Source organism: Paraburkholderia sp. BR10936 (genome assembly GCF_040965735.1).
In the GTDB taxonomy this organism is placed as follows: Bacteria; Pseudomonadota; Gammaproteobacteria; order Burkholderiales; family Burkholderiaceae; genus Paraburkholderia; species Paraburkholderia nodosa_A.
In genome coordinates this window covers 339,487-395,197 of the sequence record NZ_JBFRCM010000002.1, presented here as the reverse complement: position 1 = coordinate 395,197, position 55,711 = coordinate 339,487, and the positions used below count along the sequence as shown (strand labels likewise).

Sequence of the window (55,711 nt, the reverse complement as noted above, 5' to 3'; positions counted from 1 at the left end):
TTGTGGACCCACGGCGGCGAAGTGGTGGGCAAGGACGGCAAGGCGGCATTCAACTCGCCGGCTGGCGTGAAGGCCGCAACGCTCTACAAGTCCATGATCGACGAAGGTCTCACGCAGCCGGGCGTGACGGGCTACAGCCGTGAAGACGTGCAGAACCTCTTCAAGCAGGGCCGCGTGGCGATGATGATCTCGGCGCCGTTCCTCGCCAAGCAGTTGCAGAAGGAAGCACCGAACATCAAGTACGGCATCGACCCGATCCCGGTAGCCACGACGCCCGCCACCTACGCGGTGACCGACTCGATCATGATGTTCAAGAACTCCAAGGTGAAGCAGAGCGCCTGGAAGTTCCTGGACTTCCTGTTCACGAAGGAACCGCGCGTGCAGTTCACGAGCACGGAAGGCTTCCTGCCGACCACGAAGGCTGAAGCGAGCGACCCGGCTTTCCAGAATCCGGACACGCAAGCCTTCATCGCGCTGCTGCCGCATGCGAAGTTCGCGCCGACCGTGACGGGCTGGGAAGACACCGCCAAGGCCGTGACCAACGCGATGCAGTCGGTCTACCTTGGCAAGGCCAAGCCCGCCGATGCGCTGAACCAGGCGGCCACCGAAGCGAACAAGTCGCTCGGCAAGTAAGTCTGGCAAACAAGCCCTGATACACCGGCGCGCGCCTGAAGTTTCCGGCGCGCGCCGGAGCGCCTGAGAACCGACGTTTCGAAGCACTGACGATTCGACATGACTACGGGTCCCCTGAAGCCCTCGCCCGCCACAGCACCGGCCGGCGATGCCCCCGACCGATCACGCGCACGAACCCGCATGAGCCGACTACCCCGCGCCGTTTCCGCGCCCCGCGCGCCCTGGCTCCTGATCGTGCCGAGTCTCGTGCTCGCGCTCTTCATCATCAGCTATCCGATATTCAACATCGTGTATCAGTCGCTGCACGAGGTGTCGCGCTTCGGGCAGATTCGCGACTTCAGCGGCCTGCAGAACTTCTATAACGTGTTCGGCGACCCGGTGTTCATGAGCGCCCTGAGGAACACGCTGATCTGGACATTCTTCGTCGTAGTGGGGACGGTGGGGATTTCCGTGCCGGTCGCGCTCGTGCTCAATCAGGACTTTTACGGCCGCGGCATTGCGCGCACGATCGTCATGCTGCCGTGGTCCGTCTCGCTCACGATGACGGCCGTGGTCTGGCGCTGGGCGTTCAACGACGACTACGGCATGGTCAATGTCACGCTGCAGCGCCTCGGGCTCACTACGGGGCCGATCCACTGGCTCGCGACGCCCGAGTATGCGTTCCCGGTGGAAATCTGCGTGGGCATACTCGTGTCGATCCCCTTCACGACCACGATCCTGCTGGGCGGCCTTTCCTCGGTGCCGGGCGATATTTACGAAGCCGCGCGCATCGACGGTGCGAGCGCCTGGCAACAGTTCCGCAAGCTCACTCTGCCGCTGCTCAAGCCGTTCATCAACATGGCGGTCCTGCTGAACGTGATCTACGTGTTCAACTCGTTCCCGATCATCTGGGTGATGACGCAAGGCGGACCCGACGACAGCACGCATATTCTCGTCACTTACCTTTACGAACTCGGCTTCCGGTTAGGACGACCTGGCGAAGCGGCCGCCGTCTCGCTCATCATGCTCGTCATCCTGTTCGCCTTCTCGGTGGTCTACCTGCGCCTGCAGGCAAAACGCGGCAGCGCCGAAGGAGACCTGGCATGAACCGCAAGCTCAAACGCTCGATCTGGTGCTGGCTCGTGCTCTCACCGCTCGTCGTGGCCGTGCTGTTCCCGTTCGCGGTGATGTTCTTCACCTCGTTCAAGCCGGCTTCGGAAGTGTTCGTCTATCCGGCGCGCTGGCTGCCGATGCAGTGGCGCTGGCAGAACTACGTCGACATGTGGCAGGCCGCGAACTTCGGCGTCGCGCTGCGCAACAGCATCGTGGTGAGCTGTCTTTCCACCGCGCTCGCGCTCGCCGTGAGCCTCCCGGCCGCCTATGCGCTCGCGCGCTTTCCGTTCCGCGGGCGCGGCCTGTACCGCCAGTTCCTGCTCGTCACGCAGATGCTCTCGCCGATCCTGCTCGTGGTCGGCCTGTTCCGGCTCGCCGCGATGATTCCGTACGGCGACGGCAATCTCGTCGATTCGAAGATCGGCGTGATCGTCTCTTATGCGGCGTTCAATATCGCGTTTGCCGTGTGGATGCTCTCGTCGTATTTCCAGACCGTGCCGCGCGATCTCGAAGAATCGGCGTGGCTCGAAGGCTGCAGCCGCACGGGTGCCGTGTTCCGCGTGTTCCTGCCGCTCGCGGTGCCGGCAGTGGTGGTCACGGCAATCTTCACGTTCATCAGCGCGTGGAATGAGTTCGCCGTGGTCTACACGCTGATCCGCTCGCCCGAGAACAAGACGCTCACGGTGCAGGTCACCGACATGGTGGCCGGCAAGTACACCGTGGAATGGCAGCTCGTCATGGCGGCCACGCTCGCCGCCACGCTGCCGGTGTCCGTGGTGTTCGCCTGGCTGCAGCGCTATATGGTGAAGGGACTCGCACTAGGCGCCGTGAAGTAACAGGAAGTCTCGCGCCTACTTGCTCAATTCGTGGCCGATCACGCCGCCGGCCACGGCGCCGCCCACGGTGCCGACCGCGCTGCCGTTGGTGGCCCGGTTGCCGACGTAGCCGCCCGCGGCGGCGCCGCCCAGCGTGCAGGCTCCCGTGCCCGCTGCGGTGAGCACGACGGTGATGACGAGTGAGGCGCGCGCGGCGCTCGAGCGTCGTAGCCAGTTCATCGCCAATTCTCCTGATCGATGGTCCTGGCTTTTATGCCAGCAAGCATCGTGCCGCGCCGGCTTTCAGCCGTGGTGCAGATGCAGCAGGATCAGCGTGAGCGTGACGAGTGAACCGAGTGTGGAATGCAAAATGGTACGCGACGTCACGTGCGCCTCGCGCCGGTAGTACTCGGCGAGCATGAACGGGCCGGTGCCCGTGGGCAGCGCCGCGAGCAACACCGCGATTTCCACGAGCGGGTCAGGCAACCCGAATACGCGATCGGCCAGCCACCACGTGAGCAGCGGCTGCCCGACGAGCTCGCAGAGGCATCGGGATTCTTGAATGCAAAGCGCGCGGACGTGCCGCGCGCCAGGGTGAAACGGAAGACGAACAGGTTCGCTAATCCATCGCCGCGTGACTCGTATCGACGGTGGCGGCGCTCGGGCCGGTGCGGATCAGAAAGAGCAGCGGAATCACGAGCAGCGTCGCCACGAACATCATCTTGAAGTCGTTCAGATACGCGATCATCTGGGCCTGCTGCGTGATCGACTGGTTGAGCACGGCGAGATCGTACCGCGAACCGCTTTCGAGCATCTGCTGAACCGCCGGATTGAACGGCGTGATGTTCGCGGCGAGGTCCGAATGCGCGATCTGCGTGCCGCGCGTGACGAAGGTCTGCACGATCGAAATGCCGATACTGCTACCGATGTTGCGCATCAAGCTATAGGTGGCCGTGCCGTCCGCGCGCAGTTGCGGTGTCAGCGTCGAGAACGTCAGCGCGGAAAGCGGCACGAACACGAAGCCGAGGCCAAAGCCCTGCACCACGCCCGGCCACACGATATCCGAGGGCGAAAGCACGAGCGTGTACTGCATCATCTGCCAGAGCGCGTAGGCGGAGACCACAAAGCCGAACAGCAGCATAATGCGCGCGTCCACGCGTTTCAGTATGCGTCCGGCTATCAGCATGGCGACCATGGTGCCCGCGCCGCTCGGCGCGGTCACGAGCCCCGTAGTGGCGACCGGATAGCCCATGAGGTTCTGCAGCATGGGCGGCAGCAGCGCGCGCGTGGCGTAGAGCACTGCGCCGATCACGAAGATGAAGAGCGTGCCCGTAGCGAAGTTGCGGTCCTTGAGGAGCTGGTAGCGAAAGAACGTGCCGGGCCCCGAGGTGGCCGTATGCACGACGAAGAACGCGAAGGCAATGACCGCCACCAGCGCCTCGATGCGGATCTCCAGCGAGCCGAACCAGTCGAGCTGCTCGCCGCGGTCGAGCAAGGCCTGCAACGCGCCGATGGCAAGCGCGAGCGTGGCGAAGCCGAACACGTCGAAGCGCTGCGTGCGGCCAGGCGCGCGCGCGGGCATGAAAGTCGAGACGCCGAAAAACGCGAACAGGCCCACCGGCACGTTGATGAAGAACACCCAGCGCCAGTTGTAGCTATCCGTGAGCCAGCCGCCCAGCGTGGGCCCCAGCACGGGACCGACCATCACGCCCATGCCCCAGACCGCCATGGCCTGCCCCTGGCGCTCGCGCGGATTGATGTCGAGAAGAATGGACTGCGAGAGCGGCACGAGCGATGCGCCGAACACGCCCTGCAACAGCCGCGACGCGACGATCTCGCCGAGCGTTTCGGAAAGCCCGCACAGCGCCGAGGCCACGGTGAAGCCGGCAATCGCCATGCCAAGGAGCCGCTTGACGCCGTAACGGTCGGCGAGCCAGCCCGTCAGCGGCGTGGCGATGGCGGCGGCGACGATATACGAGGTGAGCACCCAGGTGATCTCGTCCTGGGAGGCTGACAGCGTGCCCTGCATGTGCGGCAGCGCGACATTGGCGATCGTGCTGTCCAGCGTTTGCATCAGCGTGGCGAGCATGATCGAGAGCGTGATCATGCCGCGATTGAGCGGGGCTTCCTTGACCGGCTCCGCCCGATGCTGCGCGGCGGTGCCGTCCTGCATGACTGCGGTCATCGTGCGGGTGTCTGGCGGCTATCTTGATTGGGGGGCGGAGCGCTTCGAATTAATAAGCCTGCTTATTATACGACTCGCACCTGCTGACGCAATCGGTATCGCCAGGGACGCTCGTGCGAAGGCGCGAGCCGCCCGCCCGTATAATCGCGCGATGACTACCGACCTCGAAAAGCGCTTTGGCTTCCTGGTCGTCGACGTGGGCCGGCTCTATGGCAAACGTTACGACGAGCTTGCGAAGTCGTCGCTCGAACTCACGCGCGCGCAGTGCCGCATGATCGCGTACCTCGCGCACTACGGCGACATGAACCAGGCGCGCCTCGCCGAACTGCTGGAAGTGGCGCCCATTTCCGCGGGGCGGCTGCTCGAGCGCATGGAAGAAGGCGGCTGGGTCGTGCGCACGCCCAACCCGGACGACCGCCGCGAATTGCTGGTTAGCCTGACGCCCAGGGCACAAGGCGTGCTCACGGGCGCGCGCCGCGTAGGTGACGAAGTCCAGGCGGAAGCCCTGGCGGGCTTCACGCCTGAAGAAGCTGAGCAGTTCGGCGCGATGCTTCAGCGGGTGCGCGCCAATCTCGGCGCGCTGGTGGAACGGTAACTCCGAGCGATAACTCGCGTTATCGCAGCCGCACGAGCGTGGACTTGAGTTCCGTGTACTTCTCGAGCGCGTGCAACGACTTGTCGCGACCGTTGCCGGATTCCTTGAAGCCGCCGAACGGGAAGTTCATGTCCCCGCCTTCGTCGTAGCAGTTCACCCACACCGTGCCCGCACGGAGCCTGCGCGAAATTTCATGCGCGTGCGTGAGGTTCGCGGTCCAGACCGCAGCCGCGAGCCCGTAGTCACTGTCGTTGGCAATGCGCACCGCTTCGTCGATCGTGCTGAAGGTAATGACCGACAGCACCGGCCCGAAGATTTCCTCGCGCGCGATCTTCGTGTCGTGATGCGTATCGAACACCGTGGGCTGCACGTAGAAGCCCCCACCCTCGGCATTCACGCGTTCACCGCCTGTCAGCAGCTTCGAGTCCTTGCGACCGGCTTCGATATAGCTCAGCACCCGCTCCAGCTGAATCTTGTCGATGATCGCGCCCATCGACACATCCGGATCGAGAGGATTGCCTGGCTTATAGGCCTTCGCCGCCTCGACGAGCTTCGCGAGGAATACGTCCTTGATCTCGTGATGGACGAGCAGGCGCGATCCCGCCGTACACATTTCACCCATGTTGTAGAAGATCGCGCCCGCCGCCGCGTTCGCCGCACGGTCGAGGTCCGGGCAGTCGTGCAGCACGATATTGGGCGACTTGCCGCCAAGCTCCAGCCACACGCGCTTGAGATTCGACTGCCCCGCGTACTGCATGATCTGCTTGCCCACGTTCGTCGAGCCCGTGAACGCAATGCAGTCCACGTCGCGATGCAGGCCGAGCAGCTTCCCGGGCTCCCCGCCACCGGGCAGCAGGTTGAATACGCCGGCCGGAATGCCGGCCTCGTGCGCAAGCTGCGCCACGCGAATGGCCGTGAGCGGCGACTTCTCCGAAGGCTTGAGCACGACACTGTTGCCCGCCGCGAGCGCGGGCCCGAACTTCCACGAGGCCATCAGGATCGGGAAATTCCACGGCACGACGGCGGCGACCACGCCAATGGGCTCGCGCGTGACGAGGCCCACCAGATGATGATCGGCGGGCACGACTTCGCCACCCACCTTGTCGATGGCCTCCGCGAACCATTCCACACAATAAGCCGCGCCTGGCACATCTACGGTCGTCGTGTCGCCAATCGGCTTGCCTGCGTCGAGCGTTTCGAGCAGCGCGAGTTCGTCGAGATGCTCGCGCATGAGCGCGGCCCAGCGCAGCAGAACGGCCTTGCGCGCACGCGGATTCAGGCCAGCCCAGACGCCTTCGTCGAACGCGCGGCGGGCAGCGCCGACCGCGGCATCGACATCGGCTGCGCCGCAATCGGCCACGCTCGCGAGCACGCGGCCGTCGATCGGGCTCACGCAATCGAACGTGCGGCCCGAATATGCATCGCGATACGCGCCGTCGATGAATGCGCGACCTTCGATCGGAAGCGTCGCGGCCCTGTCCTGCCAGTAAGCGAATGTTTTCTTTTCCATCAGGATGCCTCAATGATTTGCGATCCACCTTGCACGCTGCAACGCGGCGTCAGGTGAAACGGGTTCGCGCGATCAGGGAGTCAGAAGGTGGGCGGCGAGTTCGCCGACACCACTTCGCAGACTTCGTTCGCGCTGGGATTGCGAAACCGGTGCGGGAAGCGGCTTTCGAAATAGTAGCTGTCTCCGGGGTCGAGCAGCCAGGTCGTGCCCTCCACGGTCAGCTCGAGTTGTCCGGCGACCACCACGCCCCCTTCGTGCCCCGCATGCACCAGCATTTCAGGGCCGGTATCGGCCAGCGGCTGATAGACCTCGCGCATGATGCCCATGTTGCGGTCCTTCACGTTCGCGCCGGCCAGATAGAACTCGATCGATTCGTTGCCGAGGTTCGGCATTTCGCCGCGCCGCGACACGACTTCTGTCCCTTCGGTCAGGTCAAATGTGAAGAATTCAGCGAGGCTCATTGGTATGCATTCGAGCAGCTTCTTGAGCGACCCCACCGAGGGACTGACGCGACTTTGCTCGATCAGCGAGATCGCGCCATTGGTCACGCCTGCGCGCTTGGCGAGCTCGCGCTGCGACAAACCATAGCGTTTGCGGACATAACGTAGACGCGTGGCGACTTCGGATGATACAGAGGCGGACTCGGACACGATGAAGGACCGTTGGCAGTGAACGCGCGAGGAGAGGGCGCGGTGGACGTGTTGAATATTCTAATCAGTTTGCTTTATTTTGCGTCAGTACAAACCCCTGTAAGTTATTCGAAATATAAGTGCAGGAGCCGATATTTCGCACAGCGAGCTATTTCAAAGGGCTCTCGGGGAAAGTGCTGACATCAAAAACTTGAAAAAATAATTGACGCCCTTTTTGACTCGTATATGCTGAACTACAAGTCGAACACTGCATCGTTTCTATCGCGTTGCAACGCAAAAACCGCGTTTTATGCGAGGAACATAGCAAGTCGGCTGAGTTTGGAAAGCAATACATCGATGTCGTTCAATGTTTGATGCATCGCTGAATTTGACGACCTCGAATGCTTGAACCAAACGCCTTTTTCAACGCAACCAGTCGAGTGTTATTGTGAGAGTCCGTGGCCCTCTGGTGAGGTGGGATCGTAGTCATGCGAGGTGTCTTCGCAGTGACTGCACCGCCATCGCCGACGGCAGTAGCGGCAGGCTTGCCTCTCGCCTGTTCCTGTCCGTCTTCACGATCCTTTCCCGCCGCTCTGTTCGGCGTCACAACTCGGTCTCTGCACGCGCCTTCATTGCCGTCCACACGGACGAAGTCGCGTCGCTTCTGCCCTAGCGCCTCTCCTTCCCGCGCTGTTCGTTTTCTTCGCCGTCGTTGGTTCGCGAAGTGTCCTGTCGCGCCTTCGCGATGTGGCTGCGCACGCCTGAACACCGTTGCGCCTCACAACGGCAAGAAACGAACCGCCTACATGATCTCCACGCGCAGCGCCATCCGTTAGCGCCGCTGCGCGGAGCACACAGGGTTTGTAGTTTTGCGTCCCGCAAGGCTGCAAGGTCATGTCACGCCCGTAGCGCCGACACACTACGCACGGGCAAGCAAGCGAATCATTAGTCATGCGAACCAGACCATTAGTTGGCGTCACGGCCGACCGCACGATGATGGGAGCGCACGCGTCACATGTTGCCGGCGAGAAGTACATCGCCGCGGCTGTGGATGGAGCAGGCGCGCTCGCACTCGTGCTGCCCGCCCTGGGCGAGCGGCAGACTGCGGCAGACATTCTCGAAGCCGTGGACGGACTGCTTTTCACCGGCAGCTATTCGAACGTCGAGCCGCATCGTTACGGCGGCCCGGCAAGCGAGAGCGGCACGCTGCACGACCCCGCTCGCGACGCCACCACGCTGCCGCTCCTGCGCGCCGCGATCGAGGCCGGCGTGCCGGTGCTCGCGATCTGCCGCGGCTTCCAGGAGATGAACGTGGTGTTCGGCGGCACGCTGCATCAGCAGGTGCACAACGTTGCGCGCTACGACGACCATCGCGAGAACAAGGACGATCCGCTCGACACGCAATACGGTCCGGCGCACGCGTTGAAGCTCGTGGAAGGCGGTGTGCTGCAACAGCTTGCGGGCGGCGCGCGCGAAGCACGCGTGAATTCGCTGCACGGTCAGGGCATCGAACGGCTGGGCGCGGGCCTCGTGGCCGAGGCATTCGCACCCGACGGCCTTATCGAAGCCGTGAGCGTTGCGAACGCACCCGGTTTTTCGCTTGGCGTGCAGTGGCACCCCGAATGGAAGTACGCCGACGACGCGCTGTCCACCGCTATCTTCCGCACGTTCGGCGAAGCCTGCCGCAACCACATGCTGGCCCGAATACCGGGCGGGGCCGGACACGACGTGGCGCATGCGCCGCGCGCCGCCCACGCCTGATGCCGGCCCATACAGAACAGAGAGAAAGATCATGCATGAAATCGACGAATTCCTGAAGAAGCACCACATCACCGAAATCGAAGCCATCATCCCCGACATGGCGGGGATTGCGCGCGGCAAGATCATCCCGCGCAGCAAGTTCGAATCGGGCGAGGCGATGCGCCTGCCGCAAGCCGTGATGATCCAGACCGTAACGGGCGACTACCCCGAGGACGGAAGCCTCACCGGCGTCACCGACCCCGACATGGTGTGTGTGCCCGACCCTTCGACGATCCGCATCATTCCATGGGCTGTCGATCCCACCGCGCAAGTGATTCACGACTGCGTGCATTTCGACGGCACGCCTGTCGAGATCTCGCCGCGCCGCGTGCTGCGCCGCGTGCTCGACCTGTATGCCGCGAAGGGCTGGAAGCCGGTGATCGCGCCGGAACTCGAGTTCTATCTCGTCGATATGAACAAGGATCCGGATATTCCGCTCGCGCCGCCCATCGGCCGTACGGGCCGTCCGGAAACGGGCCGCCAGGCGTATTCGATCGAAGCGGTGAACGAGTTCGATCCGCTGTTCGAAGACATCTACGAGTACTGCGATATTCAGGACCTCGAAGTCGATACGCTGATTCACGAAGTGGGCGCGGCGCAGATGGAGATCAACTTCCTGCACGGCGATCCGCTCAACCTCGCCGACCGCGTGTTCCTTTTCAAGCGCACGGTGCGTGAAGCCGCGCTGCGCCATCACATGTACGCCACGTTCATGGCCAAGCCCATGGAGAACGAACCGGGCTCGGCTATGCACGTGCATCAGAGCCTCGTTTCGGAGGAAAGCGGTCAGAACCTCTTCACGGGTTCGGACGGCAAGCCCACGGACATGTTCTACGCGTATATCGCTGGCATGCAGAAGTACACGCCAGCGCTCATGCCGATCTTCGCGCCGTACATCAACTCGTATCGCCGCCTTTCGCGTTTCATGGCCGCGCCGATCAACGTGGCATGGGGCTACGACAACCGTACCGTGGGCTTCCGCGTGCCGTACTCGTCGCCGGCTGCGCGCCGCGTGGAAAACCGCATTCCCGGCGTCGACACCAACCCGTACCTCGCGATCGCCGGCACGCTGGCCGCGGGCTATCTGGGGATGACGCAGCATCTCAAGCCCACCGAACCGCTCGTGAGCGACGGCTACTCGCTGCCCTACCAGCTGCCGCGCAATCTCGAGGAAGGCCTCACGCTGATGGGCTCGTGCGAGCCGCTCAAGGACATCCTCGGCGAGAAGTTCGTGCGCGCCTACCTCGCGCTCAAGGAAACCGAATACGAAGCCTATTTCCGCGTGATCAGTTCGTGGGAACGCAAGCACCTGCTGCTGCACGTGTAAAAAAGAAAGGAGATACAGCAATGAGCTATCGAATCGACGCCCCGGCCAGCGCGCTGCAGGAAGTGCCGACGACGCTACGCGCGCAATCCAGCCGAACGGCGCGCTCGACGAGCGAGTACCGCGCGCTGGACGCCGCGCATCACATTCACCCGTTTTCGGATATGGGCTCGCTCAACCAGACGGGCAGCCGCGTGATCGTGAAGGCGAAAGGCGTGTACCTGTGGGACTCGGAAGGCAACCAGATCATCGACGGCATGGCCGGGCTCTGGTGCGTGAACGTGGGCTATGGCCGCAAGGAACTGGCCGACGCCGCCTACGAGCAAATGCTGGAACTGCCCTTCTACAACACCTTCTTCAAGACCACGCACCCGCCGGTCATCGAATTGTCGGCGCTGCTCGCGCAGCTTTCGCCCGAGCCGTTCAACCACTTCTTCTATTGCAACAGCGGCTCCGAAGGCAACGACACGGTGCTGCGCATCGTGCATCAGTACTGGCTCACGCAAGGCAAGCCGTCGAAGAAGGTCGTCATCTCGCGCCGGAATGCGTACCACGGCTCGACCATCGCGGGCGGCACGCTGGGCGGCATGGGTTACATGCACGAGCAGATGCCCTCGAAGGTCGAGAACATCGTGCACATCGACCAGCCGTACTTCTATGGCGAAGCGCAAGGCAACATGTCGCCCGAGGAATTCGGCCTCGTGCGTGCGCAGCAGCTCGAAGCGAAGATTCTCGAAGTGGGCGCGGAGAACGTGGCCGCCTTCATCGGCGAGCCGTTCCAGGGCGCGGGCGGCGTAATCTTCCCGCCCTCGACCTACTGGCCGGAAATTCAGCGCATTTGCCGCAAGTACGACATCCTGCTGTGCGCCGACGAAGTCATCGGCGGCTTCGGCCGCACCGGCGAGTGGTTCGCGCATCAGCACTTCGGCTTCGAGCCCGATCTCATCACGATGGCCAAGGGCCTCACGAGCGGCTACGTGCCGATGGGCGCGGTGGGCATTCACGACCGCATTGCGAAGGCGCTCATCGAGAACGGCGAGTTCAATCATGGCCTCACGTACTCGGGGCATCCGGTCGCCGCCGCCGTGGCCGTGGCGAACCTCAAGCTGCTGCGCGACGAAGGCATCGTCACGCGCGTGAAGAACGACACCGGCCCGTACTTCCAGCAACGCCTGCGCGAGACGTTCGCCAATCATCCGATCATCGGTGACATCTCGGGCGCAGGTCTCGTGGCGGGCCTGCAGCTCGCCGAAGATCCGAAGGCGCGCAAGCGCTTCGCGAATGGCGGCGACGTGGGCACGCTGTGCCGCGACTTCTGCTTCAACGGCAACCTCATCATGCGTGCCACGGGCGACCGCATGCTGCTCTCGCCGCCGCTCGTCGTCACGCGCGGCGAAATCGATGAAATCGTGTCGAAGGCGAAGAAGGCCATCGACCAAACCGCGCAACAACTGGGTCTTTCTTAACGCGACTTGTCCACGGCGGGCGGCGCAACGGGGTGCTGGGCCTCCCGCCGATCTTCATCTTCAGGGGAAAGCAACATGAGTGTTAGTCATCTTCGTCATGCGGTCGCGATCGCGGCCCTCGCAGCGTGTGCAGGCCTCACGGCCATTCCCAGCGCGCCAGCGCACGCGGCAGACGGCGATCTGAACGTCTACAACTGGTCCGACTACATTGCGAAAGACACGATCCCGAACTTCGAAAAAGAAGCGGGCATCAAGGTCAAATACGACAACTACGACAGCGACGACACGCTCCAGGCCAAGCTGCTGGCCGGCAGCTCGGGCTATGACATCGTCGTGCCCACCTCGAATTACATGGCCAAGCAGATTCAGGCGGGTGTCTACCAGAAGCTCGACAAATCGAAGATCCCCAACCTCGCGAACCTCGATCCCGTGCTCATGCACATGATCTCAGACGCGGACCCGGGCAACCAGTACGGCGTGCCCTGGGCGTTCGGCACCGATGGCATCGGCTACAACAAGCAGGCCGTGGAAAAGGCGCTCGGGCCGAACGCGCCGGTCGATAGCTGGGCGCTCGTGTTCGATCCGCAAAATCTCTCGAAGCTCAAGGGCTGCGGCGTGTCGTTCCTCGACCAGGCCGTTGACGTGTTCGCCGCGACGCTGCAATACATGCACAAGGACCCCAACAGCACGAACCCCGCGGACTATCAAGCCGCATTCGAAGTGCTGAAGAAAGTCCGCCCGTATATCACCCAGTTCAATTCGTCGGGCTATATCAACGACCTCGTGAACAACGATATCTGCGTTGCCGTGGCATGGTCGGGCGACGTCGGCATCGCGCACCGCCGCGCCGAAGAAGCCAAGCGCTCGTACGACGTCAAATTCTCGAACGTGAAGGAAGGCGGTCTGCTGTGGTTCGACGTGATGGTCATACCCAAGGACGCACCGCACCCCGAAAACGCGATGAAGTGGATCAACTACATCTCGGATCCGAAGGTCAACGCGCAGATCACCAACGAAGTGTTCTACCCGACGGCGAACAAGGCCGCACGCCAGTTCGTCACGCCGGCAGTCGCGCAGGACGCGACGGTGTACCCGTCGGAAGACGTGCTCAAGAAGATGACGCTGATGAAGCCGATGCCGGCCGACATCCTGCGCCTTGAAAACCGTCTGTGGGCCCAGTTGAAGACCGGCCACTGACGCGTTGATTCCCCCCTGAAGGAAACAAGAAGGAGACGACGCGGAAGAGGGATCGCTCGACCCCTCTCCGCCTGAAGTACGCAATTCCGAAGTCAGGCCGCGCAGCGCCGCCCCCCTGCTTTGACGACGCGCGCGAGCCTTTTCCGAGCTCCGTTCGCAGTACTAATCGCGAGTCGCGTCAGCGCCCCGTGCAGGCCGGCTCGCGCCTGAAAAACGTGTACTGCGATCAGAAAGGAACCAAGGTCAGATCATGAATTCGACGTCCAAAGTCAACGCCCCAGAAGCTTCGCGCGCCAACGCGACCCCGGCAACGAACGATGCGTTCGTGCGCATCGAAAACGTCGTCAAGAAGTTCGGCGATAGCACTGCCGTGGACAACGTGAACCTGAACATCGCCAAGAACGAGCTTTTTGCGCTGCTCGGCAGCTCGGGCTGCGGCAAGTCCACCCTGCTGCGCATGCTCGCGGGCCTCGAAACGGCCACGTCGGGCCGCATCTTCGTCGATGGCGAAGATCTCGCGTCGCTGCCGCCGTACCGCCGCCCCGTCAACATGATGTTCCAGTCGTATGCGCTCTTCCCGCACATGAGCGTGGAGTCGAACGTCGCGTTCGGCCTCAAGCAGGAAGGCGTGCCGAAGAACGAAATTCGCGAGCGCGTGGCCGACGCGCTCAACCTCGTGCAGATGGGCCGCTACGCCAAGCGCAAACCGCATCAGCTTTCGGGCGGCCAGCAGCAGCGCGTGGCGCTTGCGCGCTCGCTCGTGAAGCGCCCCAAGCTCCTGCTGCTCGACGAACCGATGTCGGCGCTCGACAAGAAGATCCGCCAGAAGACCCAGCTCGAACTCGTGAACATCATCGAGAAAGTCGATGTCACCTGTGTGATGGTCACGCACGATCAGGAAGAGGCGATGACCATGGCCAACCGCCTCGCCGTGATGAGCGAAGGCCGCATCGTCCAGATCGGCTCGCCCGGCGAAGTCTACGAATTCCCCAACAGCCGCTTCTCGGCCGAGTTCATCGGCTCGACCAACCTGTTCGAAGGCAAGGTCGTCGAGGACGAGCCCGATCACATCTTCGTGGAAAGCGAAGACCTCGAAACGCGCATGTACGTGAGCCACGGCGTGACCGGCCCGCTCGGCATGCCCGTGGGTATTTCGGTGCGGCCGGAGCGCGTGCGCGTAACGCGCGAGAAGCCCGGCACGCCGCACAACTGGGCGCGCGGCGTGGTCACGGATGTCGCCTACATGGGCAGCTATTCGCTTTATCACGTGCGTCTGCCGGGCGGCAAGGTGGTCGTCTCGAACCTCTCCAGCTCGCACCTCATGAACGATGGCGCGCCCGCCTGGAACGACGATGTCTACGTGTCCTGGTCGCCGGCCAGCGGCGTCGTGCTCACGCAGTAAGGAGACCTCCATCATGAGTACCACCATTCCCGCCACGCCCGGCTCAGGCCGCGCCGCCGCAGACGCTCGCCGGGGCGCGCTCGCGCGCTTCTTCTCGCGCTTCGTGCCCTCGGGCCGCACCGCCGTGATCGGCGTGCCGTTCATCTGGCTCACGCTGTTCTTCGCGCTGCCGTTCGTGCTCGTGCTGAAGATCAGCTTCGCCGACCAGGTGATGGCCGTACCGCCCTACTCGAATCTCGTCGAGATGAAGGACGGCGTGGTGCACTTCGCGCTGCAACTGGGCCACTACGCGTTCCTGCTGCAGGACAGCCTGTACATCGCCACGTACATCAGCTCGCTGAAGATGGCGGCAGTCTCGACGATCTTCTGCCTCTTGATCGGCTACCCCATCGCCTACTACATCGCGCGCTCGAACCCGGCCACACGCAACCTGCTCATGATGGCCGTGATGCTGCCGTTCTGGACTTCGTTCCTGATCCGCGTGTACGCGTGGATCGGCATTCTCAAGGACGACGGACTCCTCAACCACGCGCTCATGGCCGTCGGCCTGATCCACTCTCCGCTGCGTCTCTATCACAGCGACGCGGGCGTCTACATCGGCATGGTCTATTCGTACCTGCCCTTCATGGTGATGCCACTCTACGCGCACCTCGTGAAGATGGACCTCACGCTGCTCGAAGCCGCCTACGACCTGGGCGCGAAGCCCTGGGTGGCCTTCACGCGGATCACGCTGCCGCTCTCGAAGAACGGAATCATCGCGGGCAGCCTGCTCGTGTTCATTCCCGCCGTGGGCGAGTACGTGATTCCCGAACTGCTCGGCGGCGCCGACACGCTCATGATCGGCCGCGTGATGTGGGACGAGTTCTTCAACAACATGGACTGGCCTATGGCGTCCGCCGTCACCGTCGCGATGGTGCTGCTGCTGCTCGTGCCGATGGCTCTCTTCCAGCACAACCAGGTCAAGGAACTGGAGGACCGCAAATGATCAAGCCCAATCGCGCACTCTCCGCAGGGGTGCTCACGCTCGGCATGCTGTTCCTGTATATCCCGATCGTCAGCCTCGTCGTTTATTCGTTCAATGAGTCCAAGCTTGTCACCGTCTGGTCGGGCTTCTCGCTGAAGTGGTACGCCGCCCTGCTGCAGGACGACGAACTGCTCAGCGCCGCGTGGCTGTCGCTGAAAATCGGTCTGATGACCGCGTTCGCCTCTGTCGCGATCGGCACATGGGCCGGCTACGTGCTCGCCCGCATGGGCCGCTTCAGGGGCTTCGCGTTCTTCGCGGGCATGATCAACGCGCCGCTCGTAATTCCCGAGGTCATTCAAGGCATCTCGCTGCTGCTCCTCTTCGTTGCAATGGAGCAGTTGCTCGGCTGGCCAAAGGGACGTGGCGTACTGACCATGTGGATCGGCCACGTGATGCTGTGCGTGTCGTATGTCGCGATCATCGTGCAGTCGCGCGTGAAGGAGATGAACAAGTCGCTCGAGGAAGCCGCGCTCGATCTCGGCGCCACGCCGCTCAAGGTGTTCTTCGTCATCACGCTGCCGCTCATCTCGCAGGCGCTGCTCTCGGGCTGGCTGCTCTCGTTCACGCTTTCGATCGACGACCTCGTGCTGTCCGCGTTCCTTTCCGGACCGGGCTCGACCACGCTGCCGCTCGTCGTGTTCTCGCGCGTACGTCTCGGCCTGAACCCGGAGATGAACGCGCTCGCCACGCTCTTCATCAGCGCGGTGACGATCGGCGTGATCGCCGTGAACCAGCTGATGAGCGCACGCGAGAAGAAGCGTATGCGCGACATGCAGCTCGCCTTCGTCCAGCCCGATGCCGCCGAAGCCGTCACGCCAGCCGCCGCCCCTGCCGGCGCGGTGGGTGCGCCGATCGGACGGCGCGCGGCGTGACGAGCAATCCATAAGAAGCCTATGCGACCCGTGCGGGTGGCGGTGCGCGCCGCCCGCCGCGCCCCAGCCACACGCCGAAGTATCTGTATTAACGACCAACAAGGAGAATTCCAATGAAGAAGAAGTTAATCTGTCTGCTGGTGGCCGGGGCGTTGCCAGGGCTCGCTTTTGCCGACTCGACCAGCGAACAGATCAAGGCCCTGCAGGAGCAGCTCAACGCCCTGCAAAAAGAGGTCAAGTCCCTGAAGACCGAGCTGGCACAGTCGAAGAGCAGCGGCAAGGTGGTAGCCGCAGCACCGGTGACACCCGTAGCCGCAGCAGCGCCGGTCGACATCAGCTCGCCCGACTACGGCAAGGCGCAGGCGAACCTGACCAACGACCAGGTCGATGCGATGAAGCAGCAGATCGCGAACCAGCAGCTCAAGGTCGATTCGCTCACCGACGCCGCCAACACCGGTCCGCTCGCGGGCCTGTCGATCACCGGCTACATCGACCCGACGTACATCTACAACCGTGCACCGGGCACCTCGTCGTTCCTGTTCGCGAACCACACGGGTTCGTATAACTACTTCAACAGCACGTTCGGCGATGTCTATCTCGACATCAAGAAGACCTTCGGCGTGGGCCCGATGGCGCCTTCGGCCGAAATCACGCTCATGCCCAACCGCGGCAACGGCATCACGCTGCTGCAGAACGAGCACGGCGAAATTGGCAACAACATCCTGAACACGGCAGTCGTTACTGTGCCGGTGACTGCCACGGGCACGTTCGTCGCCGGTCTCATGCCGAGTTTTGGCGGCTACGAGGTGCAGCAGTCCAACCAGATGCTCACGCTCACGCATAACCTGCTCTACGACTTCTCCGATCCGGGCAGCTATGTGGGTATCGGCTGGAACTACACACCGAGCGGCAGCCAGTGGGCGTTCAAGTTCATGATCGGCAACGAGCAGTACCGCACCAATGGCGCGGTCGTGCAGACGGGCCAGAACGCGCTGGGCGACCCGATCACCACGAGCAACAGGATCCCGACGTTCACGGCGCGAGCCGACTACACGTGGTCTAGCGCACTCGACATCGGCGGCTCGTTCAACATCGGCCGCCAGACGCTGCCGAGCGCGTTCGATTCGACGACGGGTCAGGCCGTGTACGGCGTGGGTGGCCAGGCATCGAGCTCGGGCGGCTACTTCTTCTTCGGCGAAGTGGACGCAAGCTACACGCTCGCGGACATCCAGTACAACGCCGAAGTCGATTACGGCCAGCAGCAGCGCGCGGCATTCAACGGCGGCAACGCGCAGTGGTACGGCTTCTCACTGCTCGCGCACCGCAAGTTCTTCGCACCGGTGGTGGGCCGCATGGGCGTGACGGCGCGCTACGACCTGCTCGCGAACGGCAAGAACGGCGGTGGTGGCGGCGGCATCGTGCTCAACTCGAACGGCATGGATACGGCCAACGGCTTCGGCATTGGTGCGGACTGCCTGGCAAACTCGAAGGCCGGCGGCGGCTTCGGCTTCGAGTGCAAGGGTGCAACACGTCAGGACGTCGCGCTCGACCTGCTGTTCTTCCCGACGCAGCAGATCCAGGTGAAGGTGGAATATCGCCACGACTGGGCCACGCAGCGCGTGTTCCTGAACAGCGACGGCTCGTACAGCAAGAGCAACGACTTGCTGGGCGCGCAGTTCATCTACTCGTTCTGATGAAGTCGCGGCGGGCGGCGGCCTCGTGCTGTCGCCCGCTGTTTCCCGATTCGCTTTCCGTTATGCTCAAATTCGCCAATCAGCCTCATGCCCCGTCCTGGTACGCGGCCACCGCCCACGACTCGACCACGCACCCCGCGCTCGAAGGCGTGCTCGATGCCGATGTCTGCGTGGTCGGCGCGGGCCTCACGGGTGTTTCCGCCGCGCTGAATCTCGCCGAACGCGGCCACCGCGTCGCGCTCGTGGAAGCCTCGCGAGTGGGGTGGGCCGCAAGCGGGCGAAACGGCGGGCAGTTGATCGGCGGTTTTGCCTGCGATATCGACACGTTCGCGCAGTTCATGCCCGAAGCGGAGGTCCGGCAGATCTGGGACATGGGCCTGGAGACGCTCGACATCGTGAAGCGGCGCGTCAAGCAGCACAACATCGACTGCGCGCTCACGGAGGGCTATTTCACCGCCGCAAACAAGGCGCGCGACGTGGATGCGCTCAAGCGCTGGCGTGACGAGGCGGCGCAGCGCTTCGGCTACGACCGGTTCCAGTATGTAGACGGCGACGGTGTGGGACGCTACGTCGCGTCGTCGCGCTATCCGGGCGGCCTCTACGATCCCGATAGCGGGCATCTGCATCCGCTCAACTACACACTCGGGCTCGCGCGCGCGGCGATCGAAGCGGGCGTGCGCGTGTACGAAAACAGCCCTGTCACGCGACTGCGCGAAGAAAACGGTGCGCATGTGGTCGAAACCGCGCGTGGCAGCGTGCGCGCGAAGTTCGTCGTGCTCGCATGCAATACGTATCTGGGCGATCTCGCTCCCGCGCTCGCGCGCAAGATCATGCCCGTGGGCACTTATGTGATCGCCACCGAAAAACTCGGCGCCGAACGCATGAATGCGCTGATGCCCGCCCAGGCTGCCGTATGCGACAGCCGCTTCGTGCTCGACTACTTCCGTCCCGCTGCGGACACGCGCCTGCTCTGGGGCGGCAAGGTGAGCTATTCCACCTTCGCACCGCCCAATCTGGGCGAAGCCATGCGCCGCGACATGCTGAAGACGTTTCCGCAACTCGCCGACGTAAAGGTGGATTACGCGTGGGGCGGCTACGTGGACATCACAATGAACCGCGCGCCGCACTTCGGCCGCCTCTCGCCCACCGTGTACTTCGCGCAGGGCTTCTCGGGTCACGGCGTGAACGTCACGGGACTCGCTGGCACGCTGATCGCCGAGGCGATCCACGGCCAGGCCGCGCGCTTCGACCTGTTCGGCAAGATCCGTCACCGCGATTTCCCGGGCGGCGCTACACTGCGAACCCCTGCCCTCGTGCTCGCGATGGCGTGGTATCGGATGAAGGACCTGCTTTGATGACACTCGACCTCGACGCCCAGGCGGGCGCCCTCGCCCGCCACTCGTACTACGAAGCCACCGCCACGCGCCCGGCCGACGACGACCCCGTGCTCGAAGGCACGCTCGACGCCGACGTCTGTGTGATCGGCGCGGGCTTCGCCGGACTCTCGGTCGCGCTGGAGTGCCGCGCACGCGGCCTTTCGGTCGTGGTGCTCGACGCCCATCGTCCCGGCTGGGGCGCCTCGGGCCGCAACGGCGGGCAGACGCTCGTGGGCTTTGCGAAAGACGAAGTGCTCGAAAAGCAACTCGGCGCGCAAGGCATACGTGCGGCGTGGGCGCTCTCCATCGAGGGCGTGAACCTCGTGCGCGAGCGCATCGCCCGCTATGGCATCGATTGCGACTTCACGCCGGGCTATCTGACCGTTGCGACGAAAACGAAGCGCGTGCCCGATCTACGCGCATGGATGGACGCCGCACGCACGCGCTGGGGCTACGATCGACTCGAATGGCTCGACACCGACGCCACGCGCGCACGGGTGGCGTCGCAGCGTTATATCGCGGGGGTCTACGATCCCGTCTCGGGGCATCTGCATCCACTCAAGTACTGTCTTGGCCTCGCCGACGCAGCGCGCCGCGAAGGCGCGCAACTCTTCGCGCATACGCGTGCGCTCGAAGTCGTACGCGGCGCGCGGCCCGTGGTCAGAACGACGCACGGCGAAGTACGCTGCAGCTTCGTGGTGTCGTGCTGCAACGCCGCGCCGGGCGGCGTGCTGCCCGGCAGCGTGGCCGCGCGTATCGCGCCCATCGCCTCGTACATCATCGCGACCGAGCCGCTGGGGCGCGAGCTGGCCGACTCGTTGATCGCGCAACGTTCAGCCGTATGTGACAACAACTTCTTTCTCGACTACTTCCGGGTCTCGGCGGACAACCGCATGCTGTTCGGCGGCCGCGCCGATTCGACCGGTGCCGCGCCCGAGCGCCTTACAGCGGCCATGCAAACGCGCATGAGCGATACCTTCCCGCAGCTCGCCGGTGCGCGCGTGGAATACGCATGGGGCGGCTTCGTCGATGTCACGCGCAACCGCGCGCCCGACTTCGGCGCGATCGACCCGAATTATTACTATGTGCAAGGCTTTTCGGGGCACGGCGTGGCGCTCACGGGCATGGCGGGGCGTCTCGTTGCGCAGGCCATCGTCGGCGAGCGCGCCTCGTTCGATCTGTTCGCGCAGCTGCGGCACGCGCGCTTCCCCGGCGGCCCCGCGTGGCGGCGGCCCGCGCTCGAAATCGGCATGCTCTACCACCGTGTGATGGAAATGTTCTGACGCGGCACGCCCTGCACGTTCCGCCGGCCTGTTATACCCTTGCGAAAGTCCGCCGCGCTCGCGCGGCGCACGCACTTCCTCTGCTTGAAACGCGTATTCGCAAGGAGCACCAGCAATGGATTACGTCAGGTTCGGCTCGACAGGGCTGCAGGTTTCGCGTCTTTGTCTCGGTTGCATGACCTACGGTGTGGCCGAGCGCGGCGCGCACCCGTGGACGCTCGGCGAGGACGCCAGCCGCCCGCTCATCCGCCAGGCGCTCGACGCCGGCATCAACTTCTTCGACACCGCGAACACCTATTCGGACGGCACCTCGGAGGAGATCGTCGGGCGCGCGCTGCGCGACTTCGTCAAGCGCGACGACATCGTGCTCGCCACGAAGGTGTACAACCGCATGCGACCCGGCCCGAACGGCCAGGGCCTGTCGCGCAAGGCCATCCTCACGGAAATCGACCATAGCCTCAAGCGCCTCGGCACCGATTACGTCGATCTCTACCAGATCCATCGCTGGGACTACAACACGCCCATCGAAGAAACGCTCGAAGCGCTGCACGATGTCGTGAAGGCCGGCAAGGCGCGCTATATCGGCGCTTCTTCCATGCACGCGTGGCAGTTCAGCAAGGCGCTCTACACCTCGCGCCTGAACGGCTGGACCGAGTTCATCAGCATGCAGGACCACGTGAACCTGCTGTATCGCGAGGAAGAGCGCGAAATGCTGCCGCTGTGCGCCGACCAGGGCATTGCCGTCATGCCATGGAGCCCGCTCGCGCGCGGCCGCCTCACGCGCGACTGGAACGAATCGAGCGAGCGCGAGGCCACCGACAAGTTCGGCAAGACGCTCTACGGCGCCGATGCGGACAAGGCCATCATCGATGCGGTCGCCACCATCGCGCGGGCGCACAACGTCCCGCGTGCGCAGGTCGCGCTCGCGTGGCTGTTGCACAAGCCCGCCATCACGTCGCCGATCATCGGCGCGTCGAAGCCGCAGCACATCGAAGACGCTGTGGCGGCGCTTTCGCTCAAGCTCTCCGACGAAGAGATCAAGACACTCGAAGCGCCGTATCTGCCGCATGTGATTGCGGGCCACCAATAAGCGATGAAGCCGCTGGCAGACGTTCGCGCACGATGCGCGCGAGCGTCTGCATGAGCGCGTCGGCGACCTGCGGCGGCGTTTCCGCATAGCCGAGCAGGAAGCCGTTGTAGCGCGCGGCGTCCGGGGCATCGACGCAATACGCGCTCAGCGGCGAAAGATGCAGGCCGTGTGCGCGCGCGGCTTCGCTCACATCGGCGTCGGCGAGCGGCGCGTCGAGGCGTACGCTCAAATGCATGCCGCCCGCGTCCGCCGACACCGTCATCACGCCGGCCAGATGTTTGTCGATGGCGGCGACCAGACCGTCGCGGCGCTCTTCGTAGAGCTTGCGCATGCGCCGCAAATGGCGCGCGTAACGTCCGCTTTCGATGAATTCGGCCAGCGCCAGTTGTTCCGCCACGCGCCCCTGGCGCACGAGTGTGTGGTGCGCCTGCGCGAACTGCGCGGCCACACGCTGCGGCACGATCATGAAGCCGATGCGCAGCGCCGGAAACAGCGTCTTGCTGAAGGTGCCGAGATAGATTACGGGCGCGTCGTCGGCGAGGCCCTGGATCGACGGCAGCGGCGGCCCGTCGTGGCGCAGCTCGCTGTCATAGTCGTCCTCGACGATCCACGCGCCGCACGCGCGCGCCTGCTCGATCAGCGCGAGCCGCCGCTCGAGGCTCAGCACGCAGCCCAGCGGATACTGGTGCGACGGCGTGAGATAGACGAGTCGCGGCGGCCTCTCGCGCCAGTCCTCGGGGCGCGTCGACATGCCCGCCGCATCCACACTCATCGGCACGAGTTGCAGCCCCGCGGCCGTGAACGCCACGCGCGCGCCGAGGTAGCCCGGATTTTCGATCCACGCGCGTTCGCCCTCGTCCGCGAAGAGACGCGCACACAGGTCGAGGCTCGACTGCGTGCCGTCCGTGACGAACACCTGGTCGGGCTGGCAGCGCACGCCGCGCGACACGCGTACGTATTGCGCGATTGCCTGACGCAGTGCGGGCATGCCCGCGCTGTCGCCATAGCCGAGATCGTGCGCGCGCAACTCGCGCAGCGCGCGTTCGACCGCCGTGCGCCATTGCGCGTAAGGAAACGCGTCGAGCGCGGGCACGCCTGGGCGCAGCGCCTTCGAGCCGTCGCGGCCCGCGCGGCGCGGCGGCAGTTCGCGCACGCGGCGCGCAAGCGCAGGCACGGGTTCTTCGCGCTGCGTGGTCTGGGCCGGGGTTGCGACTGCACCGGCGCTGACCGCGTTGACGACCGAACCGTGGCGCGTCGCGCTGACGAAGCCCTCTTCCACGAGCCGCTCATACGCATAGAGCACCGAGTTGCGCGCGATGCCTAGCTGCTCCGCGAGCGCGCGGCTCGACGCGAGGCGCGTGCCGCGGCCAATATCGCCGTCGAGGATCGCGCGGCGCAGGCTCTCGTAAAGCAGGTCCTGCTGCGTGAGCTTGCGCACGGCGCGCTTCGCATAGGCGGTCATCATCAACGCGTAGTCCAAACCCGTGGCTCCATTGTTTTTAGTTTCGGTGGGACTAACAATGGTGCCACAAGTCGCTTACGCTTGGGAGTCCGGGAAAGCCTGTCAACAAGGAGAAGGAGACAACACATGACTGACACGAAGCTTGTGGTCCGCGCCGTCGCACCCGACGATTTCGCTGCATGGCTGCCGCTCTGGGACGGCTACAACCGCTTTTACGGCCGCTTCGACGCCACCGCGCTGCCGGAGCACATCACGCGCACGACCTGGTCGCGCTTCTTCGACGGCTACGAGCCCATGCACGCGTTCATCGCCGTGCGCGGCGAACGCGTGCTCGGCCTCGTGCACTTCATCTATCACCGCAACACGATTCTGGAAGGGCCGATCTGCTATTTGCAGGATCTCTTCACCGTGGAAGACGCGCGCGGCCAGGGCGTGGGCCGCGCGCTGATCGAGGCCGTGTATGCGCACGCGAAGGCGTCGAATTCGGCGCGCGTGTACTGGCACACGCACGAGACGAATCACACGGCCATGCGGCTTTACGACGACGTGGCCGTGAAGCCTGGCTTCGTCATGTACCGCAAGGACGTTTGATGGGGCGTCTGAAGCGCCTCAGGCGAGATCCTTGAGCAACGAGGCACGCACCTCGCCGTCGATGGTCTGGGTCGGCACGCGGTAATTCGGATGATCGCAGCCTATCGTGAGCGCGGCGCCTTCGCGCAAGCGCGTTTTCATCTGCGGCGTGAGTTCGAAGCGAACGAAATGCACCGCCGAAGTCTTTTCGGCGTTCTCGCGTTCGAGGTCCTCGTCGGCAATCGCGTAGACGGGCGGCTCGCCATCCACCTGGACGAACACCTTGTCTTCGATGCCGATCAGCCGCGCCAGCGCCGCGCGCCGCTCGACTTCACTCTCGTATTCGAGCTGCATGGTCGCCTTCAGGTTGCCGCCGTCGGGCACGAGCGGCAGATAGGCTGCGAGTTCGCCCTGAATGCCGTCTTCGTCGAAGATCTTTTCGATGTGCAGCATCTCCTGAATCTGGTAGCGGATCGTCGTCTCGTCCTCGAACAGGAACGTGAGGTGATTGCCGAGCGATACCACGCGCTGCTTTTTGTGCTCGATGATGCGTTTGCGCATGTCGCCCCGCACCCTGGCGTAGGCTTCCAGCGTCAACAGCGAGTTTCTCGCGATCGTCATGAGTCGTGCCTCGTGAATGTTGCGGGTTGGCGTCGGGGCCTAGATGCCGTAGGCGCGGCGCAGCAAGGTAATGGGGTGAGCGAGCGGCGGCTCGCCTAGCTGGTTCTCTTCGATGCCCTGCGCAATGTGATGCCCCGCAAGCTGGCAATCGGACGAGATGAAATTCGGTTCGGCCTGCCCCATCTGCTTGAATACGGGCGTGCCGATCTTCATCGACATGGCGTGGAATTCCTTCTTCACGCCGAACGTGCCCGCGTGGCCCGAACAGCGCTCGACTACGGTCACTTTCGTTTCGGGCACGAGCGAAAGCAGATCGAACGTCTTGCGGCCGATGTTCTGCACGCGCGCATGACACGGCACGTGATACGACACGTTGCCAAGCGGCGCACGGAAATCGGTCTTGAGCAGGCCGTCGCGATGACGCGCCACGAGATACTCGAACGGGTCCCAGAACGCGTCGCTTACGGCTTTCGTGTTGGCATCGTCGGGAAACATCAGCGGCAGCTCATGCTTGTACATGAGGACGCAACTCGGCACCGCGCCGATCAGCGCATAACCTTCGCGCGCGTAACGCGCGAGCATCGGCATGTTCTGCGCCTGCTTGTGCGCCACGCCCTCCAGATTGCCCTGCTCCAGCAGCGGCATGCCGCAGCACCATTCGCTCTTCACTAGCTCGTAGGGAATCTCGTTGTGGTCGAGCACCGCGAGCAGATCGTGGCCGATGCCGGGCTCGTTGAAGTTCACGTAACACGTCGCGTAAATGGCGACCTTGCCCGGCGTGCGCTCGCCGTCGCGCACGTCGCTCGAGCCCGCGCGTTTAGCAACGTTACGAAACTTGTGTGTAGCGAAATCGGGCAGCCACGCCTTGCGATCGACGCCCAGCATCTCTTCCATCGCGCCGCGCATCGCTTTCGTGTGATTGATCGCGTTGACCGTTTTCGTCACGACGGGGATGCCGGCGATCTGGCCGAGCGCGTCGGTATTCGAGAGCACGCGATCGCGCAGCTTCACTTCGCCCTTGCGGTAATGAACGGCCTTGGCACGCAGCATCAGATGGGGAAAGTCCACATTCCACGGATGCGGCGGCACGTAGGGGCACTTCGTCATGTAGCAGAGATCGCACAGGTAACACTGGTCGACGACCTTGTCGAACGACGCCTTGTCGACGTCGTGCGCTTCGCCGCTATCGGTTTCATCGACGAGATCGAACAGCGTGGGAAACGCGCCGCATAGCGACACACAGCGCCGGCAGCCCGCACAGATATCGAACACGCGCGCGAGTTCCGTATCGAGCTGGCCCTGGTCGTAAAAAGCGTCGGAGCGCCAGTCGAGCGGATGGCGGGTTGGCGCTTCGAGACTGCCTTCCTTGTGGGGCATGACGTCTCCTTCTTTTATTTATCAGCCCAATACACGGCTAGGTGGGCGCGCGCGAACGCGCGCCGGTGCTTGCCCGGCACGCGAAACAAAAGCGCGCGCGTCATGGGCGCGTGCGGTCAGGCACGCGGCGATGCCCAATGCGCCTCAGTCCGCCAGCACGTCCAGCGCCTTCGTATAGCGGTTGGCGTGGCTGCGCTCCGCCTTGGCCAGTGTCTCGAACCAGTTCGCGATTTCGTCGAAGCCTTCGTCGCGCGCGACCTTGGCCATGCCGGGGTACATATCGGTGTATTCGTGCGTTTCGCCCGCAATGGCCGCCTGCAGATTCAGACGCGAGGTGCCGAACGGCAGCCCGGTGGCCGGGTCGCCTACCGCTTCCAGATATTCGAGGTGGCCGTGCGCGTGGCCGGTTTCGCCTTCAGCGGTCGAGCGAAACAGCGCCGCGACATCGTTTTGTCCTTCTACGTCGGCCTTGGCTGCGAAATACAGATAACGGCGGTTGGCCTGTGATTCGCCGGCAAATGCATCCTTGAGGTTCTGTTCCGTCTTCGAGCCCTTTAGCTGTGCCATCTGTGCCTCCATCGTTCGACCTGAAATGTGGGGACGCGACGCAATTCGCCTCGTGCAATGCAGCATGCGGGGGCGACTTCGCCGCACTATTAATCTAGGTTGTGGCGTTTGCGTTCCCAATTGTGAATTTCAATCCCAGCGATAGCGTAGCGGGGTTTACGCGAGCCGAAATGCGCGGAAAGGGGGCGGGTTCAGGCACGCGCCGTGCGCGCGACGAACTGTCCTGCACTCTTCACTTTGCGCGCGCGCGGAGTCGTCCTAGACTTGGAAATTGCCGACGCGCCCGATCAATTTTGCGGAGATGCCATGCGACTTACAATCTTGATCAACGGTTCCGATCCGACCGTCAATCACGACTATGCAGTGCTCTGGCTCGATACCGACCAGCAACGCTGGTCCCGCGAGTCTCACGAAGGGATCGACCTGCCAGAATGGGGTGAATTGCGCGACGTGAATGGTGTCACGTCGCTGTGCGCACCGCTCGAAAACGAGCCGCTGTGCACGTTACGCGGCCTGCATGTAAACCGCCGCCAGGAAATCAGTTCAGCACACGGCGACGCGACATGGTCGTGCGAAACCTCGCACTCGCCGATGGAGGGCCAATGGCGACTCCAGGCTGTGGACCGTCAGATGGTCCGCGCCGAGCATTCGCTTTTTGCAGGCTGAGTCGTTGTTGATGATCTGACCGATTGAATGCAGGCGGCATCATTTGCCGCCTCGCTCCTCGCGCAGCAACGCAACGCTGCCGCGCTCATTGCAGCTGTTTGTGCGTCACCTCTCGCTTGCGCCCGCCCTTGAGCGGGCGCGCGTTTTTTTGCGCCTGCATTTTTTCTCCCGCCTCCACGCGCGTCATGCGCCCGCTATACTTTCAGCCCGCTTGATCCTACCCCAGTCCAGCCTGTCCTTTCGATGAAGAAGCTGTTTGCCTCGCTTGTTGCCTCCGTGCTGCTCGCCGCCGCGAGTCATGCAATAGCCGCACCGGCCTGTTCGCAATTCGTGCCCGACGGCCAGTTCCCAACGCTCACGAATCAGCGCATGGCGCCGAAAACGCGCATGCTCTGCTATTCGGATTTTGCCGTGCTGCATTCGGGCGTCACGCACGGGCCGTTGTGGTCCGCCGAGCATCTCACGCGCGACCACCTCGAAGCCGCGAAGGACATGACGCGCACGAACCGCTTCTTCGAGGACGACCGCCTGCCCGAAGGCGAAGGCGCGACGCTCGCCGACTACAAGCGCAGCGGCTTCGACCGCGGCCACATGAGCCCCGCAGGCAACCGCTGGAATGCACAGGCGATGGCGGAATCGTTTTCACTCGCCAATATCGTTCCGCAGAATCGCGACAACAACCAGCGCCTTTGGGCCCATATCGAAAGCGCCGTGCGCAAGCTCGCGTCGAAGTATGGCGAAGCCTATGTCGTGACCGGTCCGCTGTTCACAGGCGCACAGCTCCAGACGATCGGCGCGACGCGCGTGCTCGTGCCGACGCAGATCTTCAAGGTCGTGTACGTGCCTTCGCAGCAGCTCGCGTTCGCGATCGTCGCGGACAATACGGCTGTCGATCGTTACGACGTGCGCTCGGTGCGCGATCTCGAAGCGCAGAGCGGCATTTCATTCCCCGGAATTCCGGCGAATGTCGCGGCGAAGGAAAAAGTTTCGTTCAATGGCCGCGGCTTCGCCGTGAGCAAATGGGGCTGGTAAGCGCGCCCCCGTTACGCATAAGGAGGATCACAAAGTGTTCGACGCATACGCAAACGACAACGACGTGCTCAACGTGCAAGGCGACGCGCTCACGCTCACGAACGGCACGACGCGCGTGACACTCGCCGGCACGCTGGAACTCACGCGCGACAAGCGCGGGCTCGCCGCTGCGCTGGCGCTGAAGGCGGCGCTCGACGACGTCGTGAAGAAACTGCAGGCCGATCCGCACCTGCCCGCGAAGGTCGCCGACGAGCCGGACCGGAAGCCCGGGGTCGTCGACAATCCGTTCAACTGATCAGGCCGACGCGAAGCGCACGCTTTAGAACGGCTTGCCTTCGCTCTCGCTCCAGGCGCGCGCCATGAGCGTGTTCGAGGGCAGCGTTTCGTCGAGCAGCTTCTTCGCGCTCTGTGCCCCCGCGATCGGCAGGCCGGTGGGATCGATCGCGCCGATCTGCGCGAGCACCGACGCCTGATCCCAGTAGATGTGCTCGTTATAGAGCTTGTTGCCGCGAAAGCAGATCACGGCGAGCATCGGCACCTCGAAGTACTTGCCCGTGGGCGCGAGGCCCGGCAGCAGCCAGTCGATCTCGCGGTCGTGGGTGCAGCAGAAGATGAACTCGTCCACCACGCGGTCCGAGCCGATCGTGCGCGAGATCGGGATCAGGCGCGTGTCCTCAGGGTTCGAATGCACGAAATGGTGCGTGTAGAAGCGCTTGAGCTCGTCGCGGCCCACGCCGCCCGTCATCGTCGGAATGTGGTTGACGTAGGGCTGCGCGACCATGGTCGGCATCACGTCGCTCGGGTTGCGCGCGACGAACTCGTGGTAGCAGTGCTCTTCCCACAGCGCGTTGAAGTCGTAGATCGGGCCGAGCACCCGGCGCAGCATGGCGAGCGTGCGCGAGTAGGCCATCATCGTGGCGGGCTTGTCGTACGTCGAGCGCGAAGACGAAGCGAACGCGTGATCGCAGCCAGGGTACGTATACAGCTCGACGCCAGGCTTGCCCGCCAGCGCCTGCGCGATGCGCTCGCGCGTGGCGGCGTCGCAGTGGGCGTCGTCGCCGCCGAAGTGCAGCATCAGGGGGCACGTGATGCGCGCGGCTTCGTCCAGATCGTTTTCGAGGCCCACGGCGTAATAGCCGATCGCGCAATCGACATCGGTGCGCGTCGCGCTCAGGTACGCGAGCTTGCCGCCCAGGCAGAAACCCACCACGCCGACTTTGCCGCGATGTTGCGGGTGCGCGCGCAGCGCGGCGAGCGTTTGCGCCACGTCCTGCATCGCGAGGTCGACGTCGAAGCGCTCGTAGAGCGAGAACGCCTTCTGCGCGTCGGCGCCTTCGTAGCCAAGATCGACGTTCGGCTCCAGACGCCAGAACAGCTCCGGCACCATCACGACGTAGCCTTCCTCGGCATAGCGGTCGGCGAGCGCGCGCATGTAGCCGTTCACGCCGAAGATCTCCTGCAGCAGCACGAGGCCGGGGCCGCTGCCCTCGGGCGGCAGCGCCGTGTAGGCGCGGAATTCGCCGCCGTCGTGCGACTTCACCTGGGTCCATTGTCCGTTCATCGGGGCTGTCTCCTCTCTTCGGTCTGGTTTAGCTGCCGTAGATTAGCGTCGATCGCGCGCCGCTGCAGCGCGTCGCACCATTCACGCCGCGCCGAAGCCGCCCGCCGCCGCGAGCGGCGGCAGCGCCGACTCGCCGCGTATCCACGCGTACTGCGCCAGCTCGGCCATTTCCTTGTCGCCGCGGCTGTCGCCATAAGCGTAGAGCGTGGCGGGCGCGTTCGTCCCCCACCACGCGCGCAGCCGCGCGACCTTCTCCGGCCCCCAGCAGTTGTTGCCCGCCAGATGGCCCGTGTATATGCCATCGCGCCATTCGAGTTCGCTCGAAAGCACGGTGCCGATGCCGACCGTCCTGGCCCACATGCGCAGATAGATCGACGGCGACGCGCTCACGAGCACGACCTCATGGCCGAGCGCCTGGTGCTCGGCCACGCGCGCGAGCATCTCGGGGCGCAACAGCGCGGGGAGACGGCGCTCGACGAAGCGCTGCGCGGCGGCTTCGAGCACCTCGCGCCGCACGGCTCCCATCGCGGCGTACAGGAAGCGCGCCTTGGTCGGCCCGCGCGGCGACCAGCCGAGCGGGACGCCGATGAGCGAGGGCAGGCAGCGCAGCGCCGCGGCGGCGAAGCGGGCGGGGCCGGCGGCGTCGAGCATGAACGCGCGAAAGCTGTCGGACGTGGTGATGGTGCCATCAAAGTCGAATGCGGCGACGACGCGGTCGTTCATGAAACGGTATGGGCCTGGCGTGGAAGGGAAAGGCGACGCGGCTGGGCGCGCCGAACGGGCGTCATTGTCGGCGCAAACGCGATGCAGCTGCAACGCAGCCCAAGCGCGCCCGAGATGTTGACGCAATTCGTCAACATGTATCGATATGGACGCGCATCGATGCCGATGCATTAGCGTCATTGCGCGTTAGACGCCAGACCCGCGGCATCGACGATCTCGATTTCGCCGTAGCGCAATGCGAGCAACCCTTCGCGCTCGAACTGGCGCAGGATCTGGTTCACCGTTTGCCGCGAGAGTGCGAGCATCAGCGCGAGATCCTCCTGCGGCACGTTGATCACACGGCGCGCGCGCTGCCCGCCTTGCGTGCCTGCCGCCTCGCCGTACTCGTTCGAGAGCAGCAGCAACCGGCGCGCCACGCGCGCGGAAGCACCCAGCAGCGCGGTCTCCTCGATCGCGTCGAACGCGAGTCGCAGCTTTTGCGCGAGCAGCAGACCAAACGCGTGCCAGTACGCAGGCGTTGCGTCGAGCAGCGCCACGAGCGCCGCGCGCGGCACGTGAAAGAGCGTGGAGTCGCGCTCGGCGTAGGCGTCGTGCGTGCGTGCGCCGCCGTCGAAAAGCGTGATCTCGCCGAACCAGTGCGCCGGCCCGACCACGGCGAGCAGCGCCTCGCGGCCCGCGACGCTCGCCGCCCCCACGCGCACCGCGCCTTCCAGCACGCAGTAGAGACCGTCGTCGGCGTCGCCGCGCATGAAAAGGCGCTCGCCTGCCTGCAGCGTGCGCACGCGCCCCACCGCGCGAAGCGCGTCGCGCAACGGTGCGGGCGCGCCGCGAAACCATGCGCTGCGCTCGAGCGCGGCGGCGGACGGCGAACTCGCGGTGATGGGCGGAACGGAACGTGAGGGCATCGGGACAGGGCAAGCGGGGCGAGGCGAGTCACAAAGCGGCGCAATTGTCGGCTAGCCGAAGGTTTGCGCTCGTCAGCCCGACGATCATAATGATTTTGGAGACAGAGAGACACCCATGAGAAACCTGACCGGGCAGCTCACCCACTACGCGGCCTATCACCGCGACGTGCGCAACATCGGCACCCATTTCGTCGGCATTCCGCTCATCGTGCTCGCGCTTGCGGTGCTGCTGTCGCGCCCGGTGATCGCACTCGGGATGCCGGTTCCGGTCTCGCCGGCGTGGCTCCTGTTCGGCGCCGCGACGATCTACTACCTCGTACTGGACGTGCCGCTCGGCCTCATGATGGCGGTCATTTCCGTCGCGTGCGTGGCCTTCGGCGCCTGGCTCGCGCAGCAAGGCACCGCCGCGTGGCTGGGCGGCGGCGTGGGGCTGTTCGTAGTCGGCTGGATCTTCCAGTTCGTCGGTCACATCGCGTGGGAGCATCGCAAGCCGGCCTTCGTCGACGATCTCATCGGCCTCATGATCGGCCCGCTCTTCGTGCTCGCCGAAGCGCTGTTCAGCATCGGCTGGCGTCCTGAGCTGCGCGCGGCGATCGAGGCGAAGGTGGGGCCTACACGCATCAATCCGCCGCGTGCTCAGGCAGCGCGGCAGTAAGTGGCCGCTGCAAGGTCCTCAGCGTTCGAACCGAATGAGCCGCGCCGCGTGCACGGCCGTGAGCGCGACGGCGAGCCAGATCGGCACGTAAGTCCCGAGCTGCCGCATGCCCAGGTGCTCCCCCAGCAGCGTGACGGAGACGATCACGAGCAGCACCGGCTCGACATAGCCGAGGATGCCGAAGAGTGCCATCGGCAGCAGCCGGCTCGCCTTCAGGTACGACGCGAGCGCGACGGTGCTGAGCACGCCGAGCCCCGGCAGCAGCACGAAAGCGAGGAACTTGTGCGCGTCGAGCAGCGCGAGCGAGCCGCCCGCACGCACTTCGATCACCGCCACCGGCACGAGCAGCAGCATCTCTACGGCGAAGGTGACGAGTGAATCCGCGTGGATCTTGCGGCGCAGCACGAAGTACGGCGGATAGCCGAACGCGACGAGCAGCGTGGGCCACGAGAACGCGTGCGTCGCCCAAAGCTCGTGCGCCACGCCCACGGCGGCACACGCCACGGCGAGCCATTGCAGCGGCTCGAGGCGCTCGTGATAGTAAAAACGTCCTACCAGCACCATGATGAGCGGCAGCAGGAAATAGCCGAGCGACACTTCCAGCATGCGCCCGTGCAGCGGCGCCCACAGAAACACCCATAGCTGCGAGCCCAGCAGCGCGGCGCTCGCCACCAGGGCGAGCGCGGTGCGCGGCTCCTTCACCATGCGCGCGACGAGCGCGCGCAATTGCGGCGCGCGCTTGCGCAGCACCAGCAGGGCCAGCGCACCGGGCGCGGTCCAGATCACGCGCCACGCAAAAATGTCGAGGCCGCCGAGCGGCGCGAGCAGGAGCGTATAGGCCGACATCAGCGCGAACAGCGCCGAAGCGCCCACGGAAAGCGCAATGCCGCGCCCGGGTTCGTACTGGTTCATCGGGGCACGTGGTGACAGAAAGCGCTAACAGCGGGATCGCGAACGGCGCGGTGCGTAGTTTTCGCATGCGCGGGTAAAAACGTTGTCATTTGAATCGGCTATTGAATAAGGCGTGGGCGCGCGTTGGCGTCGGCGAGACCGCATTCTAGTCGCGTTTGGGCGGCGGCAGGCGGCGCAAACCCGCGCCGGCCAAGGCGGGCACACGCCGTGCGCGCTTTGCGCCCTGGTGCAGGCCGAGCAATTTTGTCCGGCAGATCACGCCACGATGGACTAGAACGTAAGTCTCGCCACGCCAGCCCGCCGTCGCCTTAACCGGCTGCAATCCGCGGCTGGAACTCGCGGCTGGAATTCGCTTCGACGAGCGAGATTTCACCGGGGCCGCTGGAGCCGCAGCCCGGCTTATCCCGGAGCGCCACGCCAGCGCCCGCCGCCGTGATTCACGACGCCGTCCCCAACGTCCAACGCCCCCTGGAGCCCGCATGCCATCTTCTGCGCCCCGCCCCGCCGTTGCCGACCCCGCCGGTGCATTCGCCCTTTCGCCCGCCGCCAGCGCATTCGCCGCCGAAGTGCGCGCCGGTTTGATGCGCTCGCCCCAAAAGGAACTGCCGTCGAAATATTTGTATGACGAGGTCGGCTCGGCCCTCTTCGAGGTCATCACCGTGCTGCCCGAATACGGCGTCACGCGCAGCGAGGAGCGCCTGCTCACGCGCTACGCGTCCGAGATCGTCGAGGCGCTGCCCTCCGACGTGAAAGTCGCCGAACTCGGCAGCGGCAGCGGTCGCAAGACGCGCCGCATTCTCGAAGCGCTGTGCCGCAAGCGCCCTACGTCGTACTGCCCGATCGAGATTTCGCGTACCGCGCTGCAACTATGCCGGCGCGAACTCGCCGACATCGAGCGCATTTCGATCGTCGGCTACGAGCGTGACTATCTCGCCGGACTGTCCGAAGTGAGCCGCCAGCGCAAAGAGGGCGAGCAACTGCTCGTGCTCTTTCTCGGCAGTACGATCGGCAACTTCGCGCGCCTCGCGGCCACGCGCTTCCTGCGTGACATCCGCGCGATGCTGCGCCCCGGCGACACGCTGCTGCTCGGCACCGACCTCGTGAAGCCCGTGGACACGCTGATCGCCGCCTACGACGACGCCATCGGCGCCACGGCCGCATTCAACCTGAATCTGCTGTCGCGCATCAACCGCGAACTGGACGCCGACTTCGACCTGCACGACTTCGAGCACGTCGCGCGCTTCAATCCGGACGTGCGCAGCATCGAGATGCATCTGCGCGCGAAGCGCGACGTGCATGCCGAAGTGCGCTCGGCGCATCTCACCGTCGACATCGGCGCAGGCGAGACGATCTGGACCGAGAGCAGCCACAAGTATCACGCCGACGAAATCCCGGCGATCGCCGCCGACGCGGGCTTCGAATGCACGCGTCAGTGGGTCGAAAAGGATTGGGGATTCGCGGAGAGCCTGCTAGCCGTGAAGTAAGCGGCGTCCGAAACGAAAAAGCGGTGCGCCAATGCCTGGCGCACCGCTTTTTTATCGGGCGACGCTCAATGCTGCTCGAAGCGCTCGTAACGTTTTTCGGTCAGGCGTTCCTCGCTTTCCACCGAACTGACACGCGCGGCCGGCGGCCCGTGGCGCAGCCACGAGAGCATGCGGTCCACCTGGTTCGCCGTGCCCTGGATCACGGCTTCGACCGAGCCGTCCTCCATGTTCGCGACGTAGCCGCGAATGCGCAGCGCGTGCGCCTGGCGCACCGTCGCGTGACGAAAACCCACGCCCTGCACCGTCCCGTGCACGCGCACGTAGTACGTTTCGAGGCGCGTATCCAGATCCGGTTCGCTCATTGTTCCTTTCTCCATGCAGGCTTTACGGTCGGCATTGTAGACGCCAACGCGCGCACGCGCCGGGCCCGCGCCACGTACAATCCGTGCCACGCCGCCGCGCCAATACCGAACATGGAAACGACCCTGCAATGACCGACACCTCCCGAGCCAACCGCGATCTCGTGCTGATCACCGGCGCGTCCGGCTTCGTCGGCTCGGCCGTCGCCCGCATCGCGCAGGAAAAGGGCTATGCGGTGCGCCTGCTGGTGCGCGAGACGAGCCCGCGCAAGAACCTCGAAGCGCTCGACGCCGAAGTCGTCACCGGCGACATGCGCGACGCCGCCTCGATGCGCCGTGCGCTCGACGGCGTGCGCTATCTCTTCCACGTGGCCGCCGACTACCGCCTGTGGGCGCCCGATCCGCACGAGATCGAGCGCGCCAACCTCGAAGGCGCCGAAGCCACCATGCGCGCGGCACTCGACGCGGGCGTGGAGCGCATCGTCTACACGAGCAGCGTGGCCACGCTCAAGGTCACGAGTTCGGGCAACTCAGCCGACGAAACCTCGCCGCTCACGCCCGAGCAGGCCATTGGCGTGTACAAGCGCAGCAAGGTGCTGTCCGAGCGCGCCGTGGAACGCATGATCGAGCGCGACGGGCTGCCCGCGGTGATCGTCAATCCGTCGACGCCGATCGGTCCGCGCGACGTGAAGCCCACGCCCACGGGCCGCATCATCGTCGAAGCGGCCACCGGCAAGATTCCCGCGTTCGTCGACACCGGCCTGAACCTTGCGCACGTGGACGACGTGGCGAATGGCCACTTCCTCGCGCTGGAGCGCGGACGCATCGGCGAGCGCTACATCCTCGGCGGCGAGAATTTGCCGCTGCAGCAGATGCTCACCGACATCGCCGGCATGGTCGGCCGCAAGCCGCCCACGATCGCGCTGCCGCGCTGGCCGCTCTATCCGCTTGCGATGGGCGCGGAAGCCGTGGCGCGCTTCACGAAGCGCGAGCCATTCGTAACTGTCGATGCGCTCAAGATGTCGAAGAACAAGATGTATTTCACGTCGGCGAAAGCGGAGCGCGAACTGGGTTATCGCGCGCGGCCGTATCGCGAGGGCTTGAAAGATGCGCTCGCATGGTTCCGCGAGGCCGGCTATCTGAACGCCAGATGAGGCAAGCTGAGGAAACTGTTACAACTTTTCTTGCGACATGCGTACAACGCCTGAAGGGCAATGCGCGCAAGCTGCGGGTAGAATCGCGGGTCTTACCTGAGAAGCTCGCATGAATCTTCAAGACCAGATTGGCGTGCTCGAAGCGGGCGTCGATCAGCTCCTTCAGGCCGCCGCCGCCGCGCACGCACCGCGCGCCGATGAACGCGCCGCCGCAGTTCCCCAGCAGGACACTCCCGTTGCAAGCAGCGAAGCGGAGCAAGCCGTCGCTGAGCAGCCGCACGCCGTTGCCGTCGACACGGCCGCGGAGGCTGCCGGTGCGGCCGCCACCGCAGAACCCGTTGAAGCCGCCAATGCAACCGTGACCGACACTGCCGAAGCCATCGAACCCGCTGCCGAAACGGCCCGCGCCGCGCCTGCGCAGCCCGAACTGCACGTGGCGCGCCCGTCGCAAAACGAGATCACGCTGACGATCGGCGGCCAGACGGTGACGCTCAACGCGCTGCAAGTCGGCCAGATGATCGAGGAGCTGTCGAACGCACGCGCCTCGATGCAGCCCGAACCGCCGCCCGGCATTCCGCAAGGCTGGCGTTTCGCGTCGACGAAGAATCCGATGATGGCCGTGCAGAAACAGTCCAACGGCGACCGCCTGCTGGTGCTGCGCCACACGGGCCACGGCTGGGTGCCGTTCACGTTCTCGCCCGACATCGTCGTGCAGATGTACATGATGCTCACGCAGCGCTAACGCGCGCGGGGATCGAAAAAAAGCCGTCGAAACCGACGGCTTTTTTCATTGGCAGCGCGCCTCGCAAGAAGCAAGAAGCGCCTCAACGCCCCTGCGCCGGCGCCTGCACACGCGCCTTCCACTGACCGCCCTTGCCGCGCCAGAAGCGCCACGCCGAAGCGAACGTCGCGCCCACGTAGAACAGCGCGACGAGCGGCAGGAACGGCGCCCACAGCGGCGAACGCCGGTAGTAGGCAAGCATGGGCGAGTAGGCGCAGCACATCAGCGCCCAGGCGATCCACGCGGGCCAGCCGTGCGGCCCGAGCACGAGCGCGACCACGGGCGGCGCGAGATAGATGATCGTCATGCCGAGCAGCGTGCCCGCGAGCTGCCACGCCGAATAGTGCAGCTGTGTGAACGCCGTGCGCGCGATCATGTTCCAGATGTCCTTCCACGAATCGTACGGGCGCAGCGATACGCTCTTCGCGGCGACGTCGAGCCGGATCGGGTGATGCCCTTCGCCCCGATGCTTGATGCGCGCGGCGAGGCTGCAGTCGTCGATCAGCTCGGCGCGGATCGATTCGATGCCGCCCGCCTCTTCGAGCGCCTGGCGGCGCACCAGCATGCAGCCGCCGGCCGCGGCCGCCGTGCGGTTCTTCGGGTTGTTGACCCACGAGAACGGATAGAGCTTCGCGAAGAAGAACACGAACGCCGGGATCAGCGCCTTTTCCCAGAAGGAGTCGCAGCGCAGCCGCACCATCAGCGAGACGAGGTCGCGGCCTTCGGCCTGCGCGCGCACGACGAGCTGCGCGAGCGCTTCGGGCGGATGGCCGATGTCGGCGTCGGTGAGAAGCAGATAGTCGGCGGGCAGCTTGAGCGTGCGCACCGCCTCAATGCCCTGCGACTGCGCCCACACCTTGCCCGACCAGCCCGCCGGCAGCGGCTTGGCCGTTATCACGCTGAGCTTTTCCGGGCACTGCAGCGCGAGCGCGGCGGCGCGCGCGGCTTCCGCGGTGCCGTCGGTGCTGTGGTCGTCGATCACGATCACGTGAAACTCGCCGCCGTAGTCCTGCTGGAGCAGCGAGGTCACGGCCTCGCCGATCGCGTCGGCCTCGTTGCGCGCCGGCACGACGGCACACGCGGCAGGCCAGCCGGCCGCGGGCTCGACGATCGGCAGCGGCGCGGCCGGGCGCGCGCGCCAGAATCCGCCGCGCCCGAACAGCAGCACGAGCCAGATGAGCAGCGAGAGACAGGAGACGGCAAAGAGAATGGTCGTAGTCATACGTTGTTACTCTCGATCGAAGGGGCGCGCACGCCCACGCGGCGCGACAGCCACATAGCCGCCGTGCGCAGGAGCACCACGGCCCAGTCGGGTGCGCGCAGCGCAGGCCGCGCGCGGAACACATCGTAGCCGCCGCGCTCGATGATTTCGAGCACGCGCAGTCCGCCATGCACGACGCTGCACAGCTCGAGGCCGAAGCGCCCCGGTACGCGCAGCGCGAGCGGCGCGCCGCTCACCATCAGCGCCCGCGCGCGCACCACCTCGTGCGCCATCAGCGCGCGCCAGGCGTCGTCCACCTTGCCCGCGGCGATCTGCGCTTCGGTGACGCCAAAGCGTTCGCGGTCAGCGAGCGGCAGGTAAATGCGGCCGCGCGCCCAGTCGGCGCTCACGTCCTGCAAGAAGGTGATGAGCTGCAAGGCGGTGCAGATCGCGTCGGAATCGGCCAGATTCTCGGGCGTCGCCGCGTGGATCAGATGCAGCATCAGATGGCCGACCGGATTCGCCGAGCGCCGGCAATAATCCAGCAGCTCGAAGCGATCGGCATAGCGCGTCGTGTCGATATCCTGATCGAACGCCGCGACGAGGTCGTAAAACGGCGCGAGCGGCAGGCGGCACTCGCGCACCACGTCCGCGAGCTTCGCGAACAGCATGGGGTGTACGCGCGCGGGCCGGCCTTCGGCCACGGCGTTCAGGCCTTCGCGAAAATCGGCGAGACGCGTGTGGCGTTGCTCGGGGCTCCAGTCGCCTTCGTCCGCGATGTCGTCGAGCGTGCGCGCGACGTGGTAGATCACGCCGACAGGCGCCCGCAGCGCCTTCGGCAGCAATACGCGCGCTACCGGAAAATCGTCGTAGTGGTCGGGTTCCATCAAGGCGTCCAGAATGGGGTCGTATCCCGACGCGCCATCCAGGCGACCCGCGGGACCGCGATATTTTAAGCGTTCCCGGGGTATGTTGCACCGCGCAACGAGGCAGCGGCCGTTCCACAGCCCCTCCTGCATCGCGTGCACGAAGCGCCTTGCACAGGCCGTGGGAGCGCCACGCGGCGGGCTTTTTGAGAAAAATGGGTGGCTGACCGGGGTCCGGCGTCGCGTGCACGCCGCACTGCGCGCGCTGCACACAGCAAACGAAAGGCGAAGGGGTTAAAATGCGCGTCTGGTTTTGACTCCGTCACTCCTTTGGCGGATTTTTGCATCTTTAATAATAGACAGCCGCCGGCGATCAGGTCATTTTTACCGACTTGCTCGTCTTATGCGGCAGTCGGAGTTCGCCACCCTATGCGAGTGATCCTTGCCCAACCCCGCGGCTTTTGCGCGGGGGTTGTCCGCGCTATCGAAATCGTCGATCGCGCACTGCAGAAGCACGGCGCGCCGGTCTATGTGCGCCATGAAATCGTCCACAACCGTCACGTGGTCGAAAACCTGCGCAACAAGGGCGCGCGTTTCGTGGAAGAGCTCGACGAAGTGCCGGAAGGCGCCGTGGCGATTTTCAGCGCCCACGGTGTGGCCAAGACCGTGGAACGCGCCGCCGAGGAACGCGACCTCGACGTGCTCGACGCCACCTGCCCGCTCGTCACCAAGGTTCATGTACAGGGCCGCCAGTACGTCGCGGCGGGCCGCACGCTGATCCTGATCGGCCATGCCGGTCACCCGGAAGTGGAAGGTACGATCGGCCAGATTCCCGGCACCGTGCTGCTCGTGCAGAGCGAAGCCGATGTTTCGAAGCTCGATCTGCCGCTCGATGCACCGCTCGCGTACGTGACGCAAACCACCCTTTCGGTGGACGACACGCGCGGCATCATCGACGCGCTGCTCGCGCGGTTCTCCGACATCGTCGGTCCGGACACGCGCGACATCTGCTACGCAACGCAGAACCGCCAGGCAGCGGTGCGCGAACTGTCGGATCAGGTGGACGTTCTGCTCGTCGTTGGTGCGACGAACAGCTCGAACTCGAATCGTCTGCGCGAGATCGGCAGCGAAACGGGGGTGCCGAGCTACCTCGTCGCCGACGGTTCGGAAGTGAAGGCCGAGTGGTTCGCCAATGTGCAAACGGTCGGCATCACGGCCGGCGCATCGGCGCCTGAAGAAATGGTTGAGAACGTCATTGACGCGCTGCGCGCGTTGGGGCCTGTCGAGGTGTCGACGATGGCGGGCCGTGAAGAAAAAGTCGAATTCAAGTTGCCGTCGAAGCTCTTGCAACCGCTCGTCGCGCGCGAAGTTTAAGGAGGACACGCTTTGTCTATTCCGCTGCTACAAAAAGTCCGCGTTGGCTCGTACATCTTCCGCCAGCATTTCAGCGGCAACAAGCGCTACCCGCTCGCGCTCATGCTCGAGCCGCTGTTCCGCTGCAATCTCGCCTGCAATGGCTGCGGCAAGATCGACTATCCGGATCCCATCCTGAACCAGCGCCTGTCGCTGGAGGAATGCCTCGAAGCCGTCGACGAGTGCGGCGCGCCGGTCGTTTCCATCGCAGGCGGCGAACCGCTGCTGCACAAGGAAATGCCGCAGATCGTGAAGGGCATCATGGCGCGCAAGAAGTTCGTGTATCTCTGCACGAACGCGCTGCTCATGGAAAAGAAGATGGACGACTACCAGCCGAATCCGTACTTCGTCTGGTCGGTGCACCTCGACGGCGACCGCGAAGCGCACGATCACTCGGTCTCGCAGGAAGGCGTGTACGACAAGGCCGTCGCGGCCATCAAGGAAGCCAAGCGCCGCGGCTTCCGCGTGAACATCAACTGCACGCTGTTCAACGACGCCGTGCCCGAGCGCGTGGCGAAATTCTTCGACACGGTCGGCGAGATCGGCGTGGACGGCATCACGGTGTCGCCGGGCTATGCGTATGAGCGCGCCCCGGACCAGCAGCACTTCCTGAACCGCGACAAGACCAAGAACCTGTTCCGCGAAATCTTCAAGCGCGGCAACAACGGCAAGAAGTGGTCGTTCAGCCAGTCGAGCCTGTTCCTCGACTTCCTGGCCGGCAACCAAAGCTACCAGTGCACGCCGTGGGGCAACCCGGCGCGTACGGTGTTCGGCTGGCAAAAGCCGTGCTATCTGGTCGGCGAAGGTTACGTGAAGACCTTCAAGGAGTTGATGGAAACGACCGACTGGGACAAATACGGCACGGGCAAGTACGAGAAGTGCGCGGACTGCATGGTCCACTGCGGCTTCGAGGCCACCGCCGTGATGGACACGGTCGCACATCCGCTCAAGGCCGCGCGCATCGCCCTCTCGGGCCCGCGCACGACGGGCGCGTTTGCGAAGGACATCCCGCTCGAAGGCGCACGTCCGGCTGAATACGTGTTCTCGCGTCACGTCGAGATCAAGCTCGAAGAGATCAAGAACTCGGCCAAGACGAAGAAGCCGGTTACGGTCGCAGCTAGCTAAAGCGGTTTCCGCCAAGGGCGGATGAAACGCAAAAAGGGCGCAACGGTTCTAGCCGTTGCGCCCTTTGTCTTTTTTGTCACTTCGCACTGAACGGCGACACCGTCGCATTCGCTGTGGCCGTGCTCGCCGCTGCCGGCGTCCACCGGTACACCACCGCGCTCGAAGCGTTGTAGTTATCCTTCGTCACGACATACTCACCCGTCGAGCGCAGATACGCGCGCAGGCCGTACATCGAATCCACGTCGTTGCCCACGTACACCGCGTTCGGGTTGCTGTTGATGAGCGTCGTGTCGAGCGCGCCCGTGGTGAGGTTGAACGCATCGATGTTCGGCACGGTGTGCACGTAGCCCACGAACAGATAGTTTCCGGCGGCCGCTATCGATTTGGGATTCGCGCTCGTGAGCGTGATCACCGGATTCGGCGCGCTCGTATTGCCGGCGAGCCAGCCGTGATACACCTCGACGCGCGTGCCGATCGCCGTCCAGTCGGTGATGCTTGCGTCTTCTCCCGTGAGGATCATCGTGTCGCTTTCGGGCAGGTAGACGATGCGGGTGAGCCGCGAGATCGTGGCAGGAATCGGCGTGGTGATCGCGGCGCCCCAGGTCGGCTTGCCGGTCGAGTCGAAGCCGGTCAGCGGGTAGTGGGAAATGACGTTGGTCTTGTCGAGGCCGACCCACAAGTCGCCCTTGCTGTCGAGACAAAAGCCGTTGCGCACCGGGGCCGTCGTACTGAACGCCGCCCCCGGCAGCGTGTAATCCGGAATGGCGATATAGCCGCTCGCCGCATTGAAGTGGAAGAAGTAGAACGTATCGGGGTTCTGGCCGGCCGCCACGAGAATGCGCTTGCCGCTCACGCTCGCCACCTGCGCGAAATGGTCGCCGCGACCGGCGTCGGCGAGATTGATGCGCGGATCGGACGGATACGTGATCGGGTCGATCGTGTTGGCCACAAAGGTGCCGCCGGCCGTGCCCGAATAGATATTCATGCCGCCGTAGAACAGCGCGCCGTCGGTGCCCGGATCCGGCGCCGCATTGCCTTCGAAGTTGAGCGACTGGAGCTTCCAGCGCAGCGTGCCGGTGCCGTCGTAAGCCTGCAGATCGGTGCCGCCGTTGCGACCGAGGTCCCACGAGCCGCCCCACGGATTGTTCAGCACGTACAGCATGCCCGCGGAATCCTTGCCGATACCGACCACGCGCGTAAAGCGCTTGTCGCCCGCCTGGCCCTTGACGCCCGTGGTCGTGTCGAGATAGCCGCCCAGCACGCCGAAGGTGCCGGTTTGCGAAGGCGTGCCCGCTACGCTGAAGGTCTTGATGTTCATGTCGGGACCCGAGTCGCCGATCATCAACTGCGAGGTCTGCGCATCGAAATACAGCGACGACGGCCGCGCCGTGGAGGCCAGCTGGATGGTATTCAGCAGCTGACCGCCGGCACTGAATTCGAGCACCGCGCCCGCGCTCTTCTGGGCGACCCAGAGGTTGCCGCCCGCGTCGAGCGTGAGCGCGCCCGGGCACGCCACGCTGATATCGCGTTGCCAGATGCCGTCCGTGGTGTACACGCGCACGCGGTTGCCGGGGAAATCGCTCACGTAGAGCAGCGAGCCCGAGGTCGCGAGTCCGGTGATGACATCGGCGAGCTTTTCGGTCGTATCGGCGCTCACGGGGATCAGCAGGTCGCGCGCGCCGCTCGTGCGGTTGTAGCGCCCGACGTTGCCGCTGCCATACGTGGCGTTGTACTGCATCGCGACGAACAGCGAAGTCGTGTTGCCCGTGATCGCGCCGCCCTGGAAGTCGCCATGCCCGCCGATCGAGCCGAGACTCTGGCCGTTCTGGTAGATCGCCACGCCGCCTTCGTTTTCATCCCACATCGACGAGGTGTAGATGACGCCTTCGGGCGCGACCCACATCGAGCGGGCCACATTGCCCACGTGCGTCGCGTTGGCGCCGTAGGTGTTCGCAATCCAGTCGGTGGAGGATTGCGCTTCGCAAACGGGCGTAACCGTTGCGGTGAGAGCGGCCGCCAGCCAGGCTGCGCCGATTCGATGCAAGATCATGAAAGATTCTTTGATTCGCACACCTTACGGTGCGATTGTTGAAAATGCCGTGTTGCCCACGGGGCAAGCCCGCAGGCCGATTCCCGACGATTCGAATCCGTGCGCGCCGCCGCGCGCGGCGTCATGCGTCGAATTGGTGTGGAACTTCGTCAAAGTTAACGGCAGCCACACTGCGGGAATTGAGGGTTTTTTTGAGCGCGCGCCCGAGCCGCGAAGATTACAGGCGTAAAAAAAGCGCGACGGCCTTCGCCGTCGCGCTTCTTGCCGAACGTATCCGCTCAGTCGGGAGTCAGCAGCACTTCCCCGCGCCCGACCCATAGCGGGCATTTTGCCGCTCGCGGAAAAACTCCTCGTAGGTCATGACCGGGCGCTCGGGATGCGTCTCGCGCGCATGCGCGACGTAGCCCTCGTAGTCCGGCAAACCGACCATCAAACGCATGGCCTGGCCGAGATAGCGCCCGGCGGTCTGTACGTTGTCGCGAAGTCCCGAGAACATGATGTGCTCCGTTCAATAACGTCGATTCAATGCACGCGATTCGTCACGGCCGCCGCGCCGCCAGCCGGCATCGCCTGATACGGCGTTTCCTGCACGGTCGGACGGTCGATGCGGCGCGCACGCGCAATCGCGATCAGGCCATACACGACGATGCTCACCACGACGAAGATGAACAGGCCCGAAAGCGCGGCATCGACGTAGTCGTTGAAGACCATGCGCTGCATCTGCTCGAGCGACTTCGCGGGCGCGACGATCTTGCCATCCGCGATCGCCGCCGACAGCTTCTGTGCGTGCGCGACGAAGCTCACCTTCGGGTTGCTGTCGAAAATCTTTTGCCAGCCCGCCGTGAGCGTGCAGATGAGGAGCCACACCGTGGGCAGTGCCGTGACCCATGCGAACTTCTCGCGCTTCATCTTGAAGAGCACGACGGTGGCGAGCATGAGCGCGATACCGGCGAGCATCTGGTTCGAGATACCGAAGAGCGGCCACAGCGTGTTGATGCCGCCGAGCGGATCGACCACGCCCTGGTAGAGGAAGTAGCCCCACGCAGCCACGCACAGCGCGGTCGCGATCAGGTTGGCCGGCAGCGACTCCGTGCGCTTGAGCGACGGGTGGAACGTGCCGAGCAGGTCTTGCAGCATGAAGCGGCCCGCGCGCGTGCCCGCGTCGACGGCGGTCAGGATGAAGAGCGCCTCGAAGAGGATGGCGAAGTGATACCAGAACGCCATCATCGCCTCGCCGCCAATCACCTGGTGCAGGATCTGCGCCATGCCCACAGCCAGCGTCGGCGCGCCGCCTGCGCGCGCCACGATCGTGGTCTCGCCCACGGCGTGTGCGGTTTGCGTGAGCATCTCCGGCGTGAGCATGAAGCCCCAGTGGCCCACGGTTTGCGCGACCGCGTCCGGCGTCGTGCCGAGCACGGCGAGCGGCGCGTTCATCGCGAAGTACACACCCGGCTCGATCACCGAAGCGGCCACGAGCGCCATGATGGCGACGAACGATTCCATCAGCATCGCGCCGTAACCAATGAAGCGCGCGTTGGTTTCGTTATCGAGCAGCTTGGGCGTGGTGCCCGACGAGATCAGCGCATGGAAGCCCGACACCGAGCCGCACGCGATCGTGATGAAGAGGAACGGGAACAGGTTGCCCGACCAGACCGGGCCCGTGCCGTCGATGAACTTCGTGAAGGCCGGCATCTTCAGTTCCGGCGCGACGATCAGAATGCCGATCGCAAGCGCGAGAATCGTGCCGATCTTGAGGAACGTCGAAAGGTAGTCGCGCGGCGCGAGCAGCAGCCACACCGGCAGCACCGAAGCGACGAAGCCATAGCCGATCAGGATCCAGGTGAGCTGCGTGCCCGTGAACGTGAACCAGGCGGCGAGCGTGGGCGAATCGTGCACGTGCTGGCCGAAGGCGATGGAAGCCATCAGCAGGACGAAACCGATGATCGAGATCTCGCCGATCTTGCCCGGACGGATGTAACGCACGTACAGGCCCATGAAGATCGCGATGGGAATCGTCGCGGCCACCGTGAACGTGCCCCACGGCGAGTTCGTGAGCGCCTTCACCACGATCAGCGCGAGCACCGCGAGAATGATGATCATGATGAGGAAGGTGCCGAACAGCGCGATCACACCGGGCACCGGACCGAGTTCCATCTTCACGAGGTCGCCGAGCGAGCGGCCGTCGCGGCGCGTGGAGAGGAACAGCACCACGAAGTCCTGCACGGCGCCCGCGAACACCACGCCCGCGAGAATCCACAGCATGCCGGGCATGTAGCCCATCTGCGCGGCCAGCACCGGGCCCACGAGCGGACCCGCGCCCGCGATCGCCGCGAAGTGATGGCCGAACAGTACGAACTTGTTGGTGGGCACGTAATCGAGCCCGTCGTTGTGGCGCACGGCCGGCGTCATGCGCAGGCCGTCGAGCTGCAGGACCTGCGTGGCGATGAAGCGGCTATAGAAGCGATACGCGATCAGATAGACGCACACGGCGCAGATCACGATCCACAGTGCGCTGATTCGCTCGCCGTGCGCGAGCGCGATGGTACCGAACGCGAACGCGCCAAGCAGCGCGACCAGCGTCCAGACGACAAAACTGGATGTCCGACTCATGCGGTGTCTCCGTTATGTTTTTAGCTTTGTGTCCGGCATCGGAACCGGACCCTTGCGCGCCGTCCACAGCATCGTGGCGATGGCGGCGCATGCATGACGCATTACGCCATGTCGTGGGCGGTAGTATTCGCTTTCAGACCGTCAGCCACAACCGGACAACTACGTAAGCGCGCTACGTAGAACTACGTAGGGAAGGCAATAATTCGTTGCGCGCGCAACGATAATCGCGGACCGCCGCGCAGGGTGTCGCGCAAGGACACTCTCTCGCGCGGCGCGTGAATTTGGCGCCTGCGCCGCGCGCGCCCGGTTATGCTTGCAGACTCAGCTTCCGAACACCGTCATGCCCGCCCCATTTTTCTTTGCCGACCGCCGCCTGAAGACGAAAATCTTCCTGCTCGCCGTCGTGCCGTTCCTCGCAGCGATTGCCGGCATCGGGATCGGTGTGCGCCAGCAGGCCACGCAGCTCGCGCAAACGCAGCACGCGACGATGCAGAGCGCGTATATGTCGAGCAAGGAAATCGAGCTGCGCCACTACGTGGAGCTGGCCACGAGCGCCATCGCGCCGCTCTATGCGCCCGGGGAAAACGCCAGCGACGCGTTGCCCGCACCTGATAGCGAAGCCGACCGCCAGCTGGCCGCGCTAGCCGTGCTGCAGAAGATGGACTTCGGCCCTGATGGCTATTTCTTTGTCTACGACATGCACGGGCGCTCGCTCATGCATCCGCGCGAGCCAGCGCTCGTCGGGCAGGATCTCTGGAATCTGCGCGATCCGCAGGGCGCGCTCACGATCCAGCAACTGATTGCCGCGGCCCAGCGCGGCGGCGGCTATGTGCGCTATATGTGGCACCGGCCGTCCACGGGCAGGCTCGCGCCCAAGCTCGGCTATGTCGTGCCGCTGCCGCGCTGGGGCTGGATGATCGGCACGGGCATCTATCTCGACGACGTCGATTCGACGCTCGCGCACATCGACGAGCGCGCCTCCGCGAATATCGAGCACACCATTCAGTGGCTCGGCGCGATCGCACTCGCGGGCGTGCTCGTGATCGCGCTCGGTGCGCTCGTGCTCAACGTGAGCGAGCACCGCAGCACCGACGCCAAACTCAAGCGCCTTGCGCAACAGGTGGTCGAGTCTCAGGAGCAGGAGCGGGCGCGGCTTTCGCGCGAACTGCACGATGGCATCAGCCAGATGCTCGTTTCGGTGAAGCTGCTGCTGGAGTCGGCGCTGGCTCGCTTCGAGCGCGGGGAAACGCGCGTGCCCGCCGCCGAAGCGTCGCTCGCCACCGGCCTCTCACGACTGTCCGACACGCTGCGTGAAGTGCGCAGCATCTCGCACGCCCTGCGCCCCTCGATGCTCGACGACCTGGGCCTCGCCGCCGCACTGGAGCAACTCACGCGCGAGATGGCCGAGCAAACGGGCATCGAGATCGCCTTCACGCAAACCGCGCCGAAACCGGCGAGCAAAAAGGCGCAAGTTCCCGCGCTGCCGGACGCCGTCAACACCGTGCTCTTTCGCATTGCTCAGGAAGCGCTCACCAACATCGTGCGGCATGCGCAAGCGGCGCGCGCCGCGCTCACGCTGGAGGTCGCCGCGAGCGGCGTGACACTCGGCATTGCCGACAACGGCCGCGGCTTCGACGTGGCGCACGCGCTGGCCGACCCGCGCGCAGGTCTGGGCCTGCGCAACATGCGCGAGCGCCTCGAGTCGCTCGGCGGGCGCCTCGACATCACCTCGCAGCCCGGCCATACGCTCGTCACCGCGTGGGTGCCTATTGCGTCCAATGCAGCGTCCAATGCGGCGTCCAATGCAGCATCCAAAGCCGCTGTATCAGGAACACCGAAATGACGATGACGAATGCAAACGTGAACCATTCGACCAGCCCGGGCGCCAAACCCGCGCGGCTCGTCCTCGTGGACGACCATCCTCTCGTGCGCGACGGCCTGCGCGCACGGCTCGAAGCCGTGCCGGGTTTCGAGGTGGCGGGCGAAGCCGGCAACGCCGATGAGGCCATCGCGCTCGCCGCGTCGCTCGAACCCGATCTCGTGCTGATGGACGTGGGCATGGCCGGCGTGAACGGCATTGCGCTCGCGGGCATTTTCCACGAGCGCTTTCCGGCCATCCGCGTGTTGATGCTGTCGATGCACGACAACGTCGAATACGTAACCGAGGCGGTGCGCGCGGGCGCGAGCGGCTACGTGCTCAAGGATTCGCCGGCCACCGAGATCATCCGCGCGATCGAGGCGGTGCTGGCCGGGCGTACGTATTTCAGCGCGGGCCTGAGTGCGCGCATGATCCAGGCGTCGGCGCGCAGCACACCCGTCGAGCGTCTCACGCCACGCGAGCGGGACATTCTCGACGCGCTCGCGCAAGGACTCTCGAGCAAGCAGATCGCGCAGCGCGAGGGACTTTCGGTGCGCACGGTGGAAACGCACCGGCTCAACCTCAAGCGCAAGCTGGAGATCGAAGGGCAGGCGGAGTTGATCAAGTTCGCGGTGGAGCACCGCAGAAAGTGAAACGGGCGCTCCGGCTTACCCGGAGTGCCCGTCAATGCGCAATGCGTGTACAACCACCGATCGACGATCAGCTGCGCGCGTTGTGGTCGACGAGGAACTTGATGAGGCCGTCGATGCCGCCCTTGGCGATCTGGTCGGCAAATTGCGTCTGGTAGACCTGGATCAGCCAGGCGCCCATCATGTTGATGTCGTAAATCTTCCAGCCGTTGGGTGTTTGCGTGAGACGGTAGTCGATGGCGTCGTCGCCGCCGTTGCTGATCACGTGCGACTGCACCACGGTGTCTTTCGCGCCGGCACCCGTGTTCGACGGTGCGAACTTGAAGGTCACCTGGGTATCGCGAAGTTGCGAGAGCGACGAGGCATACGTCTTCACGAGCAGGAGTTGAAATTGCTCATACAGCTTCTGCTGCTGTTCGGGCGTGGCCGTCGCCCAGGGTTTGCCAACGGCGATCCGCGTGGTGCGTTTGAAGTCGGTGGCGGGAACGAAATGGGTCTCGACCACCTGGGTGATCTTGTTCATGTCGCCGCCCCGGGCCTGCGGGTCGGCCTGCATCGCCTTCACGGTGCCTTCCACGGCGGCCTTGACGATGGCGTCCGGCGAGGTCTGCGCGAACGCGGCGCCCGAAACGCCCGTGAAACAGGCGGCGACGAAAAATGCGGTCAGGTAACGTTTCATACGCTCTTCTGGAACAGTGAAATTCAGGCGCCGGTACAGTGCGACTCAGTGCGTGCGGTTAAGTGCAAGTGCAATCACGTAACCTTCGCGCCGCCGGCTGAGCCAGTATAACGGCTTTGGCAGATGCGCTGCCGGGGCGCCGCCTCGAGCCCAGGTGTGCAAGACCCGCGCCGGGACGGGCGGGGCCGGTATACTTGTGCGTTTCGCGTCAAAGAACCTAATTGACAGGGCCCCCTCGCCTGTATGCTGAAGCCATTCATCATTAGCCTCGTCGCCTGGTCGGTGCGCCGCGCGGCGTGGGTGATCACATTTGCAATCGTGCTTGCCGTGCTCTCCGGCGTATACGTCGCGAGGCATTTCAAGATCAATACCGACGTCAGCGGTCTCGTCGAGAACACGGCCGAATGGGCCGCGTTGAGCGAAGCCAAGGACAAGGCGTTCCCGCAGCGCGCGAGCTCGCTGCTCGTGGTCGTCGAAGCCGACGCGCCCGAGCTCGCCGACGCCGCCGCCGACAAGCTCGCGCAAGCGCTCAAGGCCGACTCGCGCGAATTCAGCGCCGTCTCGCAGCCCGCGGGCGGCCCGTTCTTCCAGCACAACGGCCTGCTGTTCCCGTCCACGGCCACGGTGCTCTCGACCACGGGCCAGCTCGTGCAGGCGCGCCCGCTCGTGAACCAGCTCGCGAAGGATCCGAGTCTCGCGGGTCTAGCCGGCACGCTCACGACCACGCTGCAACTGCCGCTCACGATCGGCCAGATCAAGTTGCCGCAAATGGCGAATCTGCTCGGCAGCGCCGCCACCGTCGTCGACGAGGTGCTCGCCGGCAAGCCCGCGGCGTTCTCGTGGCGCGCGCTCGTCGACAAGGACGCGGCGACGAAGCCGGCGTTCGCCTTCATCACCGTGCAGCCGGTGCTTAACTTCGGCGCGCTCAAGGCAGGCGCAAACGCGTCGGAAGCGATCCGCGCGACCGCCGCCTCGCTTCATCTCGACAGCGAATTCGGCGCGCGCGTGCGCCTCACGGGCGAACAGCCGCTCGCCGACGACGAATTCGCCTCGGTGCAGGACGGCGCCGCGCTCAACGGCGTGATCACGATCATCGTCGTGCTCGCCATCCTGTGGCTCGCGCTGCGCTCGGGCAAGCTGATCGGCGCAACGCTCATCACACTCGTGGTCGGTCTGGTCATCACGGCCGCGCTCGGCCTCATGATGATCGGCTCGTTCAACATGCTCTCGGTCGCCTTCATGGTGCTGTTCGTGGGGCTAGGCGTCGACTTCGGCGTGCAGTTCGGCGTGAAGTATCGCGAGGAGCGCTTCCAGGACGAGCGGCTCGACGCCGCGCTCCTCAAGACCGCGCGGACCATCGGCGTGCCGCTCACGCTCGCGGCGATCGCCGTGGCCGAAAGTTTCTTTTCCTTCCTGCCGACCGCCTACAAGGGCCTCTCGGAACTCGGGCAGATCGCGGGCGTGGGCATGTTCGTGGCATACGTGTGCAACATGACGGTGCTGCCGGCGCTCATCCGCGTGTTCAATCCCAGGGGGGAGCGCGCCTCGCCGGGCTTCGCGTTCCTCGCGCCCGTCGACAAATGGCTCGCCGAGCATCGCAAGCCCGTGCTGATCACCACGCTCATTATCGTGGTGGGCGCGACGCCGTTGCTGCTGCATCTGCGCTTCGACTTCAATCCGTTGCATCTTAAGGATCCGCATACCGAGTCGATGGCGACGCTGCTGGCGCTCAAGAACTCGCCCGTCATCTCGATCAACGATGTGAGCGTGCTCGCGCCGTCGCTCGAAGAAGCCGACAAGATCGCCGCGCGGCTCTCGAAGCTGCCCGAAGTCGCTCGCGCCACCACGCTCAGTTCGCTGATTCCCGACGATCAGCAGCAAAAGCTCATGCTGATCTCGAGCGCCGCGCAGCAGCTTCTGCCCGCGCTCACGCAGCAGCCGTCCTCGCCCGTAACCGACGAAGTGCGCGTACAGACGCTCAAGCGCGCGGCCAACCAGCTCTCGCTCGCCGCGAGCGACCACCCGGGGCCGGGCGCGGCCGAGGCGAAGCATCTGTCCGACTCGCTCAACAAACTCGCGAACGCGAGCCCGGCCACGCGCGACCGCGCGGAAACCGCCTTCAGCCTCACGCTCAGGCTCGCCTTCGCGCAGCTCGCGCGCCTGTTGCAGCCCTCGGAGATCACGCGGGAAAACCTGCCGCCCGAGATGGCGCGCGACTGGGTGGCGCCGACCGGCCAGGCGATCGTGGACGTCGCGCCGCGCGTGCCGCCGGGCGTCGATCCCAACGACGATGTGATGCTCGCGCGCTTCGCACACGCGGTGAAGGCGGCGGAGCCGAACGCGATCGGCGGCCCGATCTCGATCCTGCACTCGGCGAACGTGATCATCCTCGCGTTCTTCCAGGCAGCGGGGTGGTCGGTGCTGCTCATCACGGCGCTGCTCTGGATCACGTTGCGCAATTTCGGCGACGTGCTGCGCACGATCATTCCTCTACTGGTATCGGCGCTCGTTACGCTCGAATTGTGCGTCGTCTTCGGAATTCAGCTAAATTTCGCCAACATCATCGCGCTTCCCCTGATGCTCGGCGTCGGCGTCGCGTTCAAAATCTACTTCGTGATGGCCTGGCGCGCGGGGCAGACCGGCCTCCTGCATTCGAGCCTCACGCACGCGGTGCTTTTTTCCGCCGCGACCACCGCCACGGCATTCGGGAGCCTGTGGCTATCGCATCATCCGGGCACGTCGAGCATGGGCAAGCTGCTCGCACTGTCCTTGTTCTGTACGCTGATAGGCGCCGTGGTCTTCCAGCCGGTGCTGATGGGCAAGCCGCGCGCAAAACGCGCGAGATCGGAAACTCAGGGGATCGACCAATGAAGAAGAATCAAGCCGCGCTCACCATGGCGGCGGCGAGCCTGGCGCTCCTCGTGACGTCGGGCTGCGCCACGGGCCCCGACCGCAAACCGGGCGATCCGTTCGAGCCCGCGAATCGCGCAATTTTCACGTTCAACGACAAACTCGATACCTACGTCGCGCAGCCGGTTGCCAAGGGCTACCAGAAGGTGACGCCGCAGCCGCTGCGTCAGGCGATCACGAACTTCTTCTCGAACATCGGGGACGTCGACAACTTCGCAAACAACGTGCTGCAGCTGAAGATCACCGACGCCGTCCAGGATCTGATGCGCATCGCGATGAACACGACCTTCGGTCTGGGCGGCCTGATCGACTTCGCGACGTTGGCGGGGCTGCCCAAGCACCATCAGGACTTCGGCCTCACGATGGGCCACTACGGCATGCCGGCCGGCCCGTATCTCGTGCTGCCGCTGTTCGGGCCCAGTTCGGTGCGCGACGGCATCGGCATGGCCGTGGACGTGAAGTTCAACGTCATCAACTACTTCGAGCCGGCGGTGCGCAACCCGATGTATCTCGCGCAGTTCATCAGCGCGCGTGCGGACCTGCTCGGCGCAACCGACCTGCTCAAGCAGGCGGCACTCGACCCGTATTCGTTCGTGCGCGACGCCTACCGCCAGCAGCGCGAATCGCTGATCCGCGGCTCGCGCGGCAACACTGCGCCGCTGCCCGATTACGGCGAGCCGGGCGGCGAGGCCGCACCGAACGAGAACGGGGCACCCAATTACGAAGACCCGGGCGAGTCGGGCGGTGCCGGCGGCGCAGGTGGCGCAGGTGGCGCAGGTGGCACGGCGGCCCCCGGCGCTTCGAACAATGGTCTGCCGAATTACGAGGATCCTGGCGAAGGGGGCGCTACCGGGGCTGCTACGACGGGTGCGGCCGCGGCTGGCGCGGGTCCGGGTGCTGCTGCGGCGGCCGGCACGGCGGGTGTAGCCGCGGCGGCCGCTTCCGCACCGGCGGGCGCATCGGCGCCTGTCGCGGCTTCGGGTGCGACGGCAGCGCCTGCGAAGCCCGCATCGGCGCCCTGAACGCAACAAAGGGCCCCCCGTTTGCGGGCGGGCGGCGTATCAATGCAAAAAACCCGGCAACCTTTCGAGGTTGCCGGGTTTTTTATCGTGTCGCGAGCACCGCTCAATGCACCGAAGCGTCCTCGCTCTCGGCCTGGCGTTCGGCCTCGTTCGCCGCCGCCAGCGCCGTGGCATCCGCCGTCGTCTGCACGGTCTGGCGATAGCGCTCGTAGGCTTCGTCGGCGTAACGGATACGCTCGCGGCCGTGCGGGGCCGGCACGCCGTCGGCGCCCAGGTTCACGAACACCATCTTTTCGATCGTCAGGATGCTCTTGCGCGTGATCTTGTTGCGCACTTCGGCGCGCAGCGTGATCGACGTCCGGCCGAAATCCGTGGCCGTGATGCCGAGCTCGATGATGTCGCCCTGACGCGCCGAGCTCACGAAGTTGATCTCCGACATGAACTTGGTCACCACGCGTTGATTGTCGAGCTGGCAGATCGCGTAGATCGCCGCTTCTTCGTCGATCCAGCGCAGCAGGCTGCCGCCGAACAGCGTGCCGTTCGGATTCAGGTCTTCAGGCTTGACCCACTTGCGAGTATGAAAATTCATGGCTGGCCACTCCCCGATATGTGATTTGTCCCCAGCTCGCAGGAACGAACCTAGGGTTAACACTCAGATGTTACCAGAGATAGGGGTTTACCCTAGTTTTTCAATAACCCGGCAGATCATTTCGGAAAAAAAGCGCCGGCGGCCGTCAACACTTGCCGCGCGGCGCTGAGCGACTGGCGTGCCGCTTTCGCGTCCGCCGCCACGCGCAGCAGGCCGCCCAGTTGGGCCGGGTCGCGCGCCAGTTCGCGCAGGACCGGGAGCACCGCCGTCGTGCCGTCATCGCGCAAGCCGGCCATGGCCGCTTTCGGCAGGCTGCGCCACGCCGGATCGACGATCGCGCGGCACACTGCGAACGGCACGCCATGCGCAGCCGCGGCGGCGGCGGCCAGGTGCGATTCCATATCGACGGCGAGCGCTCCGCACGCGCTGAACAGCGCGGCCTTGTCCGCCGCACCGGTGAGCGGCGCGGCAACGGCTGCCTCCACGCCGCGCCGGGTTTTCGCGGCGAGCGGCGAGGCCATCAGCGCGTCGGCCATGCGTGCGCTCCAGGCGGCGTCGGTCGCGACGCGCCCGAACGGCCCTTCGATCGCTTGCGCGATCACCAGCGTGCCAGGCTCGAGATCGGGTGCAAGACCGCCCGCCGTGCCGAAGCTGACGATGGCCGCCGCGCCGTCCTCGAGCGCCGCCGCAAGCGCGCTCTGCAGCAGATCGGCGCGCGCGGCATAGACGGCGCGTACGCCATCCTGGCCTTTGCCCGCGGCAATGCTCGCCTCGAAGGCCATGCCCGTTACTGCGATCACGGGCAGGGCGCGCGCCTTGATACCGGCCGCCGCGCTCACAGACCGACCGTGACGCGCGTCACGCCCGCGCGCTTGAGGTTGCGGTAGCGCGCGAGCGCCCACAACGGGAAGAACTTGCGATAGCCGTGGTAGCGCAGATAGAACACGCGCGGAAAGCCCGTGGCCGTGAAGCGCGTTTCGTCCCAGAGGCCGTGTTCCTGCTGCGTTGTCTGCAGAAACTCGATGCCGCGTGCCACCGCCGGATGATCGACCGCGCCCGCGGCCATCAGGCCGAGCAGCGCCCAGGCCGTTTGCGAAGCCGTGCTAGTGGCGCGCTCATAGCCGCGGTATTCGAGCTTGTAGCTCGTGCCGTCTTCGCCCCAGCCGCCGTCGTCGTTCTGGATCTGCACGAGCCATTGCACCGCGCGCTTCATGCGCGGGTCGTCGTGACTGAGACCGGCCGCGTTGAGCGCGCACAGCGCCGTCCACGTGCCGTAGATGTAGTTCATGCCCCAGCGGCCGTACCAGCTGCCATCGGCTTCCTGCTCTTCGAGCAGATAGTTGTACGCGCGGCGCGCGTGCTCGCTCGCGGCCGGCAGCTCGCCGAGCTGCGCGAGCATCGAGAGGCAGCGGCCCGAGACGTCGGCGGTCGGCGGATCGAGCAGTGCGCCGTGATCCGAGAACGGGATGTTGTTCAGGTAGTACTGCGTGTTCTCCGGCTCGAACGCGCCCCAGCCGCCGTTGCTGCTTTGCATGCCGACCACCCATTCGCGCGCGCGGGCGATCGGGGCGTCGTAGGCCTTCGTGTTGTCGAGCTTGTCCACGCGGTCCATCGCGGCCACGACCACGGCCGTGTCGTCGACGTCGGGGTAGTGCGGGTTCGCGTACTGGAACGCCCAGCCGCCCGGACGCACCGCCTCACGGCGCGAGATCCAGTCGCCGCGCACGTCGAGAATCTGCAGCGGACGCAGCCATTCGAGACCGCGGCGCGCGGCATCCGCGGCGCGCGCGTCGCCGGTCTCCAGCAGGGCGTGCGCCGCCAGCGACGTGTCCCACACCGGCGACAGGCAGGGCTGGACGTACGCTTCCTCCGTGTGGACCGTCACCAGCTTTTCGAGCGACTGGCGTGCGATCGCGCGGTGC

General features: G+C 64.9%; 52 protein-coding genes and 2 pseudogenes (2 of these 54 running past the window's edge). 31 read left to right on the top strand and 23 right to left on the bottom strand.

The genetic code is table 11. The features are described 5' to 3' along the window. The 3 genes from AB4Y36_RS05220 to AB4Y36_RS05210 form a co-directional block, all read left to right on the top strand. A protein-coding gene (locus AB4Y36_RS05220; protein WP_069261601.1) for an ABC transporter substrate-binding protein crosses the window boundary here: on the top strand, positions 1–633 show its 3' portion. Its footprint begins 600 nt before the window's first position; only the last 633 of its 1,233 coding nucleotides appear in the window; its start codon lies off the left edge, out of view; it ends in the stop codon at positions 631–633. A 180-nt stretch (positions 634–813) separates the two neighbouring features. Continuing rightward, positions 814–1,719: a carbohydrate ABC transporter permease gene (locus AB4Y36_RS05215; RefSeq protein ID WP_069261600.1), complete on the top strand. Its 906-nt coding sequence runs from the start codon at positions 814–816 to the stop codon at positions 1,717–1,719. Continuing rightward, entirely contained in the window at positions 1,716–2,561 is an 846-nt protein-coding gene (locus AB4Y36_RS05210) for a carbohydrate ABC transporter permease (protein WP_069261599.1), read from the top strand. The genes AB4Y36_RS05215 and AB4Y36_RS05210 overlap by 4 nt, the downstream gene beginning before the upstream one ends. 15 nt (positions 2,562–2,576) lie before the next feature. Here the strand turns inward: AB4Y36_RS05210 and AB4Y36_RS05205 are convergent, their stop codons facing one another. The 3 genes and pseudogenes from AB4Y36_RS05205 to AB4Y36_RS05195 all read right to left on the bottom strand — a co-directional run bounded on the left by AB4Y36_RS05205 (position 2,577) and on the right by AB4Y36_RS05195 (position 4,647). Then, positions 2,577–2,780: a glycine zipper 2TM domain-containing protein gene (locus tag AB4Y36_RS05205; RefSeq protein ID WP_069261598.1), complete on the bottom strand. Its 204-nt coding sequence runs from the start codon at positions 2,778–2,780 to the stop codon at positions 2,577–2,579. 63 nt (positions 2,781–2,843) lie between these two features. After that, positions 2,844–3,080 (bottom strand): annotated as a pseudogene (locus AB4Y36_RS05200) (AEC family transporter); the annotation flags it as partial. A gap of 79 nt (positions 3,081–3,159) precedes the next feature. After that, positions 3,160–4,647, bottom strand: coding sequence for a DHA2 family efflux MFS transporter permease subunit (locus tag AB4Y36_RS05195; RefSeq protein ID WP_368682592.1), 1,488 nt, complete (start codon positions 4,645–4,647; stop codon positions 3,160–3,162). Between the two features lie 229 nt (positions 4,648–4,876). Here AB4Y36_RS05195 and AB4Y36_RS05190 point away from each other — a divergent pair, with 229 nt between their 5' ends. Then, complete coding sequence (locus AB4Y36_RS05190) at positions 4,877–5,320, top strand: MarR family winged helix-turn-helix transcriptional regulator (protein WP_069261595.1); 444 nt, start codon at positions 4,877–4,879, stop codon at positions 5,318–5,320. 19 nt (positions 5,321–5,339) lie between these two features. Here AB4Y36_RS05190 and AB4Y36_RS05185 read toward each other — a convergent pair whose 3' ends face one another. Further along, a complete protein-coding gene (locus AB4Y36_RS05185) occupies positions 5,340–6,830 on the bottom strand; it encodes an aldehyde dehydrogenase (RefSeq protein WP_368682473.1) in 1,491 nt (496 codons plus the stop codon). 80 nt (positions 6,831–6,910) lie between these two features. Beyond that, positions 6,911–7,480 carry a cupin domain-containing protein gene (locus AB4Y36_RS05180; protein ID WP_368682472.1) on the bottom strand — a complete coding sequence of 190 codons (570 nt, stop codon included), beginning with the start codon at positions 7,478–7,480 and terminating at the stop codon, positions 6,911–6,913. A 427-nt stretch (positions 7,481–7,907) separates the two neighbouring features. Between AB4Y36_RS05180 and AB4Y36_RS05175 the strand changes: the two genes are divergently transcribed. The 12 genes and pseudogenes from AB4Y36_RS05175 to AB4Y36_RS05120 all read left to right on the top strand — a co-directional run bounded on the left by AB4Y36_RS05175 (position 7,908) and on the right by AB4Y36_RS05120 (position 21,987). Next, complete coding sequence (locus tag AB4Y36_RS05175) at positions 7,908–8,132, top strand: hypothetical protein (protein ID WP_236596917.1); 225 nt, start codon at positions 7,908–7,910, stop codon at positions 8,130–8,132. Between the two features lie 278 nt (positions 8,133–8,410). Further along, the gene (locus tag AB4Y36_RS05170; RefSeq protein ID WP_368682471.1) at positions 8,411–9,220 is read left to right on the top strand and encodes a gamma-glutamyl-gamma-aminobutyrate hydrolase family protein; all 810 of its coding nucleotides are present in this window, start codon (positions 8,411–8,413) and stop codon (positions 9,218–9,220) included. Positions 9,221–9,251: 31 nt separating this feature from the next. Then, a complete protein-coding gene (locus AB4Y36_RS05165) occupies positions 9,252–10,586 on the top strand; it encodes a glutamine synthetase family protein (protein WP_069261872.1) in 1,335 nt (444 codons plus the stop codon). Positions 10,587–10,606: 20 nt separating this feature from the next. Continuing rightward, on the top strand, positions 10,607–12,049 hold the full coding sequence (locus tag AB4Y36_RS05160) for an aspartate aminotransferase family protein (protein ID WP_368682470.1): 1,443 nt from the start codon (positions 10,607–10,609) through the stop codon (positions 12,047–12,049). Between the two features lie 75 nt (positions 12,050–12,124). Then, the gene (locus AB4Y36_RS05155) at positions 12,125–13,246 is read left to right on the top strand and encodes a polyamine ABC transporter substrate-binding protein (RefSeq protein ID WP_069261590.1); all 1,122 of its coding nucleotides are present in this window, start codon (positions 12,125–12,127) and stop codon (positions 13,244–13,246) included. Between the two features lie 313 nt (positions 13,247–13,559). Further along, a pseudogene (locus AB4Y36_RS05150) lies at positions 13,560–14,648 on the top strand (ABC transporter ATP-binding protein); the annotation flags it as partial. A 13-nt stretch (positions 14,649–14,661) separates the two neighbouring features. Beyond that, complete coding sequence (locus AB4Y36_RS05145; RefSeq protein ID WP_368682469.1) at positions 14,662–15,633, top strand: ABC transporter permease subunit; 972 nt, start codon at positions 14,662–14,664, stop codon at positions 15,631–15,633. Continuing rightward, on the top strand, positions 15,630–16,544 hold the full coding sequence (locus tag AB4Y36_RS05140; protein WP_069261587.1) for an ABC transporter permease subunit: 915 nt from the start codon (positions 15,630–15,632) through the stop codon (positions 16,542–16,544). The genes AB4Y36_RS05145 and AB4Y36_RS05140 overlap by 4 nt, the downstream gene beginning before the upstream one ends. A gap of 113 nt (positions 16,545–16,657) precedes the next feature. Then, a complete protein-coding gene (locus AB4Y36_RS05135; RefSeq protein WP_069261586.1) occupies positions 16,658–18,238 on the top strand; it encodes a DUF3138 family protein in 1,581 nt (526 codons plus the stop codon). Positions 18,239–18,300: 62 nt separating this feature from the next. Further along, positions 18,301–19,593: an NAD(P)/FAD-dependent oxidoreductase gene (locus AB4Y36_RS05130; RefSeq protein ID WP_368682468.1), complete on the top strand. Its 1,293-nt coding sequence runs from the start codon at positions 18,301–18,303 to the stop codon at positions 19,591–19,593. After that, positions 19,593–20,897, top strand: coding sequence for an NAD(P)/FAD-dependent oxidoreductase (locus AB4Y36_RS05125; RefSeq protein ID WP_368682467.1), 1,305 nt, complete (start codon positions 19,593–19,595; stop codon positions 20,895–20,897). The genes AB4Y36_RS05130 and AB4Y36_RS05125 overlap by 1 nt, the downstream gene beginning before the upstream one ends. A gap of 115 nt (positions 20,898–21,012) precedes the next feature. Next, on the top strand, positions 21,013–21,987 hold the full coding sequence (locus AB4Y36_RS05120) for an aldo/keto reductase (protein ID WP_368682466.1): 975 nt from the start codon (positions 21,013–21,015) through the stop codon (positions 21,985–21,987). On the opposite strand, the gene AB4Y36_RS05115 is transcribed toward AB4Y36_RS05120, so the two are convergent. Next, on the bottom strand, positions 21,935–23,467 hold the full coding sequence (locus tag AB4Y36_RS05115; protein WP_368682465.1) for a PLP-dependent aminotransferase family protein: 1,533 nt from the start codon (positions 23,465–23,467) through the stop codon (positions 21,935–21,937). The two genes, AB4Y36_RS05120 and AB4Y36_RS05115, sit on opposite strands and share 53 nt — an antisense overlap. Before the next feature lie 108 nt (positions 23,468–23,575). On the opposite strand from AB4Y36_RS05115, the gene AB4Y36_RS05110 reads away from it, so the two are divergent. Continuing rightward, complete coding sequence (locus AB4Y36_RS05110) at positions 23,576–24,040, top strand: N-acetyltransferase family protein (protein WP_368682464.1); 465 nt, start codon at positions 23,576–23,578, stop codon at positions 24,038–24,040. A gap of 18 nt (positions 24,041–24,058) precedes the next feature. On the opposite strand, the gene AB4Y36_RS05105 is transcribed toward AB4Y36_RS05110, so the two are convergent. From AB4Y36_RS05105 to AB4Y36_RS05095, 3 genes are all read right to left on the bottom strand, one after another. Continuing rightward, on the bottom strand, positions 24,059–24,640 hold the full coding sequence (locus tag AB4Y36_RS05105) for a DUF3501 family protein (protein WP_069261582.1): 582 nt from the start codon (positions 24,638–24,640) through the stop codon (positions 24,059–24,061). Between the two features lie 39 nt (positions 24,641–24,679). Then, on the bottom strand, positions 24,680–26,017 hold the full coding sequence (locus AB4Y36_RS05100) for a heterodisulfide reductase-related iron-sulfur binding cluster (protein WP_368682463.1): 1,338 nt from the start codon (positions 26,015–26,017) through the stop codon (positions 24,680–24,682). Positions 26,018–26,161: 144 nt separating this feature from the next. Further along, positions 26,162–26,584: a rubrerythrin family protein gene (locus AB4Y36_RS05095; RefSeq protein ID WP_069261580.1), complete on the bottom strand. Its 423-nt coding sequence runs from the start codon at positions 26,582–26,584 to the stop codon at positions 26,162–26,164. Positions 26,585–26,890: 306 nt separating this feature from the next. Between AB4Y36_RS05095 and AB4Y36_RS05090 the strand changes: the two genes are divergently transcribed. From AB4Y36_RS05090 to AB4Y36_RS05080, 3 genes are all read left to right on the top strand, one after another. Then, the gene (locus tag AB4Y36_RS05090; RefSeq protein ID WP_042268533.1) at positions 26,891–27,250 is read left to right on the top strand and encodes a DUF3564 domain-containing protein; all 360 of its coding nucleotides are present in this window, start codon (positions 26,891–26,893) and stop codon (positions 27,248–27,250) included. A 243-nt stretch (positions 27,251–27,493) separates the two neighbouring features. After that, on the top strand, positions 27,494–28,282 hold the full coding sequence (locus tag AB4Y36_RS05085) for a DNA/RNA non-specific endonuclease (RefSeq protein ID WP_368682462.1): 789 nt from the start codon (positions 27,494–27,496) through the stop codon (positions 28,280–28,282). Positions 28,283–28,316: 34 nt separating this feature from the next. Beyond that, complete coding sequence (locus tag AB4Y36_RS05080) at positions 28,317–28,577, top strand: hypothetical protein (RefSeq protein ID WP_368682461.1); 261 nt, start codon at positions 28,317–28,319, stop codon at positions 28,575–28,577. Positions 28,578–28,601: 24 nt separating this feature from the next. On the opposite strand, the gene AB4Y36_RS05075 is transcribed toward AB4Y36_RS05080, so the two are convergent. The 3 genes from AB4Y36_RS05075 to AB4Y36_RS05065 all read right to left on the bottom strand — a co-directional run bounded on the left by AB4Y36_RS05075 (position 28,602) and on the right by AB4Y36_RS05065 (position 31,447). Next, the gene (locus AB4Y36_RS05075) at positions 28,602–29,843 is read right to left on the bottom strand and encodes a dienelactone hydrolase family protein (protein WP_368682460.1); all 1,242 of its coding nucleotides are present in this window, start codon (positions 29,841–29,843) and stop codon (positions 28,602–28,604) included. A gap of 81 nt (positions 29,844–29,924) precedes the next feature. Then, entirely contained in the window at positions 29,925–30,566 is a 642-nt protein-coding gene (locus AB4Y36_RS05070) for an HAD family hydrolase (protein WP_368682459.1), read from the bottom strand. A 176-nt stretch (positions 30,567–30,742) separates the two neighbouring features. Next, positions 30,743–31,447 (bottom strand): Crp/Fnr family transcriptional regulator, encoded by a 705-nt coding sequence (locus AB4Y36_RS05065; protein ID WP_368682591.1) that lies wholly within the window; start codon positions 31,445–31,447, stop codon positions 30,743–30,745. Between the two features lie 139 nt (positions 31,448–31,586). On the opposite strand from AB4Y36_RS05065, the gene AB4Y36_RS05060 reads away from it, so the two are divergent. Next, positions 31,587–32,126 (top strand): DUF962 domain-containing protein, encoded by a 540-nt coding sequence (locus AB4Y36_RS05060; protein WP_368682458.1) that lies wholly within the window; start codon positions 31,587–31,589, stop codon positions 32,124–32,126. Positions 32,127–32,144: 18 nt separating this feature from the next. Here AB4Y36_RS05060 and rarD read toward each other — a convergent pair whose 3' ends face one another. Continuing rightward, positions 32,145–33,038, bottom strand: coding sequence for an EamA family transporter RarD (rarD, locus tag AB4Y36_RS05055; RefSeq protein ID WP_368682457.1), 894 nt, complete (start codon positions 33,036–33,038; stop codon positions 32,145–32,147). A gap of 479 nt (positions 33,039–33,517) precedes the next feature. Between rarD and egtD the strand changes: the two genes are divergently transcribed. Next, the gene (gene egtD, locus AB4Y36_RS05050) at positions 33,518–34,522 is read left to right on the top strand and encodes an L-histidine N(alpha)-methyltransferase (protein ID WP_368616583.1); all 1,005 of its coding nucleotides are present in this window, start codon (positions 33,518–33,520) and stop codon (positions 34,520–34,522) included. 65 nt (positions 34,523–34,587) lie between these two features. On the opposite strand, the gene AB4Y36_RS05045 is transcribed toward egtD, so the two are convergent. Beyond that, a complete protein-coding gene (locus AB4Y36_RS05045; protein ID WP_069261571.1) occupies positions 34,588–34,884 on the bottom strand; it encodes an acylphosphatase in 297 nt (98 codons plus the stop codon). A gap of 128 nt (positions 34,885–35,012) precedes the next feature. Between AB4Y36_RS05045 and hpnA the strand changes: the two genes are divergently transcribed. Together hpnA and AB4Y36_RS05035 are read left to right on the top strand one after the other, a co-directional pair. Further along, positions 35,013–36,035 (top strand): hopanoid-associated sugar epimerase, encoded by a 1,023-nt coding sequence (gene hpnA / locus AB4Y36_RS05040; RefSeq protein WP_069261570.1) that lies wholly within the window; start codon positions 35,013–35,015, stop codon positions 36,033–36,035. A 109-nt stretch (positions 36,036–36,144) separates the two neighbouring features. After that, a complete protein-coding gene (locus AB4Y36_RS05035; protein ID WP_342946829.1) occupies positions 36,145–36,777 on the top strand; it encodes a hypothetical protein in 633 nt (210 codons plus the stop codon). Between the two features lie 82 nt (positions 36,778–36,859). Here the strand turns inward: AB4Y36_RS05035 and AB4Y36_RS05030 are convergent, their stop codons facing one another. Next, entirely contained in the window at positions 36,860–38,038 is a 1,179-nt protein-coding gene (locus tag AB4Y36_RS05030) for a glycosyltransferase (protein WP_069261568.1), read from the bottom strand. Then, positions 38,035–38,904: a squalene synthase HpnC gene (gene hpnC, locus AB4Y36_RS05025; protein WP_368682456.1), complete on the bottom strand. Its 870-nt coding sequence runs from the start codon at positions 38,902–38,904 to the stop codon at positions 38,035–38,037. The genes AB4Y36_RS05030 and hpnC overlap by 4 nt, the downstream gene beginning before the upstream one ends. Before the next feature lie 408 nt (positions 38,905–39,312). On the opposite strand from hpnC, the gene ispH reads away from it, so the two are divergent. Together ispH and hpnH are read left to right on the top strand one after the other, a co-directional pair. Continuing rightward, on the top strand, positions 39,313–40,257 hold the full coding sequence (gene ispH / locus AB4Y36_RS05020) for a 4-hydroxy-3-methylbut-2-enyl diphosphate reductase (protein ID WP_028202780.1): 945 nt from the start codon (positions 39,313–39,315) through the stop codon (positions 40,255–40,257). 12 nt (positions 40,258–40,269) lie between these two features. Next, on the top strand, positions 40,270–41,421 hold the full coding sequence (gene hpnH, locus AB4Y36_RS05015; protein ID WP_028202781.1) for an adenosyl-hopene transferase HpnH: 1,152 nt from the start codon (positions 40,270–40,272) through the stop codon (positions 41,419–41,421). A 76-nt stretch (positions 41,422–41,497) separates the two neighbouring features. On the opposite strand, the gene AB4Y36_RS05010 is transcribed toward hpnH, so the two are convergent. Next, on the bottom strand, positions 41,498–43,471 hold the full coding sequence (locus AB4Y36_RS05010) for an SMP-30/gluconolactonase/LRE family protein (RefSeq protein WP_368682455.1): 1,974 nt from the start codon (positions 43,469–43,471) through the stop codon (positions 41,498–41,500). On the opposite strand from AB4Y36_RS05010, the gene AB4Y36_RS05005 reads away from it, so the two are divergent. Next, on the top strand, positions 43,470–43,700 hold the full coding sequence (locus AB4Y36_RS05005) for a hypothetical protein (RefSeq protein ID WP_368682454.1): 231 nt from the start codon (positions 43,470–43,472) through the stop codon (positions 43,698–43,700). The genes AB4Y36_RS05010 and AB4Y36_RS05005 overlap by 2 nt on opposite strands. Positions 43,701–43,760: 60 nt before the next feature. Here the strand turns inward: AB4Y36_RS05005 and AB4Y36_RS05000 are convergent, their stop codons facing one another. Together AB4Y36_RS05000 and AB4Y36_RS04995 are read right to left on the bottom strand one after the other, a co-directional pair. Beyond that, entirely contained in the window at positions 43,761–43,967 is a 207-nt protein-coding gene (locus AB4Y36_RS05000) for a YbdD/YjiX family protein (RefSeq protein ID WP_069261565.1), read from the bottom strand. A 26-nt stretch (positions 43,968–43,993) separates the two neighbouring features. Continuing rightward, positions 43,994–46,081 carry a carbon starvation CstA family protein gene (locus AB4Y36_RS04995; protein ID WP_368682453.1) on the bottom strand — a complete coding sequence of 696 codons (2,088 nt, stop codon included), beginning with the start codon at positions 46,079–46,081 and terminating at the stop codon, positions 43,994–43,996. A 340-nt stretch (positions 46,082–46,421) separates the two neighbouring features. Between AB4Y36_RS04995 and AB4Y36_RS04990 the strand changes: the two genes are divergently transcribed. Both AB4Y36_RS04990 and AB4Y36_RS04985 read left to right on the top strand, forming a co-directional pair. Then, positions 46,422–47,924 carry a cache domain-containing protein gene (locus tag AB4Y36_RS04990; RefSeq protein ID WP_368682452.1) on the top strand — a complete coding sequence of 501 codons (1,503 nt, stop codon included), beginning with the start codon at positions 46,422–46,424 and terminating at the stop codon, positions 47,922–47,924. Positions 47,925–47,926: 2 nt separating this feature from the next. Then, positions 47,927–48,592 (top strand): response regulator transcription factor, encoded by a 666-nt coding sequence (locus tag AB4Y36_RS04985; RefSeq protein WP_069261870.1) that lies wholly within the window; start codon positions 47,927–47,929, stop codon positions 48,590–48,592. A 67-nt stretch (positions 48,593–48,659) separates the two neighbouring features. On the opposite strand, the gene AB4Y36_RS04980 is transcribed toward AB4Y36_RS04985, so the two are convergent. Further along, entirely contained in the window at positions 48,660–49,268 is a 609-nt protein-coding gene (locus tag AB4Y36_RS04980) for a phospholipid-binding protein MlaC (RefSeq protein WP_368682451.1), read from the bottom strand. 243 nt (positions 49,269–49,511) lie between these two features. Here AB4Y36_RS04980 and AB4Y36_RS04975 point away from each other — a divergent pair, with 243 nt between their 5' ends. Continuing rightward, the gene (locus AB4Y36_RS04975) at positions 49,512–52,139 is read left to right on the top strand and encodes an MMPL family transporter (protein ID WP_368682450.1); all 2,628 of its coding nucleotides are present in this window, start codon (positions 49,512–49,514) and stop codon (positions 52,137–52,139) included. After that, positions 52,136–53,200, top strand: a complete 1,065-nt coding sequence (locus tag AB4Y36_RS04970; protein ID WP_368682449.1) for a VacJ family lipoprotein — start codon at positions 52,136–52,138, stop codon at positions 53,198–53,200. The genes AB4Y36_RS04975 and AB4Y36_RS04970 overlap by 4 nt, the downstream gene beginning before the upstream one ends. A gap of 103 nt (positions 53,201–53,303) precedes the next feature. On the opposite strand, the gene AB4Y36_RS04965 is transcribed toward AB4Y36_RS04970, so the two are convergent. The 3 genes from AB4Y36_RS04965 to shc all read right to left on the bottom strand — a co-directional run. Beyond that, entirely contained in the window at positions 53,304–53,789 is a 486-nt protein-coding gene (locus AB4Y36_RS04965; protein WP_069261559.1) for an acyl-CoA thioesterase, read from the bottom strand. Between the two features lie 116 nt (positions 53,790–53,905). Beyond that, on the bottom strand, positions 53,906–54,571 hold the full coding sequence (locus AB4Y36_RS04960; RefSeq protein WP_342947166.1) for a phosphorylase: 666 nt from the start codon (positions 54,569–54,571) through the stop codon (positions 53,906–53,908). 53 nt (positions 54,572–54,624) lie between these two features. Continuing rightward, on the bottom strand, positions 54,625–55,711 hold the 3' portion of the coding sequence (shc, locus tag AB4Y36_RS04955) for a squalene--hopene cyclase (RefSeq protein WP_368682590.1). Its footprint extends 881 nt past the window's final position; 1,087 of the gene's 1,968 nt are visible here — the last part of the coding sequence; its start codon lies beyond the right edge, outside the window — the gene reads right to left on this strand; its stop codon occupies positions 54,625–54,627.

What these genes read in the sequence shown, in the direction of transcription:
- AB4Y36_RS05000 (WP_069261565.1), bottom strand. Translation starts at nt 43,967, where the DNA reads ATGTTCTCGGGACTTCGCGACAACGTACAGACCGCCGGGCGCTATCTC.
- AB4Y36_RS05060 (WP_368682458.1), top strand. Translation starts at nt 31,587, where the DNA reads ATGAGAAACCTGACCGGGCAGCTCACCCACTACGCGGCCTATCACCGC.
- AB4Y36_RS05090 (WP_042268533.1), top strand. Translation starts at nt 26,891, where the DNA reads ATGCGACTTACAATCTTGATCAACGGTTCCGATCCGACCGTCAATCAC.
- hpnA (WP_069261570.1), top strand. Translation starts at nt 35,013, where the DNA reads ATGACCGACACCTCCCGAGCCAACCGCGATCTCGTGCTGATCACCGGC.
- AB4Y36_RS05185 (WP_368682473.1), bottom strand. Translation starts at nt 6,830, where the DNA reads ATGGAAAAGAAAACATTCGCTTACTGGCAGGACAGGGCCGCGACGCTT.
- AB4Y36_RS04980 (WP_368682451.1), bottom strand. Translation starts at nt 49,268, where the DNA reads ATGAAACGTTACCTGACCGCATTTTTCGTCGCCGCCTGTTTCACGGGC.
- AB4Y36_RS05085 (WP_368682462.1), top strand. Translation starts at nt 27,494, where the DNA reads ATGAAGAAGCTGTTTGCCTCGCTTGTTGCCTCCGTGCTGCTCGCCGCC.
- AB4Y36_RS05160 (WP_368682470.1), top strand. Translation starts at nt 10,607, where the DNA reads ATGAGCTATCGAATCGACGCCCCGGCCAGCGCGCTGCAGGAAGTGCCG.
- AB4Y36_RS05070 (WP_368682459.1), bottom strand. Translation starts at nt 30,566, where the DNA reads ATGAACGACCGCGTCGTCGCCGCATTCGACTTTGATGGCACCATCACC.
- AB4Y36_RS05110 (WP_368682464.1), top strand. Translation starts at nt 23,576, where the DNA reads ATGACTGACACGAAGCTTGTGGTCCGCGCCGTCGCACCCGACGATTTC.
- AB4Y36_RS04985 (WP_069261870.1), top strand. Translation starts at nt 47,927, where the DNA reads ATGACGAATGCAAACGTGAACCATTCGACCAGCCCGGGCGCCAAACCC.
- AB4Y36_RS05030 (WP_069261568.1), bottom strand. Translation starts at nt 38,038, where the DNA reads ATGACTACGACCATTCTCTTTGCCGTCTCCTGTCTCTCGCTGCTCATC.
- AB4Y36_RS05095 (WP_069261580.1), bottom strand. Translation starts at nt 26,584, where the DNA reads ATGGCACAGCTAAAGGGCTCGAAGACGGAACAGAACCTCAAGGATGCA.
- AB4Y36_RS05165 (WP_069261872.1), top strand. Translation starts at nt 9,252, where the DNA reads ATGCATGAAATCGACGAATTCCTGAAGAAGCACCACATCACCGAAATC.
- AB4Y36_RS05005 (WP_368682454.1), top strand. Translation starts at nt 43,470, where the DNA reads ATGAAAGATTCTTTGATTCGCACACCTTACGGTGCGATTGTTGAAAAT.
- AB4Y36_RS05105 (WP_069261582.1), bottom strand. Translation starts at nt 24,640, where the DNA reads ATGACGATCGCGAGAAACTCGCTGTTGACGCTGGAAGCCTACGCCAGG.
- egtD (WP_368616583.1), top strand. Translation starts at nt 33,518, where the DNA reads ATGCCATCTTCTGCGCCCCGCCCCGCCGTTGCCGACCCCGCCGGTGCA.
- AB4Y36_RS05215 (WP_069261600.1), top strand. Translation starts at nt 814, where the DNA reads ATGAGCCGACTACCCCGCGCCGTTTCCGCGCCCCGCGCGCCCTGGCTC.
- AB4Y36_RS05075 (WP_368682460.1), bottom strand. Translation starts at nt 29,843, where the DNA reads ATGAACGGACAATGGACCCAGGTGAAGTCGCACGACGGCGGCGAATTC.
- AB4Y36_RS05210 (WP_069261599.1), top strand. Translation starts at nt 1,716, where the DNA reads ATGAACCGCAAGCTCAAACGCTCGATCTGGTGCTGGCTCGTGCTCTCA.
- AB4Y36_RS04970 (WP_368682449.1), top strand. Translation starts at nt 52,136, where the DNA reads ATGAAGAAGAATCAAGCCGCGCTCACCATGGCGGCGGCGAGCCTGGCG.
- AB4Y36_RS05155 (WP_069261590.1), top strand. Translation starts at nt 12,125, where the DNA reads ATGAGTGTTAGTCATCTTCGTCATGCGGTCGCGATCGCGGCCCTCGCA.
- AB4Y36_RS05145 (WP_368682469.1), top strand. Translation starts at nt 14,662, where the DNA reads ATGAGTACCACCATTCCCGCCACGCCCGGCTCAGGCCGCGCCGCCGCA.
- AB4Y36_RS05140 (WP_069261587.1), top strand. Translation starts at nt 15,630, where the DNA reads ATGATCAAGCCCAATCGCGCACTCTCCGCAGGGGTGCTCACGCTCGGC.
- AB4Y36_RS04965 (WP_069261559.1), bottom strand. Translation starts at nt 53,789, where the DNA reads ATGAATTTTCATACTCGCAAGTGGGTCAAGCCTGAAGACCTGAATCCG.
- AB4Y36_RS05045 (WP_069261571.1), bottom strand. Translation starts at nt 34,884, where the DNA reads ATGAGCGAACCGGATCTGGATACGCGCCTCGAAACGTACTACGTGCGC.
- AB4Y36_RS04960 (WP_342947166.1), bottom strand. Translation starts at nt 54,571, where the DNA reads ATGGCCTTCGAGGCGAGCATTGCCGCGGGCAAAGGCCAGGATGGCGTA.
- AB4Y36_RS04995 (WP_368682453.1), bottom strand. Translation starts at nt 46,081, where the DNA reads ATGAGTCGGACATCCAGTTTTGTCGTCTGGACGCTGGTCGCGCTGCTT.
- AB4Y36_RS05205 (WP_069261598.1), bottom strand. Translation starts at nt 2,780, where the DNA reads ATGAACTGGCTACGACGCTCGAGCGCCGCGCGCGCCTCACTCGTCATC.
- AB4Y36_RS05035 (WP_342946829.1), top strand. Translation starts at nt 36,145, where the DNA reads ATGAATCTTCAAGACCAGATTGGCGTGCTCGAAGCGGGCGTCGATCAG.
- rarD (WP_368682457.1), bottom strand. Translation starts at nt 33,038, where the DNA reads ATGAACCAGTACGAACCCGGGCGCGGCATTGCGCTTTCCGTGGGCGCT.
- AB4Y36_RS05100 (WP_368682463.1), bottom strand. Translation starts at nt 26,017, where the DNA reads ATGCCCCACAAGGAAGGCAGTCTCGAAGCGCCAACCCGCCATCCGCTC.
- ispH (WP_028202780.1), top strand. Translation starts at nt 39,313, where the DNA reads ATGCGAGTGATCCTTGCCCAACCCCGCGGCTTTTGCGCGGGGGTTGTC.
- AB4Y36_RS05190 (WP_069261595.1), top strand. Translation starts at nt 4,877, where the DNA reads ATGACTACCGACCTCGAAAAGCGCTTTGGCTTCCTGGTCGTCGACGTG.
- AB4Y36_RS04975 (WP_368682450.1), top strand. Translation starts at nt 49,512, where the DNA reads ATGCTGAAGCCATTCATCATTAGCCTCGTCGCCTGGTCGGTGCGCCGC.
- AB4Y36_RS04990 (WP_368682452.1), top strand. Translation starts at nt 46,422, where the DNA reads ATGCCCGCCCCATTTTTCTTTGCCGACCGCCGCCTGAAGACGAAAATC.
- AB4Y36_RS05010 (WP_368682455.1), bottom strand. Translation starts at nt 43,471, where the DNA reads ATGATCTTGCATCGAATCGGCGCAGCCTGGCTGGCGGCCGCTCTCACC.
- AB4Y36_RS05195 (WP_368682592.1), bottom strand. Translation starts at nt 4,647, where the DNA reads ATGATCACGCTCTCGATCATGCTCGCCACGCTGATGCAAACGCTGGAC.
- AB4Y36_RS05120 (WP_368682466.1), top strand. Translation starts at nt 21,013, where the DNA reads ATGGATTACGTCAGGTTCGGCTCGACAGGGCTGCAGGTTTCGCGTCTT.
- AB4Y36_RS05130 (WP_368682468.1), top strand. Translation starts at nt 18,301, where the DNA reads ATGCTCAAATTCGCCAATCAGCCTCATGCCCCGTCCTGGTACGCGGCC.
- AB4Y36_RS05170 (WP_368682471.1), top strand. Translation starts at nt 8,411, where the DNA reads ATGCGAACCAGACCATTAGTTGGCGTCACGGCCGACCGCACGATGATG.
- hpnC (WP_368682456.1), bottom strand. Translation starts at nt 38,904, where the DNA reads ATGGAACCCGACCACTACGACGATTTTCCGGTAGCGCGCGTATTGCTG.
- AB4Y36_RS05125 (WP_368682467.1), top strand. Translation starts at nt 19,593, where the DNA reads ATGACACTCGACCTCGACGCCCAGGCGGGCGCCCTCGCCCGCCACTCG.
- AB4Y36_RS05135 (WP_069261586.1), top strand. Translation starts at nt 16,658, where the DNA reads ATGAAGAAGAAGTTAATCTGTCTGCTGGTGGCCGGGGCGTTGCCAGGG.